Source organism: Virgibacillus tibetensis, from assembly GCF_036026595.1.
Lineage (GTDB): Bacteria > Bacillota > Bacilli > Bacillales > Amphibacillaceae > Virgibacillus_P > Virgibacillus_P tibetensis.
This window is the reverse complement of sequence record NZ_JARZFX010000001.1, coordinates 684,001-741,671: the sequence shown is the minus strand read 5'-3', so window position 1 is coordinate 741,671 and position 57,671 is coordinate 684,001. Positions and strand designations below refer to the sequence as shown.

Genomic DNA, 57,671 nt, shown 5'->3' with positions numbered 1-57,671 from the left:
GCAGAAGGAAGATAAACATGAATGAATTTATAGATATGTTTGCTGATTCAGACCCTTCATCGGTTGCTACGTCAGTAAAGTTACTACTATTACTTACTGTTTTATCATTAGCGCCAAGTATATTAATCTTAATGACTAGCTTTACCAGAATTATAATCGTTTTATCTTTTGTACGGACATCATTGGCTACTCAGCAAATGCCGCCCAACCAAGTGTTAATAGGTCTTGCTTTATTTCTAACATTTTTTATCATGGCACCCATATTCGGTGATGTATATGACGAAGCTCTGCAACCACTTTTTAATGAAGAGATAACATTGGATGAAGCATATGAAAGAGCTAGCGTTCCAATGAAAGAATTTATGGCTAAGCACACTAGACAGAAAGATTTAGCACTGTTTATGAATTACGCACAGTTGGATCAACCGGAAACGATACAGGATATACCAATAACAACGTTAGTACCCGCATTTGCTATCAGTGAATTAAAAACCGCCTTTCAAATGGGTTTTATGATATTTGTGCCATTTTTAATTATTGATATGGCAGTAGCAAGTGTTCTGATGTCAATGGGTATGATGATGCTGCCACCAGTTATGATTTCACTTCCATTTAAAATTCTCTTATTTGTACTAGTTGATGGGTGGTATTTAATAACACATTCGTTGTTAAGTGGTTTTTGATGATTAATATAATTTATAAAGAAGCAGGTGTGTCGCTTGAGCAGTGAATTCGTACTATCGTTAGCTGAAAGAGGAATATATACGGTGTTATTAGTTGCAGGGCCTTTGCTTATTTTAGCATTAGCAGTAGGTCTATTGGTAAGTATCTTCCAAGCAACAACACAAATTCAAGAACAGACTTTGGCTTTCATCCCAAAAATAGTTGCAGTTCTTCTTGGTCTCGTTTTTTTTGGTCCTTGGATGTTAACAAAAATGGTTGAGTTTACAGCCGAAATATTTCAAAATTTAAATCAGTTTGTAGGGTAAAGCATGTTAGACATTATTAGTATCAATAGTATTCCTGTTTTTCTGCTCATGTTTGTGCGGGTGGCAGCCTTTTTCGTTACGTTGCCACTATTTTCATACCGAACGATTCCAACACCATTTAAAATTGGTTTCAGCTTCTTTTTAACCTTTATTATGTTTTATACCGTTGATTCTTCAGCTGTTGCTATTGATGAGTTTTATTTATTTTTACTGGTAAAGGAAGCGCTTGTCGGTCTATTAATAGGTTTAATTGCTTACATTATTCTTTCTGCAGTTCAAATTGCAGGTGGATTTATTGATTTCCAGATGGGTTTTGCAATTGCAAATGTGATGGACCCGCAAACTGGTGCACAAAGTCCTTTAACAGGCCAATATTTTTATATTATTGCTTTGTTATTTCTATTATCGGTTAACGGACATCATTTATTAATAGATGGAATCTTTTATAGTTATAACTTAATTCCAATTGAGACCTTTATACCCTTTCATGATGGTTCCATAGTTGAATTTGTAATCGATGCATTTAATAAAATGTTTCTTATTGCATTTCAAATGGCAATACCAATAGTCGGCTGTTTATTCTTAGTGGATGTGGCATTAGGTATTATTGCAAGAGCAGTACCGCAATTAAACGTTTTCGTTGTGGGACTACCTTTAAAAATATTTGTAAGCTTTGTAGCAATACTGGTCTTTCTTGCTTTGTACATAGCTCTAGTAAAAAGTTTATTTGAGATTATGTTTGAAACAATGCAAGGTCTGATGCAATTATTCGGAGGTGTTTAATTTGCACTTAAGGATGCACTTACAATTCTTTGCAGGTGAAAAGACAGAAAGAGCAACTCCTAAGAAGAAACTGGATCAACGTAAGAAAGGAAAGGTTGCAAAAAGTCAGGACGTTAACACTGCTTTTCTATTGTTATTTGTTTTTACTATATTAGTCGTATTTGGTAATTCGATAAAAAATACAATGACATCACTGTTCGAACATACTTTTACTGAGTTTATACACTGGGAAGTTACAGAAAATACAGTACACCAAGTATTTTCGGGAGCAACTGTTGAAGCAGCCAAAATGCTTGCCCCTGTTATGGTTATCGCAATCATAGCTGGACTTGCATCTAATTTTCTGCAAATCGGCTTCCTATTTACAACTGAACCGTTAAAATTTGACTTGAAAAAGATCGACCCAATTCAAGGTGCAAAGCGTATTTTTTCAATCCGGGCATTAGTTGAGTTGTTAAAGTCTTTTTTCAAGATATTATTTATCGGTGTTGTTACCTTTACGGTAATTTGGATTTATAAAGATGAGATGATGATGCTTTCCTTTAAAGATACCGAAAGCGCTTTGGCATTCTTTAGCAGAATCACTACTATAATGGGGATTTCCGCGACATTTACACTATTATTTCTTTCTGTGTTCGATTATGTTTATCAACGCTACGACTATGAAAAAAATCTGAAGATGTCAAAACAGGACGTTAAAGATGAATACAAAAATATTGAGGGAGATCCCTTAATTAAATCTAAAATTAAAGAAAAACAGAGACAGATGGCTGCACGCCGTATGATGAGCGAAGTACCAAATGCTGATGTTGTTATTACAAATCCCACACATTTTGCCATCGCTATCAGATATGATGAAGAAAAAGCAACTGCACCATATGTTGTTGCTAAGGGATTAGATCAAACGGCTCTAAGAATAAAAAAAATAGCAAAGGCGCATCGTGTTATAACTGTTGAAAATAAACCGCTTGCACGAGCCTTATACGGATCCATCGAGATTGGTGATGTTATACCGGAAGAATTTTATAAAGCAGTTGCAGAAATCTTGGCATATGTATACCGGTTAGAGAAAAAAGTTTAAGCAATGAGGAGAGACATCAATGAAAGCACGTGATTTATCCGTACTTTTAGGCGTAATCTTAATAATAATCATGTTAGTTATCCCTTTACCGGGATGGCTCTTAAGTATACTTATTTTATGTAACATCACCCTAGCACTTATAGTAATTCTAGTATCTATGAACACACAGGAAGCATTGCAATTTTCTGTCTTTCCTACTCTCTTATTGCTTTTAACTTTATTTCGTCTGGGTCTTAACGTATCAACAACAAGGTCAATTTTGTCAGAAGCAGACGCAGGTGGAGTCGTCGAGACTTTTGGTACATTTGTAATTGGAGACAATCCACTGGTAGGTTTTGTTGTATTTATTATTTTAGTAATCATTCAATTTTTAGTAATTACTAAGGGAGCTGAGCGGGTATCGGAAGTAGCTGCTCGTTTTACTTTAGATGCAATGCCAGGTAAACAAATGAGCATTGATGCAGATTTAAATGCTGGCTTAATATCGGAGCAGCAAGCAAAAGAAAGACGTGGAAAAGTTGAAAATGAAGCAGATTTTCACGGTTCCATGGATGGTGCCAGTAAATTCGTTAAAGGCGATGCTATAGCAGGGATTATTATTGTCTTAATTAACATCATTTTTGGTCTTATTATCGGAATGGTACAAATGGATATGTCATTTCAGGAAGCGATTAATGTTTATATGCGCTTAACTGTAGGGGATGGCTTAGTTAGCCAAATACCTGCATTACTAATCGCAACTGCAACCGGGATTGTTGTAACAAGAACAGCAACAACTACTGGGAATTTAGGAACGGAAGTAACTGGACAACTTCTGCAATATCCGAAACTTTTATTTATTGCAGCGGGTACTCTGTTTTTACTTGGGCTAACGCCTATTAATTTTCTCCTTACAACATCACTTGCAGGAATACTTGCTCTCAGCGGTTTTCTCCTGCTTAGAGAAGATAAAGTGCCAGAAGCACCTGATATCGAAGAAGAAGATCAGGCAGAAAGCTCCTCCATGAAATCAACTGAGAATGTGGTTAGTCTGTTGAATATGGATCCCATTGAATTTGAATTCGGCTACGCGCTAATTCCATTGGCAGATGCAAATCAGGGTGGTGATTTACTTGATCGTATCATTATGATTCGCAGACAATTGGCTATTGAGCTTGGTATTGTTATACCAGTAGTTAGAATTCGTGACAACATTCAACTGAATCCGAATGAATACCGTTTAAAAGTAAAAGGAAATGAAGTTGCTTTTGGGGAATTATTATTAGATCATTATTTGGCTATGGCACCTGATCTGGAGGATGATTCCATTGAGGGCATAGAAACTAAAGAACCTGCTTTTGGATTACCGGCAAAGTGGATTAATGAAGACAGTAAAGACGAGGCAGAGTTATCGGGTTACACAGTGGTAGACCCTCCTTCAGTTGTTTCGACACACATTACTGAAGTAATTAAGAAACACGCTTACACGTTACTTGGCAGAGAGGAAACAAAGCAGTTAATTGATCACTTAAAAGAAAGCTACCCAATTTTGGTGGAAGAAGTCACTCCTGAACCATTGGCTATAGGGGATATCCAAAAAGTGCTCGGAAAATTACTAAAAGAAAATATTTCAATCCGTAATCTGCCGATAATCTTTGAAACGTTGGCTGACTTTGCAAAAATGACGAGTGATACAGAGTTACTGGCAGAATATGTGAGGCAAGCGTTATCTTCTCAGATAACGAAACAATTTGCACAGGAGGATATGTCTTTGAAAGTCATAACAGTATCCGGCAAAGTAGAGAAATTAATTGCTGAAAACATTCAACAGACTGAACACGGGAATTATTTGGCGCTGGATCCAGATGCACAGCAATCTATTATCAAAACAATCCATGAAGAAGTTGAAAAATTAACATTACAGGAAGAAACAGCAGTGGTTTTATGTTCACCTGCAATCCGGATGTATTTAAAACAACTATTGGATCGTTTTCTGCCACAGGTTGTTGTGTTGTCCTATAATGAATTAGAACCTAGTGTACAGGTTCAAAGTGTTGGGGTGGTGAATATAGCATGAAGGTAAAAAAATACGTGGCAGCCACAATGCCGGAAGTAATGCTGCAAATACGAAAAGATTTAGGCTCTGATGCTGTTCTTTTAAATTCTAAAGAAATAAAACATGGCGGATTTTTAGGTTTTTTCAAAAAGACAAAAGTTGAAGTAGTTGCGGCATTAGATCCTGCACCTGGGCCAGCTAAGACATACAAGCAGATTGATGGAATCCGTAATGGAGAGCGGCTAAGTGAAATCTCTGTTCATAAAAAGGAATCAGGAAATGAAGTATTAAAAGAAATTAAGCAATTAAAAAAAATGATAGAGCTTCAAACTTCAAAAGAAAAATACAATTACCCACCTAATTACCAAGTGGTGTTTCAGTATTTGCTGGATCAAGAGGTCGACTTGGATATTGCTGGGCAGATTATAACTGCAGTAATGAGAAAACACGAAGAAATGGAGCTGGAACTTCCTATAGATACCTTGGTAAATGAGGTGCGAATGGAATTAATAGAGAGATTAAGCCAATTAACTTATCATGGCATTACAGATGAAATGAAGGTGGTTCACTTCGTTGGTCCTACAGGAGTAGGGAAAACTACTACCCTGGCAAAAATTGCTGCTGATTGTAAGTTGAATAATAAAAAGAAAGTTGCCTTTATAACTGCAGATACATACCGGATAGCTGCAATAGATCAGTTAAAAACCTACGCTCAAATCTTGGAAATACCAATAGAAGTAGCGTACAACAGTGAAGATTATAAAAATGCTGTTACTAAATTTGCAGCGTATGACCTGATACTTGTTGATACAGCCGGACGTAATTTCCGTGATGAGAAGTATGTTAATGAATTAATGAGCAGTCTCAGTGCTTCTGTGGAAATTACTACATTCTTAGTTTTATCACTAACGGCCAAGCCCAATGATTTATCTGAAATAGTTGACCAGTTTCAGCATTTAAAACTAAAAGAGCTAATATTTACAAAAATAGATGAAACAAGACAGTATGGAAGTGTACTAAACATCGCTGCACAAAAACAGCTGGGCGTTGCATATATTACTAATGGACAAGATGTTCCAGATGATTTAGAACGTGTCAGTCCTGAAGCAATTGCTAACTATATAATGAGTGAGCACACCCATGATTGATCAAGCTGCTGGTTTGCGTCGTCAATTACTAGAGTCACTTGATCCGAAGCAAGCAAAGACCATATCTGTTATAAGTGGAAAAGGAGGCGTCGGAAAATCAAATATTGCCTTAAATTTTTCTTTGGAATTAATAAACAATCAAAAGAAAGTGCTATTATTTGATTTGGATATTGGCATGGGAAATATTGATATTTTACTAGGAATGCATGCCAAGAAAACAATTGTCGATATGTTTAACGACCACTTATCTATTCATGATATCATTGAGACAGGACCTAATAATCTTGCTTATATAGCAGGTGGATCAGGCTTAAATGATTTTTTTACAATGGATGAGGAGAAGAGAAATTTCTTTCTTGACCAATACAGGGAATTAGTGAAAATGTATGATTATATTTTATTTGATATGGGGGCTGGAGCTACAAAGGAGAGTATCTTTTTTATCCTTGCTTCAGATGAATGCTTGGTAGTTACAACACCTGAGCCGACATCAATTACGGATGCATACGGTATGGTTAAGTATATTTTAAGTTTTGAATACGCCATGCCAATTAATGTCATTATGAATCGTTCGTATTCTCAAAAAGAGGGTGGCCAATCGCTAGATAGATTTACTCAAGTAGTTGAGCGATTCTTGCATACTACTATTAAGAAAATGGGAATCCTTCCGGAAGATAAGATTGTATCCAAAGCTGTTATCAGACAAACTCCATATGTGTTGTTGGACGAAAAATCAGCGGTTGCAAAGGCGATGAAGCAACTGACAAAGAACTATCTATCAAACTCCACAGAATTAAACAATATAGGCTCTGTTTCTTTTGTAAAGAAATTAAAACAACTTATGACTGAGAGGTAAACGGATTATGCAGCCTATCCGAGTAATCGTAATTGATGATTCAGCATTTATGAGAAAAGTCATTTCCGATATTCTTGAAAGCGACAATCGAATAGAAGTAATTGCGACAGCCAGAAATGGTGAAGATGGGTTGAAAAAAATCAAGAACCTTCATCCGGATGTGGTAACTTTAGATGTGCATATGCCAATTAAGGATGGGCTCACTGCTCTTAGGGAAATAATGAGAGACAATCCAGTTCCAGTTATTATGCTATCCAGCGTTACGGAAGAAGGTGCTGCCAAAACTGTTGAGGCGATTTCTAATGGAGCCGTTGATTTTATTATGAAGCCTTCCGGATCCATTTCTTTAAATATTGCTACAATTAAAGATGAAATTATCGATAAGGTAATTATCGCTTCCAAGGTTATACTGACCGAAACTGCAGAAATTGTATCTATCCATAAGACTGCATTAAAGCAAACAGCAAGCAATTTATATAATAAAACGATTATAGTAGTTGGAACTTCAACAGGTGGCCCTAGAGCGTTACAAAGGCTTTTAACAGATCTACCCAGTAATCTACTTGCCCCAATACTTATTGTTCAACACATGCCGCCAGGTTTTACGAAATCACTTGCAGACAGATTGAATTCATTAAGCAACGTTTATGTGAAAGAAGCTGTTCAAGGAGAAATTATAAAAGATAATACAGCGTACATAGCACCAGGTAATTATCACATGAAAGCCAAAAGAGTTGGGACTGGTTTAGCTATTGAATTAACAAAAGAAGATTTGTTAAATGGGCATAGACCTGCGGTGGATATGTTGTTTGAATCAGCAGCGACTATCCAAAAGGTAAATAAAATAGCAGTTATCCTAACAGGAATGGGTAGTGATGGAGCAAAGGGAATAAAGCGCATGAAAGAACTCGATCCAGGCACAGTTGTAATCGCCGAAGCGGAAGAGTCAGCTATAGTCTATGGTATGCCAAAGGCAGCTGTAAATACAAATTGTGTAAATCACGTAGTTCCTATAAATAATGTTGGTAAAATGGTTATTAATTTAATGAATAGAACAGAGGGCAATTAAATGGAAAGTGAATCGACGACAGCCCAATCGTTAACTGAATGGAAGTATTCAATCAGAGCCAAATCATCAGAAGGCTATTAATTAGTTGAAACTATATAAAACTTTACTGGGAGGAAATAGAATGGAAAATGTAACAACAAATAACAGGAAAGTAATTGTATTCCAATTAAAAGATGAGGAATACGCTGTATCCGTTCAGGAAGTCGGATCCATTGAGCGAATACAATCTATTACGAGAGTCCCACAAACGGATGATTTTGTAAAAGGCGTTATCAATTTGCGTGGAGTGGTAACCCCAATTATTGATCTGCGGGTTCGTTTTAATATAGAAGAAACAGAGTTTACGGAGTCCACCAGGATCATTATTGTTTATCTTGAGGAAATGGAAGTAGGGTTAATTGTTGATTCAGCCAATGATGTTATTGATATACCTGAAAATGCAATTGAACCTGCACCAGAAGTAATCGGAACAGTACATGTGGATTATATTGAGGGTGTAGCTAAATTAGATAATCGTCTACTTATACTACTTAACTTACAAAAGGTTTTAACTCGCCAGGAAATAGCTGAGTTAAAACAAGTAGAGGGCTAAAAGATGGAATTCACTGATCTTACATCGATGCAAAGAGATGTGCTTAGAGAAATCGGGAACATAGGTGCAGGGAATGCCGCTACTTCTATGTCAAAATTATTAAATAAAAAAGTAGATATGCAGGTACCTTCTGTTAATGTTGTTAGTTATGATGAGATGATGGATATGATTGGCGGACCAGAGGAACTTATTGTAGCAGTTCTATTCCGTATTCAAGGAGAAACACCGGGTACTGTGTACTTTATTCTAACAATAGAAGAAGCAGAATACCTTGTCAGCCACATGACAGGTGAGTCCGGTTTCACTCTATCCCAACAAGGAGGACCAAGTGAATATTCTACATCCGTTCTACAGGAGGTAGCAAATATATTGACAGGTTCCTATTTATCGGCTTTATCTGATTTTACCAATATAAATATGCAGCCATCTGTCCCGTATCTGAGTATAGATATGGCAGGAGCTATCTTAACGGCAGGTATACTCGAGTTATCTCAAGTTACTGATCATGCTATCATAATTGATACAAAGATAAATGGCGAGGATTCCCAGAATGGTGTACATGGTAATTTTCTTTTATTACCAGACCCTGAATCTTTTACAAAAATATACAGCGCCTTGGGAATTAACGATCATGAATGATACTCATACTCAAACAGTTGTTAAAGTTGGGATCGCCGACTTGAATATAGTTACAACTCCTACTATAATTCGTACCTCCGGATTGGGATCGTGTGTAGGAATAGTTTTGTATGATTCAAGAAAAAAAGTTGCTGGTCTATCTCATATATTGCTCCCAAGTTCTAGCTTGGCCAAGCAAACAATTATAAATGAATATAAGTATGCAGATACAGCCATTCCAATTCTAATTAATAAATTAATTGAAATAGGAGCAAGAAGACATGCCCTTCAAGCCAAGCTTGCGGGAGGTGCTCAAATGTTTCAATTTACCTCCAATTCAGATATCATGCGAATTGGTCCTAGAAACATAGAGGCTGTAAAAGAGAAGTTATGTGAGTGCAACATACCTGTTGTTTCCTCAGATTTGGGTGGAAATGCAGGAAGAACAATAGAATTCAATCCAAGTACAAGTTTGTTAAAGATCCGTAAAGTAAATACAGAGGAAATATTTATTTGAGTATTATTCTAAAAATGGTGGTAAGGAGGAGTGCTAAATGACAACTAATAAATCTCCTCATGAGCAAAAGCTGTGGAATAATTGGTTAGAAAAGAAGGATAATGAAGCAGCGAATGAGTTGATTCAAAACTACATGTATTTAGTTAGTTTTCATGCAGAACGAATTTCCAGTCACTTACCTAATAATGTGAATAAGGATGACATAAGAAGCTTTGGCTTATTGGGTTTATATGATGCCTTACAAAAATTTGAGCCCAGTCGAGATCTGAAATTTGATACGTATGCTTCTTTTCGTATCCGTGGTGCAATTATTGATGGACTGAGACGAGAGGATTGGCTCTCTAGATCCATGCGGGAAAAAGTAAAGAAAATTGAACAGGTTTCCCAGGAATTGGAGCAAAGTTTTCACAGAAGTCCCAGTCCAGAAGAAATTGCTGATAAATGTGGGTTAACTGCAAAAGAAGTAGAAATTATTATAAGAGATTCTTTGTTTGCAAATGTACTCTCAATAGAGGAAAAATCAAAAGAAGGAAATGGCGAACTGAAAGAAGGAATCGGCTACACAATACCTGACGAGGCTTCTGTTTTACCTGAACAGCATGTTCTCTCAAGTGAAATTAAACTAGAGCTGACAGAAGGCATAAAAATGTTGAATGATAATGAACAAATGGTAATTAGTTTATTTTACCATGATGAACTGACTTTGACAGAAATAGGACAGGTGTTAGGATTAACAACCTCACGTATTTCACAAATTCATAAGAGGTCAATTTTCAAACTGAGAAGCTCACTAAAAAAAATACAGAATCAGTTATAAACAGTGTAAAAGGAGAATGGCTATGGGGTTTCTAAATGAGTTCTTCTATGTAACCGTGTCAGCCGATAGAATGACTGCTCAAATCCATTCAAAAGAAACTTACAACAAGATGGACGCGGAAATTACGGAAGAATCCCTTGATCAACTGTTGTCTGATAATAAAATAGTTTATGGAATTCATCAAGACAACTTTGTTGCTATCTTAACTGATTTACCAGTAGAATCCTACCCCTTAATTATAGCTAAGGGGAATGCGGCAATAAACGGAAAAGACGGTAAAGTCTTGTATGAAATGGATTTCACAGCAGAAATAGATCGAGCTAAAGACTGGAATTTCCGTGAAGTAATGCGTATCCCATCCGTAAATATAGGGCAGAAATTAGCAAAAAAAGAAGAACCGACAAAAGGGTTGGAGGGCACAGACGTATTTGGCATGAGTCTACCCGCACTGCCAGGAAAGCCAGCAATCGATAAAGCAGGTAAAAATGTAGTGTATCGTGAAGAAGATAGTACATTTTATGCTACTTCTGAAGGACAATTAAGCGTTTCAGGTGGTAAAATTCAAGTTCAGCCGATTTTCACAGTGAACGAAACACTTTCAATGAAAAATGGAAATCTGGATTTTGTTGGTACCATCATAATACATGGCGATGTACCAACCGGGTATACTGTGAAAGCTGATGGGGATGTAAAAATTTTTGGAATGGTAGAAGCAGCAACCGTTATTGCAGGGGGATCAATCTATATATCAGAGGGATTAGCAGGGCTTAAACAAGGTACCATTAAAGCAAGTGAAAATATAACTATAAGCTACATTAATCAAGGAAGTGCATTTGCAGGAAATGATTTGTATGTTGAGAATTCTATTTTACATAGTGAGTGTACAGCTAGGAATCATGTATACTGTCAAAATGGAAATATAATCGGGGGTTCACTTTCAGCAGGGAAATCAATTGAAGCAAAAGATATAGGTAACAGAATGAGCACTCATACCGAAATAGTGTTTGGGATCAATAAAATGATAGGTGAACAAGAAATAAGTTTAATGGAAAAGAAGAAGGAATTGCAGGATACAATAACGAAATTAACTATATTAGGCAAAAAAATGGAAGCCCAGAATCCTTCTCAGGATCCTAAGTTACGCGTTACCTTGCTTAAGCAAAAAAACTCTCTGAATAAAGCACTAGAACAATTAAAAGAAGTAAGTCAGAAATTGGAACAAACCGATTCACATATTGGCAGCGAACGAGAAGCACGTTTGGTTGTTAGAAACCATTTATACTCAAACGTTATGGTTACTTTTGGGAAATACAAGCGACTAGTAGATCAAAACCACCATTATGTTCAAATGGAGATAGTTAATAATGAAATCACGTTACAACCTTTATTCATTTAAATTTTAATAAGAAAGGGAAGTGATTCTATTGAGCTGGAAATCAATAGAAATGCAAGTGGCACTTCCGAGGACACAGGACGCAGGAAAACTTCAAGAACAAATGTTGAAACAAAGTCAACATTTTCAAGAGTCCCTTGCTGGTAGCCAATTAAAACAAGAAGAATTAAGGCGGAAACGAGTTAATGAGTTTGAGAATATTAATGAAGCTAAAAACAACAAGGAAGAACTAAATCAGCATGAAATGCATGGGCATGAGAGTGATCAAAAGAAAGATACAGCGAACCACCCATATTTAGGAAAGAAAATAGATTTCAACGGATAGAAGGGATTAAATGGTATCATTTATACTTATTATAAGCTTCTTATTACACATCATTGCTCTTACAGCAATCTTTCAGCTGAAGAAACAAGTGGAGCAATTTCAAAAGCCTGAAGACACTAACGATATTTTAGAGGTTTTTGAAACATATCTTCAAGAAATAAAAGAGGAGAATAAGCGCTTGCAAGAAGATTTATTAAAGAAGACCCCAAAAGAGTATTCTGATATGAATGATGTGTCACACTTATCAGTTGCAAATGACACAACAACAGCAAACCATCCATCAAGTACTGAAAAACCGTATGAAACTATTCTTCCGGAAGATGACAAGGATGATACTGTCGAATCCTCGCTACAAGCGCATATTTTACAGCTCCATAATAAGGGGCTACCAACTTCAGAAATAGCTCAAAGACTAAACTGTGGAAAAACAGAAGCAGAGTTAACAATAAAATTATATAAAAAAGCATAAAAGCTTGATTACATAGCTTCTATGTGATATATTAATTTTTGGTGTAAATGCTAAGTTCAAGTTTATTTGAACAAGTAAAGAAAACACACGTTCAGTAATTCTTATGGATGGTGCCATCATCAAAGGTGGTCGTTATAAGGAAATGATCTGAACGGAGGAAAAAACCATTAGGAGGAATTTTTTATGTCAGCAATATCAATGAAACAATTACTCGAAGCTGGTGTGCATTTTGGTCATCAGACTCGCCGTTGGAATCCGAAGATGAAAAAATACATCTTTACGGAGCGTAACGGAATTTATATCATCGACCTTCAAAAAACAGTTAAGAAAGTTGATGAAGCGTACAAATATGTTAAAGAAATCGCATCAAACGGTGGTACGATTCTTTTTGTAGGTACGAAAAAACAAGCACAGGATTCTGTGCGTGATGAGGCAACTCGTTCTGGAATGTACTATGTTAACCAACGTTGGTTGGGTGGAACACTTACGAACTTCCAAACGATTCGCAAACGTATCAAGCGTCTTAAAGACATTGAACGTATGGAAGAAGATGGCACATTTGAAGTACTTCCAAAAAAAGAAGTTGTAGACTTAATGAAAGAAAGAGATCGTTTAGTTAAGTTTCTAGGCGGTATTAAAGAAATGACAAAACTGCCAGATGCTTTATTTGTTATTGATCCTCGTAAAGAGCGTATTGCTATTGCAGAAGCACATAAATTAAACATTCCGATTATCGGAATTGTCGACACAAACTGTGATCCGGACGAAATTGATTTTGTTATTCCTGCAAATGATGATGCTATTCGCGCAGTAAAACTTTTGACTTCAAAAATGGCAGATGCTATTTTAGAAGTAAAACAAGAGGAAGAAATAGAAGAAGTAAAAGCTGAGGAAACTGAAGCCGAAGCTGCTGAAACAGAATCAAAAGAAGCTTAATTATTAAAAAAGGTGGAGGTGATAAGAGGATAAGAGCCTTTTATCACCTTTTTTAAGAGAAAACTAAGCGAGTGACAGAATTAAAACACATAGGTGAATTATCTAAAGGAGGATCTATAATGGCAATTGCAATTACTGCTAAGATGGTTAAAGAATTACGCGAAAAAACAGGTGCTGGCATGATGGATTGTAAAAGAGCATTACAGGAAACTGATGGTGATTTAGAAAAAGCGATCGATTATTTACGTGAAAAAGGTATTTCAAAAGCAGCAAAGAAAGCGGACCGTATCGCAGCAGAGGGATCTACGTATATGGAAGTAGATAATAATACTGCTGTTCTTTTGGAAGTAAATTGTGAAACTGATTTTGTTACAAAAAATGATCAGTTCAAACAATTATTATCAGAATTGGGCAGCCACATTATTAAAGAACAGCCGAAAACGGTAGAAGAGGTTATGCAACAGCCTCTTCATGGTACTGGCGATAAAGTAGAAACGTTTATTAATTCTGTTGTTGCCAAAATAGGTGAAAAAATCTCATTGCGCCGCTTTACCATTTTGAATAAAACAGACAATGATGCTTTTGGTGCGTACCTTCATATGGGTGGTCGTATTGGTGTTTTAGCATTACTTGAAGGTACTACGGAGGAACAGGTTGCTAAGGATGTTGCGATGCACGTAGCAGCGGTTAATCCACGCTATGTTTCACGTGATGCAGTCTCTGAAGATGAGGTAAATCGTGAGCGTGAAGTACTAAAAACACAAGCGTTAAATGAAGGAAAGCCTGAGAAAATTGTTGAAAAAATGGTTGAAGGCCGATTAGGCAAGTACTTTGAAGAAATATGTCTATTGGAGCAAAGCTTCATTAAAGATCCAGATCAAAAAGTTAAAAAATACGTTTCTGATAAAGGTGCTTCTGTTAAATCATTTGTACGTTATGAAGTAGGCGAAGGTATGGAAAAACGTGAAGAGAATTTCGCAGACGAAGTAATGAGCCAAATCAAAAAATAACCAAATCTTATGTGAAGGGGGACATTCGTGTTCCCTTTTTCAAAATTCTAAGACCTGTATGCACAAAAATTCAAACTAATATTAATGTTCTGGAGGTTATTATGACAACAGCTCGTTACCGTAGAATCGTACTTAAATTAAGTGGAGAAGCACTAAGTGGTGAACAAGGTTACGGAATTGAACCCAAAATAATTCGATCGATAGCAAACCAAGTAAAAGAAGTGGCAGAATTAAACGTTGAAATAGCTATTGTTGTTGGTGGCGGAAATATCTGGCGTGGAAAAGTAGGAAGCGAAATGGGAATGGATCGTGCAACTGCAGATTACATGGGTATGCTAGCCACTATTATGAATTCACTAGCTCTTCAGGATGGTTTAGAAACGGTTGGTATACCAACCCGTGTACAAACATCAATAGAAATGCGACAAGTTGCCGAGCCTTACATAAGGAGAAAAGCAATTCGCCATTTAGAAAAAAAACGGGTAGTGATTTTTGCTGCAGGTACTGGAAACCCTTATTTCTCTACCGATACTACAGCAGCCTTACGCGCTGCGGAAATTGAAGCAGATGTTATCTTAATGGCTAAAAATAATGTGGACGGCGTTTATTCCGCAGATCCGAAACTTGACGAAGATGCCGTGAAATTTGAAGAATTATCCTATATGGATATACTTAATAAAGGGCTTGCAGTAATGGACTCAACCGCTTCGACATTATGTATGGATAATGATATTCCATTGGTTGTATTTTCAATAACTGAAGAAGGTAATATTAAAAGGGTCGTTAATGGTGAAACGATCGGAACTACGATAAGGGGGAAATAAACATGTCAGATACTATTATGAATCAAATGCGTGAAAAAATGGCACAGGCTGTTCAGGCTTTTTCTAAAAGTCTTGCAACAGTAAGAGCAGGTAGAGCTAACCCAAACCTTTTAAATAATATTTATGTTGATTATTATGGTGCATCTACCCCATTAAATCAAATTGCAACTGTATCAGCACCTGAAGCAAGAATGCTTCTTATCACACTATATGATAAAACAGCTCTTACTAATGTAGAAAAAGCAATTCAAAAAGCAGATTTAGGATTATCTCCATCAAATGATGGCAATGTAATCCGTATAAATATTCCTGCTTTAACAGAGGAAAGACGTAGAGATTTAGTGAAAGTTGTTGGCAAATATGCTGAAGAAGCACGTGTACAAGTAAGAAATATTCGCCGTGAAGCAAATGACCAGTTGAAAAAGGACAGCGACCTTACTGAGGATGAGCTTCGCAGTATGCAAGATGTTGTGCAAAAAGAGACGGATAATCGTATAGCAGACATTGATCAACTTGCAAAAGATAAGGAAGCAGAAATTACTGAAGTATAGTACACTACAATGGTTGAAAAGTAACGTACTTATCATGTAGCTGTATGAATATTCAAAAGAGATTTCCTTATACTTTCTTCTTTAAAATCTTTATTTTTTATTTAATAAAGTGTAAAATAAGTCTGTAAAGCCCTCTTATTTAAGGGGGCTTTTGTATTCTTATTCTATAATCGATATATTCGTCATGAGTTTAATGATATAATAGGGATCATCCAAACTGGATCTTATAGTTATATAATTCTTTTTCCTTCATAGTGATTATAGTTGAGAGGATTGTAAATGGATAATCAACAGCATTCGGAGGACAGAACATGTCAATGAAACTTCCTTTTTTCAAAAGTAAACAAACGGATACCGAAATCAATGATACTACAATAGAAAATATTCCTAACCACGTCGCTATCATAATGGACGGAAATGGAAGATGGGCCAAGAAGCGGGGATTACCGCGAATTGCTGGTCATAAAGAAGGTATGGAAGTAGTTAGAAATATTGTAAAAGCATCTACAAAATTCAATGTCCAGATCCTAACGTTATATGCTTTTTCAACGGAAAACTGGAAAAGACCTAAATCAGAAATCGAATTCTTAATGAAGCTGCCAAAAGAATTTTTGCATATTTATCTGCCGGATTTGATAGAAAATAATGTAAGAATTGATACAATTGGAGATTTTGATGCTTTACCTGAACATACGAAACAAGCAATACAGTACGCAAAAGATAAAACAAAAGATAATAATGGATTATTATTAAACTTTGCTTTAAACTATGGAAGTAGATTTGAAATAATAAGAGCAATAAAAAAAATTATGATTGATATTGATGGGTCGAAAATATCTGTTGATACATTAGATGAAAAAACATTTTCACAATACTTATATACACAAGGGTTGTGTGATCCTGATTTGTTGATTCGTACGAGTGGAGAACAACGGTTAAGTAACTTTTTATTATGGCAGCTGGCTTATACTGAGTTTTGGTTTACGGATGTATTGTGGCCGGATTTCAATGAAGCTATTTATCAACAAGCTCTCCTAGATTATCAGCAGCGAAAAAGACGCTATGGAGGTATTTAAGGTGATGGGAAGTTTATGAAACAACGAATTATAACAGCCATTATAGCACTCATTTTCTTTTTGCCTTTTGTAATTATTGGTGATTGGCCCTTCACTGTGCTGGTGTATGTAATGGCCACAGTCGGATTAATTGAATTAATGAGAATGCGTAATATAGGAAAATACTCTGTATCATCTGTTTTAGCCATAGGATTACTATGGCTGGTTATGCTGCCGGTTGAAGCTGATATTATACCAACAGGCTGGATTTCAAAATCTGAAATAATTATGATTGTAGTTATGTTGCTATTATCCTATACAGTATTAGTTAAGAATAAATTCACGTTTGATCACGCTGGTTTTATTCTTTTAGCTACCCTATATGTGGGCATGGGATTTTTCTTCTTAATTGAAACAAGAGATGCACAACAGGGGCTTGGCAATATAATTTACGTGTTCTTTATTGTTTGGGCAACTGATACAGGTGCTTACTTTTTTGGACGTGCTATCGGTAAAAACAAGTTATGGCCTGAGATCAGTCCAAACAAGACAATAGAAGGTGCAGTAGGTGGTATCGTACTGGCATGTGTAACTGGTGTTGCCTACCATCTGATTAACCCATTTCCATATTCGATGTTTATTATAATTGCTGTGACTATTTTAGCATCGATTGCGGGACAAATTGGTGATTTAGTGGAGTCGGCGTTTAAACGTCATTATGGTGTGAAGGATTCAGGTGATATTTTGCCAGGGCATGGTGGGATACTAGATCGATTTGATAGCGTATTATTTGTTTTTCCCTTGTTGCATTTTATCCAGTTTATTTAATTATTCTGCTCCGGCTTGAATATACTTATAAAGCCTGTACTAAAATAGGATACAAGAAAAAACAGAGTACTCCTAAACTAATAGAAGGAAGGTGCTACTTTTGAACACAGTTATAGCATTTATATTTATGTTTGGATTACTCGTATTCATCCACGAATGGGGTCACTTAATATTTGCAAAGCGTGCTGGAATGCTTGTCCGGGAGTTTGCAATAGGATTTGGTCCAAAGGTTTTTGCATTTACAAAAAATGAAACTGTCTATACGATTCGTTTGCTTCCGATTGGTGGATATGTTCGAGTTGCCGGTGAAGATCCCGAAATTATTGAATTGAAGCCAGGGCACCATATAGGGCTTGAGTTTAACGATCAAGGAAAAGTTAATAAAATAATTGTAAACAATAAATCAAAATATCCAAATGCACGTGTTATTGAGGTTGAACATGCTGATTTAGATCATCAACTGGTAATTGAAGGTTATGAAATTGATGAGCATGATCATAAATTGATATTCGAAGTAGACTCGAAAGCTTTCTTTGTAATGGATGAGAGGCAAACGCAAATCGCTCCCTATGACCGTCAGTTTGCTTCTAAAAGTGTGGGAAAAAGAGGGATGCAGTTATTTGCTGGTCCGATGATGAATTTTATTTTGGCGATTTTTATATTCTTCATTTTAGGTATTATTCAAGGTGTACCAGCTGAAAATGCTTTAATAGATGAAGTACAGCCAGGAAGTCCAGCTGAGCAAGCAGGATTTCAGGGTGGAGATGAAATTGTTCAAATAGAAGGGTCTTCCATTTCTACATGGGAGGAATTTACTGTTATTGTCCGGGATAATCCGAATGTTGAATTAAACATGACGCTTCAACGTAATGGAACAACAGAAGCAGTTACTGTTATTCCAAATGAGATTGATGCACAAGGAATGTCAATTGGACAAATTGGTGTTCAGCGAGCTTTTCAAAAATCACTGACAGGAACATTCCAATATGGCTTTACTCAAACCTATGACACAACAAAATTAATATTAACAAATCTCTTTATGTTGGTTACGGGACAGTATTCTATTGACATGTTGTCTGGCCCTGTAGGTATCTATGATGCAACCGATCAAGTTGTTCAAACAGGATTTATGAATTTCTTAATGTGGACTGCTATTCTTAGTATCAATCTGGGAATTGTTAATTTAGTTCCTCTTCCTGCTCTAGATGGAGGCCGGTTACTTTTTGTAGGTCTTGAGGCTGTCCGTGGAAAACCGATTGACCCACAAAAAGAAGGTATCGTTCATTTTGTCGGGTTCGCTTTATTAATGTTATTGATGATCGTTGTAACCTGGAACGATATACAGCGTCTTTTCTTATAAGACGCAAACCAAGGGTAAATACAATGGATCTTTTATAATAAAGAATATGAAAACCCTTGTCTTCTAACAGTGGCAAGGGTTTTCCATAATTAACAAGAGGTAATATGGTACTGATCTATATATATTTAGCTGCTGAGTTTTCTGCTTTAGAGGAGGAGAGTCTATGGATATCTCAAAAAAGGAAAAGATGAATTTGTTATTAAAACAATTACAAATTCCAGAAGAAATGATAAATAATTATTTTATAGATAGTTACTTAGATAAGTTAGAGGTATATAAAGGAACGAAGACATGGCATTTTTATGTCCATGTTAAACGAGTCCTACCTCTAAAAGTACATCAACTACTTAATGAAAAGTTACGGGAAAGTTTTCAACAGATCGCAGTAATTGACTTGACAGTAGATACGGAAGACAAAGTATGTGATGATGCTACCGTCTGCGATTATTGGAAATCTTTTTTGAGAACTTTAACTGATTTATCGCCTGCTTATAGTGATTTGTTAAACAATCAGAATCCCGTTGTTAATAATAATAAACTTATGCTTTCTGCAAGAAATGAAGCCGAGGCACGCTCTTTGAAAAAACGATTAGAAGAAAATTTCAAGCAGTATTGTAAGAAGGTAGGTATCTCTAGTTACTCACTTGATCTGGAGATCAGAAACGAAGAAGCAGCCATACAAAAGTTTAGAGAACAAACTGCTAAGGAAGATCAACAACTAATTTTAAAAACGGTACAGGATAAGGAAAAGCGTGATCAAGGTAAATTACAAAGTGATAATCAACCAATTATGCTAGGCTATAAAATTAAAGATGAAGCACTGCAGATGGAAGAAATACAGGACGAGGAGCGCCGAGTAACTGTCCAAGGTTATATCTTTTCAGCCGAGGTACGTAAATTGCGGTCAGGAAGAAGTCTGTTAATTATTAAAGCAACGGACTATACAGACTCACTTCAAATTAAAATGTTTTCTAAAGGGGACGAAGATGAACAGAAATTTGATAGAGTGAGTAAAGGAATGTGGATCAAAGCCAGAGGAAGTATTCAAACAGATATGTATACAAATGAACTTGCCATGATGGCTAATGATATTCATGAAGTAAAAATACAATCTAGACAGGACACGGCTCCGGACGATGCCAAACGAGTCGAGTTGCATGCCCACTCTACGATGAGCCAAATGGATGCTGTTGTATCGCCTGAAAATTTAGTCACCCAGGCTGCAAAGTGGGGCCATAAAGCAGTTGCTATAACGGATCATGCCGGTGTTCAAGGATACCCTGATGCACATGCTGCAGGTCAGAAAAATGGTATTAAAGTATTGTACGGACTTGAAGCAAATCTGGTCGATGACGGTGTTCCTATTGCTTATAATGAAAAAGACATTGACTTGGAATCAGGGACATATGTAGTGTTTGATGTGGAAACAACAGGTTTATCTGCTGTTTATGACACAATTATTGAATTGGCAGGGGTTAAGATCCATGAAGGTGAAATTATTGACCGCTTTGAATCATTTGCCAATCCTCATCATCCATTAGCACAAATAACTACAGATCTGACTGGTATTACAGATGATATGGTTAAAGATGCCCCAGAAATTGCTGATGTGCTAAAAGATTTTCATCAGTGGATTGGAGATAGTATTCTTGTGGCGCACAATGCCAGCTTCGACATGGGGTTTATTAATCAGGGATTCAAAAAAATAGATTATGAAAAAGCAACTAATCCAGTAATTGATACGCTGGAACTTGCACGATTCCTCTATCCGGAATTAAAAAACCACCGTCTGAACACTTTGTGTAAACACTTGGACATTGAGCTTACACAGCATCACCGTGCAATTTATGATGCTGAGGCGACTGGATATTTATTTTGGAAGTTAGCTAAGGGGTTATTGAATAAAGAAATCACTAACCATAATCAGCTAAACAACCACATGGGTGAAGGTAATGCTTATCAGCGATCACGCCCGTTTCATTGTATATTGCTTGCCAAAACTCAGGAGGGGTTAAAGAATATTTACAAACTTGTATCCCATGCGCATATAGATTATTTTTACCGAGTTCCACGAATACCACGCTCTCTTTTACAAAAACTTCGCGGGGGTATTTTAGTTGGTTCTGCATGTGATCGGGGAGAGGTATTTGAAACGATGATGCAAAAATCAGTAGATGAGGCAGAAAAGGCTGCAGCTTTCTATGATTATATTGAAGTACAGCCTGCTGCCAATTACGCTCATCTAATCGAGAAGGAGCTCGTGCAGAATGAAGCACAACTCCTTGATATAATAACAAAGCTTGTGGATATGGGAAATCGCTTGAATAAGCGTGTAGTAGCAACAGGGAATGTACATTACCTTGATGCCCATGATAAGCTTTACCGTCAAATACTAATAGCTGCCCAGGCTGGTAATCCATTAAACCGCCAAACATTACCTGACACACCTTTCCGAACCACCAATGAAATGTTAGACTGTTTCCGCTTTTTAGGTGAAGAAAAAGCAAAAGAAATAGTTATAACGAATACAAATGCGCTAGCTGATGAAATAGAAGAGCTATCCCCGGTGAAGGATGGTTTATATACACCAACAATTGAAGGTGCAGATGAGGAAATGCGTGAGCTCTGTTATAGCCGTGTTAAAAAAATATATGGGAACGAAATTCCACAGTTGGTTACTGATCGTTTGGAGAAAGAACTGAAAAGTATAATAGGACATGGATTTGCTGTCATTTACTTAATTTCTCACAAACTAGTAAAAAAATCATTGGATGATGGGTATCTAGTTGGTTCGCGTGGGTCAGTAGGATCCTCTTTTGTTGCTACAATGACTGAGATTACTGAAGTAAATCCTCTACCACCTCATTATGTGTGTCTTGAATGCCATTACAATGAATTTATTACGGACGGATCTGTCGGAAGTGGTTTCGATTTACCAGATAAAGACTGCCCAAATTGTAATAAACCTCTGACAAAAGATGGACAGGATATTCCTTTCGAAACTTTTTTGGGCTTCAAAGGGGATAAGGTACCTGATATAGATTTAAATTTCTCGGGAGCATACCAGCCGAAAGCACATAATTATACAAAAGAACTGTTTGGAGTAGATAATGTTTATCGTGCTGGTACGATTGGTACAATAGCTGATAAAACAGCTTATGGATATGTAAAAGGGTATGCGTCTGATAAAGATTTGGTCTATAAAAATGCAGAAGTTGATCGGTTAGTCCAGGGGTGTACAGGTGTAAAGCGAACTACCGGCCAGCACCCAGGTGGGATAATAGTAGTCCCTGAAGATAAAGAAATATTCGATTTCACACCAATTCAGTTTCCGGCAGATGACCGAAAAAGTGAATGGCGGACAACGCATTTTGATTTCCACTCGATTCATGATAACTTATTAAAACTGGATATACTTGGTCATGATGACCCTACTGTTATACGTATGCTTCAAGATTTAAGTGGAATTGATCCAATGACAATTCCAACTGACGATGCAGAGGTAATGAAAATTTTCTCCGGAACAGAGTCGCTTGGTGTAACGACTGAGCAAATAAATTGTAAAACAGGCACATTAGGAGTTCCTGAATTTGGAACGAAATTCGTCAGGCAAATGCTTGAAGATACAAAACCCAGCACTTTTGCTGAGTTAGTAATCATTTCTGGTTTATCACATGGCACTGACGTTTGGTTAGGAAATGCCCAGGAGTTAATAAACGATGGAATTTGTGAACTTCCCGATGTTATAGGTTGCCGTGATGATATTATGGTTTATTTGATGCACAAAGGGTTGGAGGCATCACTTGCCTTTAAAATTATGGAATTTGTCCGTAAAGGAAAAGGACTCCAGGATGAATGGATTCATGAGATGAAAAAACACGGTGTCCCAGACTGGTACATCGAATCCTGTAAAAAAATAAAATATATGTTCCCTAAAGCGCACGCTGCAGCTTATGTTCTGATGGCAGTAAGAATTGCTTACTTCAAGGTGCATCATCCAATACTATTCTATGCTGCATACTTTACTGTACGGGCGGATGACTTCGAATTAGATATAATGGTTAAGGGATCAAACGCTATAAGACAACGTATAGAAAGCATTACAGCAAAAGGAAATGATGCAGCACCTAAGGAAAAGAATTTGTTAACTGTATTGGAAATCTCGCTTGAAATGTGCGAGCGTGGATTTTCGTTTAGCAGAGTAGACTTATATAAATCGACTGCTACTGAATTTATTGTTGAAGGAAATACGCTAATACCACCATTCAATGCTGTAGATGGACTAGGTACAAATGCTGCTTTAAATATTGTTAAAACCCGTGCAGAAGGAGAATTTCTTTCCAAAGAAGATTTACGTGAACGAAGCAAAATATCTAAGACAGTTATTGAATACCTGGACAATCATGGCTGCTTGGAAGGAATGGCTGAAAAAAACCAACTATCCTTATTTTAGGAACAAATAGTATAATTCGGCAAATTCCAGTTTATTTTTATCTGCATTTCCTTTGTATGGTAAAGTAGTATGCTATAATTAAAGAAAATTTTTAAATTTTATCCTATGTTATAAATTTATTGGAAAAAAATCATATGGGGTGCGAAGGGTGGGAAACGGATGGATCTGATTTTTAGTGAAACACAAGATATTAAGGAATTTTTGAGTGAAAACAGAAGTGAATTTGAAGATAAACTTTTAGCTGAAGCTTCTACCGTGCGAGATAAAATTGATGAGATAAAGTCAATTGGCAATATTCAATTACTGGACAACGCCTATAGGTTAACTCTGCTGGTAGTTGAAGAAGAAACTGAGAAAGTAATTGAATTTGCCGGGTATGAAGGAAAAGCTTGGGCGAAATCTTCTATACCCCTCTCATTTAAACTGGAATGGGTACAGGCAATACGCAAGACCTTATGGATTTTTTTGTATGAGTTTGACCGGAATAAAGAAAATAATAACTGGGAAGACATTTATATTGATGGAAGTAGAATAAATGAGCTGATTGATGAATTCTTCAAAGGATTTTTCATAAGTTATTCAAATTACAAGGATGAATTAATTGAACAGCAAACCAAATTGGTTGAAAATTTATCTGTACCAATTATTCCTATATCTGCGAATATCAGCATCTTACCACTTATAGGGAAAATTGATACATACAGAGCAAATATTATAGAAGAAAAAGTTTTAATGGAAATTGGAAAAATAAGGGTTCAGACATTAATAATGGACATGTCCGGTATCGCTGAAATGGAGACCGATGCTATACATTATTTGATGAAGTTATTAGACGGTGTTGCAATGATGGGATGCAGCACAATCATAACAGGCTTGCGTCCTGAAATTGTTAAAAACATTGTAGATTTAGACATATCATTTGGTCATAGGGTTGAAACACAAGGTACATTGCAGCAGGTCTTACAGAATTATATAAATCCACATTCAAAGCTAGAGGTTAATGATGTAATAACTGGTTTTAATGTATCAGATAACGGGTAAACTATTAACAAATCCCGATAATCTTGCAACATTTGCTTGCTTATGCTATACTTTTTTTGGTAAGTAATGATATGTACGGGTTAAAAGAGTGGGCTAATACCCACTCTTTCTTCATACTACTATTCCTTTGAGTAAATCTTCCCCTTGCCACATCTTCCGGCAGGGGGTTTATATTGACTCAAATGAAAAACGGTATGTTTGTTCATAATAAGAAGTAAATACAACTGAATAAAGGAGGATGAAAGTTGAGTTCCCAAGTGATTAAAACAACCGAGGAATTACTGCAGCCAATTTTAGATGAAAAAGACCTCGAATTAATTGATATTGAATATGTAAAAGAAGGACCGAATTGGTTTTTACGTATCTATATTGATAAATCAGGTGGGGTTGATATCACAGAATGTGGTGATGTATCAGAAGAGTTAAGTGAAAAACTGGATGAAACTGACCCAATAAAAGAAGCTTACTTTTTAGAGGTTTCCTCACCAGGTGTTGAACGTCCATTAAAAACGAAGGAAGACTTTAACCAAAACTTAAATAAGAATGTATTTGTTAAATTATATGAGCCCATAAATGGTGAAAAGGAATACGAGGGAATTTTAAAGGACTTTACGAATAACATGCTTACTATAGAGTTCAAAGAAAAGACACGAAAAAAACAAGTGGAAATTCCATATGACAAAATAGCAAAAGCAAGACTTGCTGTAATGTTTTAAAGGGGGAAAATAAAAGTGAGCAGTCAGTTGTTTGACGCGATTGATTATTTAGCAAAAGAAAAAGGAATTGATAAGGATGTTTTATTGGAAGCATTGGAAGCAGCCTTAATTTCCGCCTATAAAAAAAACTTTAAGTCTGCGACAAATGTACGGGTAGAACTTAATGAAGAAACTGGCAAAATGGGTGTTTTTTCAAGAAAACTGGTTGTAGAAGAAGCAGAGAATACACAAGAAGAACTTTCATTAGAAGAAGCAAAGAAGATAGATCCCAATTACGAAATAGAAGATGTTATTGAAGTTGAAGTAACACCCAAAGACTTTGGCCGAATTGCAGCTCAAGCTGCAAAGCAAGTGGTGACACAACGGGTTAGAGAAGCAGAACGTGGTGTCATATTTTCTGAATATGCTGATCGGGAAGAAGACGTCATGACAGGTATTATTCAGCGAAAAGATCCGAGATTTGTTTATGTTAATCTTGGTAAAATTGAAGCAAAACTGGCTGAAGCAGAGCAAATGGCTAATGAAGAATACCATGTGCATGACCGCTTGAAAGTATTTGTGACTAAAGTGGAAAACACAAGTAAAGGTCCACAGATTTTTATTTCGAGATCACACCCTGGTCTTTTAAAACGCTTATTTGAAATGGAAGTGCCAGAGATCTATGATGGCATTGTAGAAATTAAGTCTGTTGCCAGAGAAGCAGGGGACCGATCAAAAATATCTGTGTATGCACCAGATCCAGATATCGATCCGGTTGGTTCGTGTGTTGGGCAAAAAGGACAACGTGTTCAAGCAATCGTTAATGAATTAAAAGGGGAAAAAATTGACGTCGTAGAGTGGTCTGATGACCCAGTTGTTTATGTTTCCAATGCATTAAGTCCGTCAAAAGTTGTTGAAGTACTGGTGAATGATGAGGCAAAAGCAACTACTGTAGTAGTACCCGATTATCAATTGTCCCTGGCCATTGGAAAACGAGGCCAGAACGCAAGATTAGCTGCCAAGTTAACAGGCTGGAAAATTGATATTAAGAGTGAAACAGAAGCACGAGAAGAAGGGCTCTTATCGGACATTGAAGCAGAGGAATCTGATAATAACAATGATAACGACCTGTTTATGTAAGGGAGGATCAATAAGATGAGCCAGAACAGAAAAGTACCTCAAAGGAAATGTGTCGTAACGAATGAGATGAAACCCAAAAAAAGTCTCATACGTATTGTCCGGAACAAAGAAGGGGAAGTTTTTGTTGATCCTACAGGAAAGAAAAACGGCCGAGGTGCTTATTTATCACGGGATATTGAAATTATAGCTAAGGCTGAAAAAATGAATGTCCTGAGCCGCCAGCTTAATACGGAAGTAGATTCAGCGGTTTATGATGAATTAAGAGAATTGGTTACAGGCAAACAACATGAAAAATAACTATTTAAATATGATTGGGCTTGCTTATCGTGCAAGAAGATGTTCCTTGGGAGAAGAGACAATCGTAAAAGATATTCAACAGAGAAAAGCTAAGCTAGTGTTGATTGCTAATGATATCGGACCACAGACAAGAAAGAAGCTAACTGATAAATGTAACTCATTTGGTGTGCCATTTATAATTGTAGACGATAGGGAAACCTTATCGCATGCTATAGGAAAATCCCAAAGGGTAGCTATTGCTATTTTAGATGCAGGATTTGCTACTAAGATTAAATCGTTACTCGGGTAATTAAATTCGGGGGTGAACGTATGAGTAAAATACGTGTATATGAATATGCAAAAAAGAATAATACGTCAAGTAAGGATGTAATTAATTATTTAAAGGATTTAAATGTGGAAGTATCTAACCATATGTCAACAATCTCAACTGACATCATTTCCAAGTTGGATGCTAAATTTAAACCTGCAGAAAAAACTAACCAGACCAAAAGTGAAGGCTCAACAAAACAGACAACTCAATCAGTGAATAAAAATAGTAATAAACAAGAGAATAAAAGCAAGCCTAATAATACGGCGAACCAACAAAAGAAACCACATAATAAACAAGATAAAAATCAGAACAGGAATCAAAAGAATAAAAAGGGAAAAAGTACTAACCCTGCTCCTGTTAAACAGCCGGTAGTGAAGGAAACTCCTAAAGAAATCGTTTATAGCGGAACATTAACAGTAAGTGAACTAGCAGGTAAACTTAACAAAGATGTTTCTGAAATAATTAAAAAGCTATTGTTTCTAGGTGTGATGGCTACTAAAAATCAGGACTTGGATGATGATGCAATTGAGCTTATTTGTTCAGAATTTAGTGTAGAGGTCGAAAAGGAAATAATTCTGGAAGATACGGATCTCGAGAAGTACAAGATCGAAGAAGATGATGCTGACCTGATTGAAAGACCAGCTGTTGTAACAATAATGGGACATGTCGACCACGGGAAAACTACTTTGCTGGACTCTATTCGCCAAACCAAAGTGACTGCAGGTGAAGCTGGAGGAATTACACAGCACATCGGTGCATATCAAGTAGAAAACGATGGTAAAAAAATAACATTCCTTGATACTCCGGGGCATGCTGCGTTTACAAGTATGCGGTCACGAGGAGCACAGGTTACAGATATCGCAATCCTGGTTGTGGCAGCAGATGACGGTGTTATGCCTCAAACAGTGGAAGCAATTAATCATGCAAAAGCTGCTGAAGTACCGATTATTGTAGCTGTTAATAAAATGGATAAAGAAGGAGCAAATCCAGACCGCGTTATGCAGGAATTGACTGAATACGAATTAATTCCAGAAGATTGGGGCGGTAACACAATCTTTGTTAATATAGCAGCGATTAAAAATGAAGGTATCGATGATCTGCTGGAAATGATTGTACTTGTTTCTGAAGTTGAAGAGTTAAAAGCGAACCCGAGTGCAAATGCCTTTGGTACTGTAATCGATGCACAATTGGATAAAGGACGCGGATCTGTAGCAACACTATTAGTCCAAAATGGCACATTACATGTGGGAGATTCTATTGTAGTGGGTAATGCATATGGCCGAGTACGTGCCATGGTAGGAGACTTGGGACAACGAGTTAAAGAGGCAGGTCCATCAACTCCTGTTGAAATTACTGGTTTAAATGATGTGCCGCAAGCCGGTGACCAATTCCTTGTCTTTACAGACGAGAAAAAGGCCCGTCAAATTGGTGAGGCGCGAAACCAGAAGTATATTCAGGAGAACCGCAGTGAGCAAACAAAAGTTAGCTTAGATGACCTGTTTGAACAAATCAGAGAAGGCCAAATGAAGGAAATAAATATTATCATTAAAGCAGATGTACAAGGTTCTGCTGGAGCACTGGCTTCGTCTTTAGAGAAAATTGAAGTTGAGGGTGTTAAGATAAAAATTATTCACGCTGGAGTAGGTGCAATTACAGAGTCCGACATTATTTTGGCTTCTGCTTCGAATGCAATTGTAATTGGATTCAACGTACGTCCAGATGTTAACGCCAAAAAAGCAGCAGAATCGGAGAAGGTAGACGTACGACTACATCGTGTTATATATAAAGCGATTGAAGAAATTGAAGCGGCGATGAAGGGAATGCTTGACCCAGAATACGAAGAGAAGATTACTGGTCAGGCGGAAGTACGTGAAACATTTAAAGTATCAAAAATTGGAACGATTGCAGGCAGCTACGTAACAGAAGGTAAAATCACCCGAAACGCTGGTATTCGATTAATTCGTGATGGAGTCGTTTATTATGAAGGGGAAATCGATGCATTGAAACGTTTCAAGGACGATGTCAAAGAAGTGGCGCAGAATTACGAATGCGGTATTACAATTAAAAATTTCAACGATATCAAAGAAGGCGACATAATCGAAGCGTTTGTAATGGAGGAAATTGAACGAAAATGATACTCTATGCAGAGGTTGAGTGTATGATGTATGATGGGCATTCACTGAAGCAAAAGCGTTCAATAATTAAACGTATTATGGCTAAATTGCAAAATAATTTTAATGTAGCAGTTACTGAATTGGACTATCATGATCTCTGGCAACGTACAAAAATAGGTGTGGTTACCATTTCTACAGATTTGACTCATGCTGAACAAGTAATCCAGGAAGTACTGAGAGTAATTGATACGTACCCGGAGCTTGAGCGCACTATTACTGATGTAGAGCGTTTATAAGCTCAGGTGCTACAACTATTGAGGTGAGGAAAAATGGCTGAATTACGTGCGAACCGTGTAGCAGAACAAATGAAGAAAGAGTTAGGAGAAATTCTGACAAGAAAATTAAAAGATCCGAGAATAGGCTTTGTTACAATTACAGACGTAGAAGTAACAGGTGATTTACAGCAGGCAAAAGTATTCATATCGGTATTAGGTGAAGAACAACAAAAACAGGATACACTTTTAGGGCTAGCTAAAGCGAAAGGGTTTATTCGCTCTGAAATTGGTCAGCGAATTCGACTTCGGAAAACACCAGAACTCACTTTTGAATTTGATGAAGCTTATGAATATGGTAATCATATAGAAGCAATTCTTCGCGATCTTAATAAATAAATGTTATATAAATCTGACTCGTCGTCGTAACGAGTCAGTTTTTTTCCATGGGTATAATTATAATTATTTTTTAGGGGGGTTGATTGTATGAATGGCATTTTACCATTATGGAAGCCTAAAGGCATGACATCTCATGATTGTGTAATCAGAGTGCGGAAATTGTATAAAACGAAAAAAGTGGGCCATACAGGGACGCTGGATCCGGAAGTGGAAGGTGTCTTGCCAATCTGTATTGGAGAAGCTACAAAAATTGTTCCTTTCTTAACCGACACACAGAAAACATATAGTGCAGAAGTGAGACTGGGAACAGCAACAGATACCGAGGATTCACATGGGCAAGTCATTGAAGAAGCGCCTGTCCTTGCACCTCCAACTGATGAGGATATAAAAAATGTGTTACAATCGTTTAAGGGAATAATTACTCAGATTCCTCCCATGTATTCTGCAGTAAAGGTTAATGGGAAGAAGCTTTATGAATATGCCAGAGCAAACGAAACTGTAGAAAGACCCAAAAGAGAAGTTACTATTTATAATATAGAGAGACAAGCAAATTCTGGGGAGAATGATGATACTAATTCCTTCTGGTTTAAAGTTGTTTGCTCAAAGGGAACTTATGTACGAACGTTATGTCAGGATATCGGAAAAGAATTAGGATACCCTGCGCACATGGGTGATTTGGTGCGTTTAGAAACAGCCTCATTTGTAAAAGAAACAACAGTTACTTTTCCTGCTATAGAAGAAGCTGTTAAAGTAAATCGGCAAGACCAGCTCTTAATGCCAATAGTTAGTGGGTTAAGCCATTTTGAACGGTACTATGTGGATGAAGATACGAAAGAAAGGGTTCTAAACGGGCAAAAGCTTTTGAAACCTGAAAATATAGACTCAGACCCATTTGTTATCATGCACCATGATCAATTATTAGCAATCTATCAAACACATCCCGAAAAACCAGAACAGATTAAACCTGTTCGCGTCTTTAGAGGATAAGAAAAAGTGTAGGTGAATAAATATGAAAACGATTGAACTAACATACCCTCATTCTTATGATTTAGCAGAACTACCTGATACAGTATGCGCTATAGGATTTTTTGACGGGATACATAAAGGACATCAAAGCGTGATTAAAAAGGCAGTAGTAGAAGCGAAGAAAAAAAAGATGGAAAGCGCAGTTATTACCTTTTATCCGCATCCGTCTGTAATATTAAAAAAAGATACAGAGCGCGTACGTTATATTACACCGATTAAAGAGAAAAAGAAGGTTCTACAAGACTTACACATAGATCGACTTTATATAATAAAATTTAATAAAGATTTAGCATCTTTATCCCCTCAGGACTTTATAGACCATTTTATAGTGGGATTAAATATAAAACATCTCGTGGCAGGATTTGACTTCTCCTATGGACATAAAGGAAAAGGGAATATGGAAACAATGGATTCACTGGCAAATGGTTCATTTACACATACTACAATTAGTAAAGTAGAGCTGGATAAAGAGAAAATCAGTTCAACAAGGATACGTGAGCTTCTAAAAGATGGTAATGTAACAGGTGCCAATCGATTACTTGGACGTCCACTTACCATTGAAGGGATAGTTGTTAAAGGAGATCAACGAGGAAGAACAATCGGCTACCCTACCGCAAACCTTGAAGTAAATCCTGATGCCTTATTGCCTAAAGCAGGTGTATATGCCGTGAAAATTCGTTATAATGGGGATGTATTTGAAGGTATGGCTAACTTGGGAATAAAGCCCACTTTTAATACCGGGAATACCGAACCATCTGTAGAAGTTAATATTTTTGATTATAATAATAACTTGTATGGTGAAGCATTAGTAATTGAATGGCACTGCTACATTCGTGATGAAAAAAAGTTTAACGGGGTTGAATCATTGATTAGACAATTAGCATCAGATGAAAAGAGCGTACGCAATTATTTTACAGCTAGTGATAAGTAAAGAGTCACTATAAACGCACTTGTTTACTGACAGATTAAATGATTGGCGATATTTCACTTGCTTTTTAGGTCGAAAAGATGTACGATTGAGAGCGTAAAACCATCGCTTGGCAAATCGTAACTCCGACGTTTGCTAGGGGACTGGGGATAACTTATATCAAATGGAGGTGCGCCAAATATGGCTATCACACAGGAACGTAAGAATGAACTAATTAATGAATACAAAGTTCATGAAAATGACACTGGTTCTCCAGAAGTACAAATTGCTGTACTGACTGAAGAAATCACTACTTTAAATGAACATTTGCGTTTTCATAAGAAAGATCATCATTCACGTCGTGGACTTTTACAAATGGTTGGTAAACGTCGTAATTTACTGAATTACCTACGTAATAAAGATGTTACTCGCTACCGTGAATTAATTAAAAAACTTGGCCTACGCCGATAATTCAAAAAGCAGGAGTAATCCTGCTTTTTTTATACTTATAATTTTTTTACTACATAAAATTTACATTCGGGCTTATAAACTATAAGATAAAGGTAGAATGTTTTATTGAAAGGAGTACTGCTAATGTCAGAAGAAAAACAAGTATTCTCCACAGAAATTGCCGGTAGAAAGTTTACCGTTGAAGTAGGAGAATTAGCTAAGCAAGCCAATGGAGCGTGCATGATTCATTATGGAGATACATCTGTATTGTCTGTTGCCACAGCATCAAAAGAACCAAAGGACTTACCATTTTTTCCATTAACCGTAAATTACGAAGAGCGTTTATATGCGGTAGGTAAAATTCCTGGAGGGTTTATTAAACGGGAAGGCAGGCCAAGTGAAAAAGCAGTGTTAACATCACGCTTAATTGACCGCCCAATCCGCCCATTATTTCCAGATGGTTTTAGAAATGAAGTACAAGTAATCAGTACGGTAATGAGTGTTGATCAGGATTGTCCCTCTTCAATCGCTGCTATGATTGGATCATCAATTGCACTGAGCGTTTCGGATATCCCATTTGCCGAATCTATTGCAGGGGTTAACGTAGGACGAATAAATGGTGAATTCATTATTAACCCAACAATTGAACAAGAAGAGAAAAGTGACATCGAATTAACTGTCGCTGGAACAAAAGACGCTATTAATATGGTGGAAGCTGCTGCTGACGAAGTACCGGAAGAAGTTATGCTTGAAGCCATCATGTTTGGTCATAAGGAAATTGTTCGTTTAGTGGAATTTCAAGAAAAAATTGTACAGGCAGTTGGTCGTGAAAAATCAGAAGTTAAATTAATTGAAATGAACGATGAATTGTACACTAAGATTGAAGCAGAAGTAAAAGACACACTAATCCCAGCTATTCAAGTAACCGAAAAGCATGCAAGAGAAGAAGCGATTAATAATGCAAAAAATGAAGTTCTTGAAGCATATACTGATGAAGAAGCAGATGTTATTAAACAAGTGAAGTCTATTTTGGATAAATTGGTTAAAAAAGAAGTTCGCCGTTTAATTACGAAAGAAAAAATTCGTCCAGATGGTCGTAAAAACGATGAAATACGTGCATTATCTTCTCGTATTGGCGTATTGCCAAGAACCCATGGATCAGGTTTATTCACTCGTGGACAAACTCAAGCACTCAGTATCTGTACACTAGGAGCTTTAGGTGATGTGCAAATTTTAGATGGCTTAGATTTAGAAGAGTCCAAAAAATTCATGCATCATTATAACTTCCCTCAGTACAGTGTTGGAGAAACAGGACCGATCAGAGGACCTGGCCGTCGTGAAATTGGTCATGGAGCTTTAGGAGAAAGAGCACTTGAAAAAGTAATCCCAACCGATAAGGAGTTTCCATACACTATCCGTTTAGTCTCAGAGGTGCTGGAGTCAAATGGATCTACATCACAAGCAAGTATTTGTGCTAGTACGTTAGCGATGATGGATGCAGGGGTACCTATTAAAGCGCCGGTTGCTGGAATTGCAATGGGTCTTGTAAAGTCTGGAGAGGATTATTCTATTTTAACGGACATTCAAGGAATGGAAGATGCTCTGGGAGATATGGACTTTAAAGTTGCAGGAACGGCTAAAGGAGTTACTGCATTGCAAATGGATATTAAAATTGATGGACTATCACGCAATATACTAGAAGAGGCCTTAGACCAAGCTAAAATTGGGCGAATGCAAATTCTGGAATCCATGCTTGCTACCATTAATGAACCTAAATCCGAGCTTTCTGAATATGCACCAAAAATTCTAACAATGAAAATTAACCCAGATAAAATTCGCGCTGTGATAGGCCCAAGCGGGAAACAAATTAATCAAATTATCGAAGAAACTGGTGTTAAAATTGATATTGAGCAAGATGGTGGTGTGTTTATATCATCCACAGACTCATCCATGAACGAAAAAGCGAAAAAGATAATTGAAGACCTTGTTAGAGAAGTAGAGGTTGGTCAAATGTACCTTGGTACAGTAAAACGTATTGAGAAATTTGGGGCTTTTGTAGAACTGTTTAAAGGAAAAGACGGGCTGGTTCATATTTCCGAATTAGCTGAAGAACGTACGAATAAAGTGGAAGACGCTGTTTCCATAGGCGATGAAATAATGGTAAAAGTAAAAGAAGTTGATCACCAGGGCCGTGTGAACTTGTCTCGTAAAGCGGTTTTGATAGAAGAAAAAGAAAGAAAAGAAAAGGCAAAATCCTAATAGTAATTGCAAGCAAAACAAGAAGCTGGAATACCAGTTTCTTTTTTTATTGTTTTGAAACGATAAGTTAGTACATATTTTACCAACTGCAGTAAGATTAACTGCGGTAAGTGTGGTATTACGCAGCATAGTGCTATGTGTCTTGTAACGAATAATCAAGTAGTGACAATAAATATTCTCATACCCTGTCCAGTTTATTCATATGAATAAACAAGGAGGGATTTGCATGTCGCGCTATCAAAATTTTGTTCACATTTGTGTTTTTTTAATAATAATTGGATTAGCGTTTAATACGGATTACAATCCATTTGTTACACCCAGCATAAATACATTGTCTGAAGTAGTAAAGAATGAGAATGCGCTATATAAGGAAGTTTTAGAAAGAAGTAATGATTACACAGAAGCTCCTCAAGATGCATATATTGATAGTGTATGGAAAAAAACTCCAGGGAGAAACGGATTGAAGGTTAATATAGAAAAGTCATATAAGAAAATGGAAAGCACAGGGATTTTTGATGAATCATTACTTGTTTACGAACAAACATCTCCAGAAATAACGCTAAAGGATTTGCCTGCCTCTCCTATCTACCGAGGTCACCCGGAGAAAGAAATGGTAGCATTGTTAATTAATGTTTCATGGGGGAGCGAACATATTCCCGCTATATTAAACATATTGAAAGAAAAACAGGTAAAAGCAACGTTTTTTATCGAAGGTAAGTGGGCAAGAGATAACGCTGATTACGTTAAAATGATCGATGAACAAGGACATGTGATAGGAAATCATGCCTATAATCATCCTGATATGGCAAGATTGTCGAATCAAAAAAACATAGAGCAAATCAGTCAAACCAATGAAATTATCAAGGCAATAACAGGGAAGACGCCTCTATGGTTTGCTCCTCCCAGTGGAAGCTATAATGATCATGTCGTACTTTCGGCACATAATTTAAATATGGAAACAATTCTTTGGACCGTTGATACGATTGATTGGAAGAATCCAACTGTTAATGTTATGATAAACCGAGTAAATAGTAAAATTCATCCAGGAGCTACTATCTTAATGCATCCTACGCCGTCTATTGTGGAAGGACTTTCACCATTAATAGATACAATACAGGATAACGGCTATAAAATTGGAACAATCGAAAACCTTTTAAATGAGGAGAGATAAATGGTATTTTAGTTTGAGGGAATAACTATACACGTTAATTAAAATAATAACACATTCTGCATACACATATAGGAGGAAATACCTTGATTGAGAAGCATACAAGTAATAATGGGCTACGTATTGTGCTGGAAAGCATTCCAGCAGTACGTTCAGTTACAATTGGTATCTGGGTGTTAACAGGTTCAAGAAATGAAACCGAACTGAATAACGGGATTTCACATTTTTTGGAACACATGTTCTTTAAAGGGACAAATACAAGGTCAGCTCAGGATATTGCGGAAGCATTTGACTCTATTGGCGGGCAAGTAAATGCTTTTACTTCCAAAGAATATACGTGTTTTTACGCAAAGGTTCTCGATACGCATAAAGAGTATGCACTGGAAATTCTAGCTGACATGTTTTTTAATTCATCTTTTGATGAAGAGGAAATGGAGCGCGAGAAAAAGGTAGTTTATGAAGAAATAAAAATGTATGAAGATACACCGGACGATATAGTACATGATTTACTGGCAAGAGCATCCTACGGTAACCATCCTTTAGGATATCCTATTTTAGGAACGGAAAACCAGCTGAAACTATTTAAACCGGAGACACTAAGAAATTATATTAAGCAACGTTACACACCGGAAAATGTAGTAGTATCTATAGCAGGAAATGTGGATGATTCCTTTATAGGTACGGTTGAAAATTATTTTGGCACCTACGAGTCCAGTTTTGAATCGCCTACAACCATTTCAAAGCCAGTTTTTCTAGCTGATCATATTGAAAGAAATAAAGATACAGAGCAAGCGCATCTTTGCTTAGGTTATGACGGGCTATCTATTGGTCATGAAGACATTTACAGTCTTATCATTATGAATAATGTGCTTGGAGGAACTATGAGCTCCCGATTGTTTCAGGAGGTACGAGAAAAACAAGGATTGGCTTACTCTGTGTTCTCATACCACTCCTCTTTTCTAGACAACGGATTACTTACAATATACGCAGGGACCGGTAAAGAGCAATTACCAAAATTGAGGGATACAATTAGTAAAACTGTTGAAACCTTAGTCAGAGATGGTTTAACAGAGAAGGAACTTAGAAATAGTAAAGAGCAATTAAAAGGTAACCTAATGCTAAGCCTTGAGAGCACTAGTAGTCGCATGAGCCGTAATGGAAAAAATGAATTATTGCTGCATCGTCACAGAACAATGGATGAAATGATCAAGGAAATTGACGCTGTCGACGATCAATCAATTAAAAATGTTATTGGATTATTATTTGACCAATCCTCTGCTACTGCATTAATTGCACCACAAATATCCGTGTAACCTATGTTATCAAACATAGGTTATTTTTTTTTACATATATATAGCAGTAAGACAATGAGGACGGAGGGATGGCTGTGCGCTACAAGGATATAAGTGGGAAAGAGATTGTAAACGTAACTCATGGTTCCAGGTTAGGAATACTTGGTCAGACGGATATGGAAATAAATGAAGATACTGGACAAATAGAATCTTTTATTATCCCAAATTATAAATGGTTCGGCCTGAAAAAAGAAGGAGAAGAAACGAAAATCCGATGGAGTTCTATAAGAAAAATAGGCGAAGATATGATTATGATTGACACAGATAAATTGTAAAATATGCATTACTGAAGAAAATTATATTAACTGATAATGACTTTTTAAAACGCATGGCTAGCATTGCTTTTGGGATACTAGCCTTTTTCTCTGTTTTTAACAACTACTTATCACTAACAGCCTACAGCCACATAAGCTATAAAGAAATGAATTAAGAAAATGTCTGGAGGGTGTTCACTATAATGAGTCGATTAATAGCAGTAATAGGCGGCGATGCGCGCTATCTTGAGTTAATAAGACAGTTGCAATCGCTGTCCAATACAACCATCCTTCTTGTTGGATTCGATAAACTGGAACAGGGATTCACAGGATTAAAGCAGATGGATTTCAAAGAGTTGGATCCTTCTGAACTGGATGTGGTTGTATTACCAATCACTGGAACCGACATCGAAGGACGAGTTGAGACTGTTTTCTCAGACCAGCCTATTCAAATTACAAGACAGTGGTTTAAAGAATTGAAGAAAAATGCACTTATATTTACTGGTATTACGAATGATTATCTTACTTCTGCTATACATGAAGCTAATAGTTTATTGATACCATTATTAGATCGGGATGATGTGGCTATCTACAACTCCATACCTACCGCCGAAGGGACAATCATGATGGCCATCGAACAGACAGATTATACAATTCACTCTTCACGTGTTTTTGTAGTAGGATTTGGGAGAGTAGGCAATACGGTAGCAAACAAATTCTCTGCATTGGGGGCAAAAGTATCTGTTAGTGCCAGGAGTATAAAAGACTTGGCTAGAATAACAGAAATGGGATTAAATGCTATTCCCTTAGAAGAATTGGACAGCTATACAGAAGCGTGTGACTTACTAATAAATACAATTCCTGCACCAGTAATAGATAGAAAGACTATTCAGCAGTTACCGCCCCATGCTTTGATTATAGATCTTGCATCAAAGCCTGGTGGAACCGATTTTGACTTTGCAGATCAGCGTGGGATAAAAGCAATACTGGCAAGAAGCCTACCTGGTATTGTAGCACCGAAAACTGCTGGAAAAATATTAGCAGATGTAATTAAGCAGTTGTTGAATGCTAAGTAGCTAAAAAGCGCAGGACGGGTGGGTCGGCGTTGCCGCGCAGGAGCGGCGTAGTTAGTCGATCTTCCACTGCTGCAGGAGATTCACTTAGTGTCCTTAATTTTTAAGAAGGCATGATAATAAAATTGTAGTTAGAAAGGGGATTTAAATGAGTTTACAGGGAAAGCGAATTGGTTTTGGATTGACGGGTTCCCATTGTACGTATGACCAAGTTTACCCACAATTAGAAAGGTTAATGAAAGAAGAGGCAGAAGTAGTTCCTATTGTTTCTTATACAGTTAGAAATACTAATACGAAGTTTGGGAAGGCAGAAGAACATATAGAGAAGATCGAGTCAATTACTGGTAAACGTGTCATATCAACCATGCCAGAAGCAGAGCCTCTAGGACCTGCTTCTCCACTAGACTGTATGGTAATAGCACCGTTAACGGGTAATTCGTTAAGTAAGCTGGCTAATGCGCTAACAGATTCACCAGTCTTAATGGCCGCAAAAGCAACGATGCGTAATCAAAATCCTATAGTATTAGGTATTTCCACTAACGATGCACTCGGTTTAAATGGGGTAAATTTAATGCGCTTGATGGCTAGTAAATTTATCTATTTTATTCCTTATGGTCAGGATAATCCACACGAGAAGCCAAATTCGTTGGTAGCTAATATGGATTTATTGAGTGAAACTGTACAGTCTGCACTTCAATTTAAACAACTTCAACCAATTATTATTCCGCATATCGATGAGAATATGGTAAAATGATAAATTAAGAGTATAATTACAATTATTACTGATTTTTCGAAGGGAGTCACAACAATGGCAGAAGTAAAAACATACAATGTAGCTATAGTGGGAGCAACAGGTGCTGTAGGTCAAAAGATTTTACAAATACTAGAAGATAAGGACTTTCCGATAAGAGAGTTGAAACTTTTATCATCTAAAAGATCTGCAGGAATAACGATCCCATTCAAAGACAAAACAATTACTGTGGAAGAAGCCGTTCCAGATAGTTTCGCTGGAGTGGATATTGCCTTATTTTCAGCAGGTGGCTCTGTTTCGGAGAAACTGGCACCTGAAGCTGTAAAACATGGTGCTGTGGTTATAGACAATACGAGTGCTTACCGTATGGATGAAAATGTACCGCTTGTAGTGCCAGAGGTAAACAAATCGGATATATCAAGACATCAGGGGATTATTGCGAATCCAAATTGTTCTACGATTCAAATGGTTGCAGCACTAAAGCCAATCAAAGATAAGTATGGGTTAAATCGAGTGATCGTATCGACTTATCAGGCAGTGTCAGGGGCAGGTAATGAGGCAAACAATGAACTGGCTGAGCAATCCCAACAACATTTAAATAAGGAAGTAATGACCGCTTCGTTATTACCGGTTAAGGGAGATAAAAAGCATTATCCAATCGCTTTTAATGCACTGCCTCAAATCGATATGTTTCAAGATAATGGGTATACATTTGAAGAAATGAAAATGATAAATGAAACGAAAAAAATTATGCATACACCAGATTTATCTGTTGCAGCAACTTGTGTACGACTCCCATTCTTTACCTCTCATGCAGAAAGTATTTACCTCGAGGTAGAAGATGAAGGTTTAACTGTTGCTGACTTATGGAATGTATTAGGTGATGCTGAGGGTATCATTTTAGAAGATGACCCACAAACGCAAACCTACCCAACTCCTTTAAGTGCAGCAAATAAGGAAGCAGTTTTTGTTGGACGTGTGAGGAAAGACTTGGATAATGATAAAGGATTCCATATGTGGGTAGTTTCTGATAATCTGATGAAAGGCGCAGCATTGAATACAGTGCAAATAGCGCAAGCATTAATTGAAAATGAAAAGCTATAAATTAGAGGTGATATAATGCAGATATTAGTTCAAAAATTTGGCGGAACTTCAGTCCAATCAGAGGAAAACAGAGAACATGTTATTAAGCATGTAAAAAACGCATTAATGAAAAAGTATAAACTTGTTGTCGTTGTATCTGCATTGGGAAGAAAACCAGACCCTTATGCTACTGATACCTTGCTGGGGCTGGTTGACTTTCCAGCTAATCAAAACTCTAATCGCGAACTGGATATGCTTTTGTCTTGCGGAGAAATTATTTCGGCAGTCGTTTTATCCAATGAGCTACAGAAGAAACATATAAATGCAACGACTTTAACAGGTGCACAAGCAGGTTTTGTTACAACCGAAGAATTTAACAAAGCTAAAATCAAAGAAGTAAACCCGGAACGAATTTTAAAGGAATTCGAAAAAAACGATGTAGTTGTTGTTGCAGGGTTTCAAGGGCAAACTACTACTGGTGAAATAACTACTATTGGGCGTGGAGGCAGTGATACAACCGCTGCGGCTCTAGGGGCTGCACTTCAAGCGGAACGAATTGAAATATTTACTGACGTCAATGGTATTATGACCGCTGACCCACGTGTGGTTGATTCAGCTAGACCTTTGGAGATTGTCACGTACACCGAAATTTGCAACTTAGCATACCAGGGGGCAAAAGTAATTCATCCCCGTGCTGTGGAGATTGCAATGCAGGCCAAAATACCTATGCGGATAAGATCAACTTACACAAAGGATTTGGGGACATTAATAACTACCTCAAGAGCTCAGGAATTGGGGATGGACATTAAGGAGCGCATGATTACTGGAATAGCCCATATATCATCCGTTACCCAAATCAGAGTGCAGACGAAGGAAGAAGCGCATCGATTACAGTCAGAAGTATTTAAAGCGATGGCAGAAGCCGGAATATCTGTGGATTTTATTAACATTTCGCCTACAGGAGTTGTGTACACAGTACCGGATGCTTTTTCCAAAAAAGCAGTCCGCATTTTGGAGACCCTTGGTTTTCACCCGGAAATAACAGAAAACTGTGCAAAGGTTTCGGCAGTAGGTGCAGGTATGACAGGTGTACCTGGAGTTGCTTCAAGAATAGTGCAGGCACTCACTGATGCAGATGTTCAAATATTACAATCTGCAGACAGTCATACAACCATTTGGGTACTTGTACACGATAAAGATTTAAGGTCTGCGGTAAATGCATTACATGATGTTTTCGAATTAAGTGTTATAGATACCAAAAGGTTAATAAAAACATAACCAGATTGAAAGGTGATACGCAATGAATTTTGGGCAACTACTTACAGCAATGGTAACACCATTTGATAAGAATGGTGAAATTGATTATGATCAAACTACACGATTAGTTGACCATCTGATAAATAACGGTACGGAAGGTTTAGTGGTTGCTGGTACAACCGGTGAATCACCAACATTGTCAAAAGATGAGAAAGTAAAACTATTTGAACATGTAGTTAAAGTAGTAAATAAACGTGTACCGGTTATAGCAGGTACCGGCAGTAATAATACAGCTGCCTCAATTGCTTTGACAAAAGAAGCGGAAGCGTGCGGTGTCGATGCTTTAATGTTAGTAACACCCTATTATAATAAACCGGATCAGCGTGGAATGTATGAGCATTTTTCTGCAATTGCCAAGGTAACAAGATTACCTATCATGCTATATAATATTCCTGGTCGGTCTATCGTACGGTTAAATATAGAAACTATTTTAAGATTAAGTGAGATTGAAAATATTGTTTCTGTGAAAGAAGCAACAGGTGATCTGGAGCTAGCTGCTGAAATCATCGAGAATACGAGTGATGACTTTAGTGTCTACAGTGGGGATGATAGTTTGACATTACCTCTGTTATCAATAGGAGCGGCTGGAGTTGTCTCGGTTGCTTCCCATGTAGTTGGAAATGAAATGAAAAACATGATTGAGGCATTTTACGCCGGTAATAATAGAGAGGCGGCTGCTGCGCATCGTAAACTACAACCAATTATGCATGCGTTATTTACTTCACCTTCACCTACACCAGTAAAAGCAGCTCTTCAGATGAATGGAATGGATACTGGTGGTGTACGTTTACCACTTGTTGAACTTACTGAAGAAGAAGAAAATAAGCTTGGAAAATTATTGGGAAAATAAAGAATCGGCTTTTTTGGCCGATTCTTTATTTTTATCCCAGTATTTCTCGCATGTTACCTTCGATTTACGTTCATACTACTTATAGAATGAAGCAACAGGAAAAGGAGTGCTCGTAAATGAATAAAGATACGGAGAAAAAAGAAGATCAGAACCAAGAAGGCAAACAAAACCCATCTGCTTTAGTGCAAAAAATTCAACAGCTTGGTCAGTCCAATATACCACAAGCCCCAGATTCAAATATTCACGTACTAACAATTATTGGACAAGTAGAAGGACATGTGCAATTACCTCCACAAAATAAAACAACAAAATATGAACATTTGCTTCCTCAGCTAATAGCTATAGAACAAAATCCAAAAATCGAAGGTCTTATTATTTTACTTAATACAGTAGGGGGAGACGTAGAGGCAGGTCTCGCTTTGGCGGAAATGATAGCATCTATTTCTAAGCCGACAGTTTCTATTGTCTTAGGTGGTGGTCACTCAATCGGAGTACCAATCGCGGTTGCGACAGATTATTCTTTTATCGTTCCAAGTGCTACAATGACCATCCACCCTGTACGTTTAACAGGCTTAGTAATTGGAGTGCCACAAACGTTTGAGTATCTGGATAAAATGCAGGATAGGGTAATTGACTTTGTCGTAAACCATTCTAATATTAAAGAAGAAAAATTTAAAGATCTAATGTTTGCCAAAGGGAATTTAACAAGGGATATTGGAACAAATGTAGTAGGACCCGATGCCGTTGAATATGGATTGATTGATGGGGTTGGAGGAGTTAAAGAGGCAATGAAGAAGGTAAATGATTTAATAGGAAATGATAATAATGAAGAAAGCCAGGTGATCCAATGATATTATATACACCCTTATCTGAAGCAGACATTTTCCCGCAATCAACTGACTCACTGACAAATAGACAGTGTGTAACTTATAATGGGCGAACAATGTACGTAGAACAGACATCGGATGGATCCTATCAGCTGTTACAGCTGATATCAACTGATCCTAAAGATTTTTTAGACGATACGTATTTACCTGGAACAATTTTGAACTAAAGAGAAATACCCTAACGTATTATCCTTTTTATGATATAATAAGTTCAACTGTATTGAATTGGAAACCCTTGCCTTTTTAACGGCAGGGGTTTACTATTCATGTATACTTGGCAATACAATCGAGGTGGAAAAAATGGCAAAAAAAAGAAGGAAAAAAAGCAAAAATAAACTAAAAAAACAGCTTAAGTTTGAATTATTAGGCTTATTATTTATATTTCTGGCTATATTTGGTAGTGGAGCCAGTGCTATTAGTGATGGTGCAATACCGGGTGGATTAGAACATATATTTCGCTTTTTCTTAGGAATATGGTATTTTACTGCTTCTTTGTTTCTACTTATTACTGGTCTCATTCTATTAGTTAAAAGACGTTATCCAGATTTTTTAAATAGAAAGATAGTCGGTTTCTATATTGCATTTGTTGGTGTGCTACTATTGACACATATTCAAACATTTGAGCGCTTCCTGGTTTCCTCTGATATATCCATCATTGGAGCTACATGGGATAACTTCTTTTTTTACCTAGATGGACAAGCAACGGCTGTTCAACTGGGCGGTGGAATGATCGGAGCACTTATTTTTACTTTTTGTTATTATTTATTTTCCTTAGTAGGTGCAAAGATTGTTGCAGTCTTTTCTATTATGATAGGATTTGTATTTATGACAGAACTCTCTTTAGGGGATGTGTTTTCCAAGATTGGCAAAAGAACAGCCAATTCTATTAATAAGCTTATTACGCGATGGAAGAGAGCTAGAATTGAAAAAGCCAACAATAGGGTAGAAGTAGATCATCAGCTGAGTGAATCTAGTGACAAAGAGCCTGCGCATGAAGAGCCTGTTATCCAAGACTTTACCGATATTGCCTATTCATCAACCGGTAAGCCTGAGGAAGAAGCACTTGTTACTACTCCCTCCTCTGATTCGGAAGAAGAAAGTGACTCGATAAATACAATGCCTATGATAGAAACTGAGAACTATGAATATGTGTTGCCTTCTCCTGATCTATTAGAAGAACCGGCCCATAATTCACAGCAACATGAAAAGTCACAGATTCAAGCAACCGTGAAAAAACTGGAAAAAACTTTTAATAGTTTTGGTGTGAAAGCCAGGGTTACCAAAGTACATGTCGGACCAGCGGTTACGAAGTATGAAGTGTACCCGGAAGCTGGTGTTAAAGTTAGTAAAATAGTCAGTTTGCATGATGATTTGGCTCTAGCATTAGCTGCAAAAGACATTCGTATAGAAGCACCAATTCCAGGTAAATCTGCTGTGGGTATTGAAGTTCCAAATCAGGAAACTGCCATGGTATCATTACGTGAAGTATTGGATAACACGATGAATAGACCATCTTCTAAACTATTATTTGCCCTGGGCAGAGACATTTCAGGGGATGCAATTGTTGCCGAGCTTAATAAGATGCCACATTTACTTATTGCAGGCGCAACGGGTAGCGGTAAGAGTGTGTGTGTAAATGGAATAATAACAACTATCTTAATGCGTACAAAACCTCATGAAGTAAAGATGATGATGATTGATCCAAAGAAGGTCGAATTAAATGTATATAATGGCATACCACATTTGCTCGCACCTGTTGTAACTGACCCTAAGAAAGCATCAAGGGCATTAAAAAAAGTTGTTTCTGAAATGGAAAGAAGATATGAACTATTTTCAGATACAGGTACACGTAATATTGAAGGGTATAATGAATATATTCGAAAATATAATCAGACCACAGAAGAAGCACAGCCTAATCTGCCATATATTGTTGTTATCGTAGATGAGTTAGCTGATTTAATGATGGTCGCATCCAATGATGTTGAAGATGCTATTACTAGATTGGCACAAATGGCGCGTGCAGCCGGAATTCATCTAATTATAGCTACACAGCGCCCTTCAGTTGATGTAATAACAGGGGTTATAAAAGCAAATATACCTTCCAGAATAGCTTTCAGCGTTTCATCCCAAATAGATTCAAGAACAATTTTAGATTCTGGTGGTGCTGAGAAGTTACTGGGACGTGGTGACATGCTTTTCCTTCCTGTAGGTTCTTCTAAGCCAACACGTGTACAAGGGGCTTTTTTAACGGATGAAGAAGTAGAACGGGTTGTTGACCACTGTATTGAACAGCAAAAAGCTTCCTATCAAGAAGAAATGATACCTGAAGATACGAATGAAATAAATGAAGAAGTGGATGATGAACTATATAATGACGCTGTACAACTAATCACCGAAATGCAGAGTGCAAGTGTTTCGATGCTGCAACGAAGGTTTCGGATAGGATATACGCGTGCAGCCCGATTAATCGATGCGATGGAAGATCGCGGTATTGTGGGGCCATACGAGGGAAGTAAACCAAGAACAGTACTAGTTACTCTGCCTACCGAAGAAAGAACTTCTTAATTTATAAGAAAGACAGTATATACTTATTAGGATATACTGTCTTTTGCTTTTATTTGTATTTAAATTTTGTCTAATTATGTACTAATCTGGAAGTGTTTTTGAGGAAATTGTCCTATATCTATTTATTTATTTTAAAAAAGATGGTATATTTGTGATGACCTAAAGTGTCATACGTCAGAGGTCAGATCTCTTGCGTGGAAATATATTTATATAGGTAAAAGGGGGACTCTTCATGTCTATTAAAATAGATGCAAGGCATTTATATTTACAGGTTATAGATGAAATTAAGCGAGATATTGAAAACGGTAAATATAAAGAGAAGCAAAAGCTGCCTTCTGAATTTGAATTGTCCAAGCTACTTGGAGTTTCACGTGCTACTTTAAGAGAGGCACTGCGGATTTTAGAGGAAGATAATGTTGTAACCAGAAGGCATGGAGTAGGCACATTTGTGACCCCTAAACCCATCTTTTCTTCCGGGATTGAGCAGCTGAGCAGCGTGACCTCAATGATTGAACAATCAGGAAAAAAGGCAGGTTCAAACTATTTAACTACAGAATTTATTGAGCCGACAGACGAAGAAGTAAAAAGATTCGCCCCTGCAAAGGTACATAAATTAGTAAAAATTGAACGCGTTCGGACAGCTGACAATGTTCCCGTAGTATTTTGTATTGATAAAGCACCTATGGATTTAATTCCTTTGGATCGAGTTCACAAAGAAGATTCATTATTTAAATTAATGGAAGCGCATGCGAATAAGCGCATTGCTTATGCTGTAACCTATATTGAACCTATTGGATACCATGATCGAATTTATGATATTCTAAATTGCGATCCAGAACAGTCGTTATTGTTGCTGAAACAAATGCATTACACCATTGAGGATGAAGCTGTTCTCTATTCAGCCAATTACTTTCGTTCCGAGGTCTTCAGTTTTCATGTTTTAAGGAAACGAATGTAAGGGTTCCCATGAAACTTTATTGTTATTTTCCACTTTTGGGAGGTGATCGCAGGTAGTTGGCAGACAAGTCGTAAGCCATAAATGAAGTCGTTTTATTATATTTCAAAATAGGGGGTATTTAGATTGAAAAATCGTAAATTTATTTTATTATTTGCTTTATTACTAACACTTGGAATTGTCTTAGCAGCCTGTGGCGGTGGTTCAGATGATACTGATGACAATGGAGAAACAGATGATAATGCAGCAAGTGAAGGGGAAGAATCAGGGTACACTGTAGCTATGGTTACAGATGAAGGTGGAGTGGATGATAAGTCATTCAACCAATCAGCATGGGAAGGGTTACAAGCTTGGGGAGAAGAACATGATCTTTCTAAAGCAGATGGATTTGACTATGCTCAATCTGATGATGAATCAGACTATTTACCAAACATGACTAGACTTGTACGTAATGATTATGACCTGGTTTTTGGAATCGGTTTCTTATTGGAAGATGCAATTACTCAAATAGCAGAACAAAATCCTGATAAAGATTTTGCTATCGTAGATACTGTTGTAGATGTACCAAACGTAGCTAGCATTACATTCGCTGAACATGAAGGGTCTTTCTTAGCTGGTGTAGCTGCAGCTATGAAGTCAAAAACTGAGAGATTAGGATTTGTCGGTGGCGTTGATTCAGATCTAATCAACAAATTCGAATCCGGATTTATTGCAGGTGCTAAATCAGTAAACCCTGCTATTGTAGTAGATACTCAATACGTAGGTAACTTTAGTTCAGCCGCAGATGGAAAACTAATTGCAACTCGTATGTATAATGATGGCGCAGATATTATTTATCATGCTGCTGGAGCCGCCGGTAATGGAGTATTTGCTCAAGCAAAAGACATCAAGCAAAACGATCCTGACCGTGAAGTATGGGTAGTGGGCGTTGACCGTGACCAACATGATGAAGGTCAAATTGGCGATAATAATGTAACACTAACTTCCATGGTTAAGCGTGTTGACACATCTGTGCAGGAAGTAAGTAATATGGGACTGAATGGAGAGTTTCCTGGTGGAGAGATAGTTGAATTTGGATTAACGGATGATGGTGTTTCAATTGCAACTACAAATGAAGATGCACTAACTGAAGAGATCCTGTCCACTGTTAATGATTGGAAAGAAAGAATTATTAATGGAGATATAGATGTACCTAAAACACATGAAGAATTAGATGCATTTGTAGATTCACTATAAATAAAGAATGATGAAAAGGCTGGTGTGGCCAGCCTTTTTCATTCTTATAAACTAGAAGCAGAAAAATCTCCAACTGAAGAGTCTCTTTATTTCCGGCCCTCTTCATTTGGCGATTTTTCATAACATCAGGAAACATACAGTCATCTTTTTATTAAAGGAGTGTCTATAGATATGGATTATGTAATTGAAATGTTAAACATACGCAAGGAATTTCCTGGAATTGTTGCAAATGATAATATAACAATTCAAGTGAAAAAAGGGGAAATACATGCGTTATTAGGTGAAAACGGTGCTGGAAAATCTACATTGATGAATGTTCTTTTCGGCTTATATCAGCCAGAAAAAGGAGAAATACGTGTTAAAGGTGATAAAGTAAACATAACGGATCCAAATGCTGCAAATGACTTGGGTATCGGGATGGTTCACCAGCACTTTATGCTAGTGGAACCATTTACAGTAACACAAAATATCATTCTCGGTAGTGAACCTACCAAAAAAGGAAGAATTGATATTAAAAAGGCAGAAAAAGAAGTTCAGGAATTATCTGATAAATATGGACTTCGAGTAGATGCTAGTGCTAAAATCAGTGATATTTCTGTAGGCATGCAACAACGCGTTGAGATTTTGAAAACGTTGTATAGGGGTGCGGAAGTATTAATATTAGATGAACCAACTGCAGTATTAACTCCACAGGAAATCAACGAGCTTATGGAAATTATGAACTCGTTAATTGCAGAAGGAAAATCTATTATTCTTATAACGCATAAATTGAAAGAAATTATGAAGGCATGTGACCGCTGCACAGTCATCCGCAAAGGAAAGGGCATTGGTACGGTAGAAATATCAGAAACTACAGTAACGGAATTAGCCTCCTTAATGGTAGGAAGAGACGTAAACTTTAATACAGAGAAAACACCGGCGGAACCGAAGCACACAGTTCTTAAAATAGAAAATCTCGTTGTAAAAGATACAAGAAAGGTAGATATGGTAAAAGGTTTAAATCTCGATTTGCGTGCTGGTGAGATTCTTGGTATTGCAGGGATAGATGGGAATGGACAATCTGAATTAATTGAAGCTATCACGGGCTTAACGAAAACGGATTCCGGCACCATCAAATTAAATGATAAAAATATTACAAATCTTGCACCTCGTAAAGTTACAGAAAGCGGTGTAGGTCATATTCCGCAGGACAGACATAAATTTGGTTTGGTTTTAGATTTCCCGATAGGTGAAAATATGGTCCTACAAACGTATTATCAAAAACCACAATCGAAAAATAAGGTGCTTAATTATAAAGAGATCTATCAAAAAGCGTCTAAATTGATTGATGAATATGACGTCAGGACACCAGGTGTTCTGACAAAAGCACGATCGCTTTCTGGTGGAAATCAACAAAAAGCCATTATAGCAAGGGAAGTTGACCGCTCTCCGGATCTATTAATTGCTGCACAACCAACAAGGGGATTAGATGTTGGTGCTATCGAATTTATTCACAACAAATTAATAGAAGAGCGTGATAGTGGCAAGGCAGTATTGCTGATTTCTTTTGAATTAGATGAAATTTTGGATATCAGTGATCGAATTGCTGTTATTTTTGACGGTAAGATTGTTGCTGATATCAAACCTGAAGATACGGATGAAAAGGAATTAGGTTTATTAATGGCTGGTAGCAAGAAAGAAAAGGCAGGTGGAGAGTAATGACTTCAAATAAGATGTTTAATATACTGGTTCCACTGATCTCTGTCTTTATTGGACTATTTGCTGGGGCAATTATTATGCTTGTTTTTGGTTATAATCCCATAGATGGGTATGCAGCTCTCTGGGAAGGGGCTTTTGGTGATTTATATTTCTTTGGTGAGACGATGCGCCAGGTAACTCCATATATACTAACAGGTCTTGCGGTAGCGTTTGCTTTTCGTGCTGGTTTGTTCAATATTGGAGCAGAAGGTCAAGTAATTGTGGGTTGGCTGGCAGCTGTATGGATTGGAATTACGGTAGATACACCAATGTATATTCATTTGCCATTAGCAATAATAGTTGCAGGATTAGCTGGTGCAATCTGGGGATTCATTCCGGGTATTTTAAAAGCAAGATTGGGTGTACATGAAGTTATTGTAACTATTATGCTAAACTACGTAGCTTTGTATAGTGCAAACGCAATTATTAGAGGAGTTTTGTCTGACAGCAAGGATAAAACTGAAAAGATTGCAGCTACCGCTTCTTTATCGTCAGATTGGATGCAAGGTTTAACTTATTTCTCACGTCTTCATTATGGTATTTTTATAGCTTTATTCGCAGCAGTAATTATGTGGTTCATTATAGAGCGTACTACAGTTGGGTACGAACTAAAATCAGTAGGATTCAATAGGCATGCTTCTAAATACGCGGGTATGAATGTTAAAAGGAATATCATTTTAGCCATGGTTATTTCCGGCGTATTTGCAGGACTTGCAGGCTCCATGGAAGGATTAGGAACATATGGTGGCATGTCTGTGAGCTCTGGCTTCACTAATTTAGGTTTTGATGGTATTGCTGTTGCGCTTCTAGGTGCAAATACAGCTATTGGTGTTGTTCTTGCAGCATTTCTCTTTGGGACTTTAAAAGTAGGGGCATTAAATATGCCTACCGAAGCTGGTGTACCAAATGAGTTAGTAGATATTATAATTGCACTAATTATATTCTCCGTTGCATCGAGTTATATCATTCGTTGGACAATACTTCGCTTTAAAAAGGAGGAGAAATAAATGGGATTTATTGATCTGTTACAATCGATTATTCCACCAGCCCTTTTCTTTTCGGCACCTTTAATCTTTACAGCGTTAGGCGGAGTATTCAGTGAGCGATCTGGAGTTGTAAACATTGGTTTAGAAGGGCTTATGGTCATGGGGGCATTTGTCGGTATTGTATTTAACCTTACATTTTCTGACGTATTTGGCATATGGACTCCATGGGTGTCCATTCTGGTTGCTATGCTTGTCTCAGCTATATTCGCTATAATTCATGCAATAGCTGCCGTATCATTTCGAGCTGATCAGGTAGTAAGTGGGGTAGCAATTAACTTTTTGGCACTTGGATTAGGTGTTTTCCTGACAAAACAATGGTATGGAAAAGGACAAACAGATATGGTTACACAACCATTCTACACAACAGATATTCGCTTTCTGTCAGACATACCTGTTATTGGGAGGATATTTTTCCAAAATATCTATTTAACTTCCTACCTTGCAATCATCTTGGCATTTGTAGCATGGTACGTGCTTTATAAAACCCCATTTGGGCTTCGTCTGCGAGCAGTTGGAGAGCACCCTATGGCAGCAGATACAAATGGAATTAATGTATATAGAATGCGTTATATAGCAGTTATTATCTCGGGAGCAATGGGTGGCTTGGGTGGTTCCGTATTTGCACTTACCATTGCTATGAACTTCTCGCATGCGACGATTGTTGGCCAGGGCTTTATGGCTTTAGCAGCAGTCATATTTGGAAAATGGCATCCTTTAGGTGCTATGGGAGCTGCGTTATTCTTTGGTTTTGCACAGAGCTTAAGTGTTATAGGTGGTGGCATTCCGCTTCTTGCTGATGTACCACAGGTATTTTTATTAATTGCTCCATATGTATTAACCATACTTGCTTTAGCTGGCTTCATCGGCCGCGCAGAAGCTCCTAAAGCAAATGGTGTACCATATATTAAAGGTAGCAGATAAATGCAAATATATACTGACTTGTTACGAAAACGTAGCAAGTCAGTTTTTTTTGATCTATAATGGATTACAAATGGTAAATATGTACAGAATATGAATGGAATAACTATTAATACTTAGTACTGGAGGATATTTAATGAAGAAGGTTGAGGAAAAAGTGATACATGAAAAGGGATTGAATCTCCATCTTATTAAAAGCAAGAAATATAAGACGATCAATATTGTTGCAAAGATAAAGGCACCCCTGACACGGGAAACAATTACACACAGGGCTTTACTCCCATATATATTAAAGCAGGGAACAAAAAGTTACCCAAGCAGAAAGGAATTTCAACTTAAATTAGACGAATTATATGGTGCAGTTCTATCTGTTGATGGTTCGAAAAAAGGGGAAAACCATTTAATTACCATTCGGTTAGAAGTAGCCAATGAAAAATTTATCCCGAAAGAAACATCCATAATCGATGAAGCAATTGAGCTGTTTAGTGAAATTTTATTTCAGCCCAACTCTACCGGAGAGGCATTTGAGAAATCTATCGTTGAACGGGAAAAAGACACATTAAGGCAAAAAATAAGTTCTATAAAAGATGATAAAATGAGCTTTGCAAACATGCGGCTTATTGATGAAATGTGTGAAGGTGAAGCATATCAACTGCATGTTCATGGCTACGAAGAGGACTTAGACGAATTGTCTGCTGCTGATTTATATGCCTATTATAAAACCATGCTTACAGAAGATCAGTTAGACATTTATGTGCTTGGTGATTTTGACGAACATGAATTAAAAGATAAGCTAACTAGATCTATGAAGCGGGACAGTGCAATTGTAAATAACGAGCGAAACAATATGGAACACAAACATATAGAAAAAGAAAACGAGGTAATTGAAAAGCAGGAAATTCAACAAGCGAAGCTTCATATAGGATATCGAACACATACAACGTTTAGTGATGAGGATTATTTTGCATTGCAAGTATTCAATGGAATATTCGGTGGATTTCCAAGTTCTAAGCTATTTGTAAATGTTAGAGAAAAAAACAGCCTTGCTTATTACGCATCCTCCCGAATAGAGAGTCAGAAAGGATTACTATTAGTTTTTAGTGGTATTGCGCCTGATGACTTTGAGAAGGCTCGTGATATTATCAGATTGCAATTGACGGCCATGAAGGATGGAGACTTTTCCGATACAGACGTAAATGAAACAAAAGAATTAATTGTAAACCAATTATTAGAAACAATGGATCATCCTCAAGGATTAATTGAGCTTCTATATCAGCAGGTATTAGGTAACAAAGAAATTACACCTGAGCAGTTAATTGAAAACATAAAAAAAGTGAGAAAAGACGATGTAGTTAAGGTTGCTGGAAAAATAGAGGAAGATACACTTTATTTACTTACGAGTGAGGGAGGATCATCCAATGAATAAACAGACATACCAGAACATAGCGGAGACGATATATACAGAAAAGCTAAATAATGGCTTAACAGTCTTTCTATTACCAAAACCAGAAATGGCAAAAACCTATGGCGTATTCTCAACAGACTATGGTTCGATGGATTTGACTTTTGTGCCTATTGATGGAAATGAGGAAATTACTGTTCCAGAAGGAATAGCTCATTTTTTAGAGCATAAGTTATTCGAGAAAGAAGACCGCGATGTTTTTGCTGATTTCGGAAAGCAGGGTGCCTCTCCCAACGCTTACACATCTTTCACAAAGACTGCTTACTTATTTGCAGCAACAACAAATATAGAGGAAAATGTGGAGACATTAATAAATTTTGTTCAGGACCCTTACTTTTCTGAGGAATCAGTTGAAAAGGAAAAAGGAATTATTGCACAGGAGATTAAGATGTATGATGATCAGCCTGATTGGCAGTCATTTATGGGCACCATCAAAGGTATGTTCAAAAATCACACTGTAAACATAGATATAGCGGGGACGGTCGATTCGATTAATGCGATTACGAAAGACGATTTATATACATGCTATAACACGTTTTATCACCCGGAAAATATGACATTGTTTATTGCGGGCAATTTCGATCCGGAAAGTATGATTAAGCTGATAAAAACTAATCAGGACTCCAAAGAGTTTAAGAAGATGAATGCTATTGAACGAAAAATACATGAAGAACCAGCGGAAGTAGCTGAGAAAAACAGTAAGATTGTCATGCCGGTTTCGGTACCTAAATGTACCATAGGAATAAAAGAATCAACCAGCGAACTAACAAAAGAAGAGTTTTTAAAGAAAGACCTGCTGCAGGATATGGTCATGGGTCATTACTTCTCAAAAGGTGGGGACTTCTATCTGGAGTTATATAATGAAAAATTGATTGATGGGAGTTTCTACTATGAAACCAACCTGGAAAAAAACTTTGGTTACACGCTGATTGGCAGCAATACGGATCATCCTGAACGCTATGCATCCAAGGTGAAAGAATTACTGCTTTCCACTGCCAGCTCTGGACTAACTAAGGATGACTTTGAACGCATAAAAAAGAAAAAGATTGGACAATTGCTGCGGGCTATGAATTCACTGGAGTTTATTGCAAATAAGTACACACACTATCATATGCTGGATATTGACTTATTTGAAATCATTCCAGCAATTCAAGCACTAACACGTGAAGATGCCAATGATTTCATAAAAAACTGGATTCAAGAAGAACGTATAGCTGTTTGCACAATAACTGCTGAGTAGGGAGTAATTATGGGGAAAAATGTATTGATCATAGGTGCAAGTGGGGATATAGGTATCGCTATAGCTAAGCGCCTGGCCGAGGCGGGATATCATCTAATACTTCATTATAATAAAAATAAAGAAGCAATAACTGCATTCAGGGAGACAGTGGATAAAGAATGTATCTTAACAGTACACCAAGCTGATTTAAGTAGTGAAGCTGAAACGAAGAAGTTATTATTACAACTGACTTTACCAGTTGACCATATTGTATTTGCAAGTGGTTCGGCACATTTTGGATTATTCCAAGATACCACGGAACAAATGATGAATGATATGCTGGGATTACATGTGAAGGCACCCTGGATGATCACTAAATATTTATTATCACGAATGATAAGACAGCAGTCAGGTAATATTGTGTTTATAACCTCAATATGGGGAGAACAGGGTGCAAGCAATGAAGTAATCTATTCTTCCGTTAAGGGAGCCCAAAATAGCTTTGTAAAAGCATTGGCGAAAGAGGTAGCACCCTCTGGGATTTCTGTAAATGCGGTAAGTCCGGGATATATGGATACGAAAATGAACAATCATTTAGAGGAACAAGATAAACAAGCTATTCTTAATGAGATTCCTATGAAGCGATCTGGTAAACCGAGTGAAGTTGCCCATGCAGTTTATTTTTTGCTGGAAAGTAAATCAAATTACATTCAAGGTGAAATAATTAATATGACTGGTGGCTGGTAGTACGGCAACTTTCTTATTTATTGCAAGAAAGGGACTGTATTTTTAGATTGTCTACTCGATCATGTATAAATGCGACGGGAAAACAAATACTATACATGAAAAAAATGAAGGAGGCAAAACTATGTCAGTTCTGGACAACTTTGAAACATGGAAAGGTTTTTTAGCTAATAGACTGCAACAAGCGCAGCAGCAAGGTATGGATCAAGAAACAATTCAAAATGTTGCCCATGAAGTAGGGGACTACCTAGCACAAAGTGTTGATGCTAAGAATAACGAAGAAGCTGTACTAAGAGAGTTATGGGGTGCTGCTTCTGAAGATGAACAGCAGGCAATTGCTAACACGATGGTAAAACTCGTTCAAAATGAAGGAAATGCTAATCAGTAATAAAAAAGCAAAGAAGCTGTATTCCTAAAATACAGCTTCTTTTTTATATATTGAAGATAATCTCTTTTCACTAGCGTCAAAATCATTTATTATAGAGATAGATTGCATTTATCAAGCATATTGGTTAACATTAAGTAAAGATAAAGGAGCTTATTATGGAAAAAACAGAATGGTACCTTGAATATGAAATTCAATATAACCGTCCTGGACTATTAGGGGATATTTCTTCTTTATTAGGAATGTTATCAATTAATATTATTACAATTAATGGTGTAGAGAACCAAAGAAGAGGTATGTTACTTCTTTCTAAATACGACGAAAACGTCACACGATTAAAATCTATTTTACAAACAATGGACACTATAAAGATAACTAAGTTACGTAAACCTAAACTTCGAGATAAGTTGGCTGTACGACACGGTAAATACATTCACAGAGATGCAGATGATCGTAAAACAATTCGGTTTGTTCGAGATGAGTTAGGATTACTGGTAGATTTCATGGCAGAGCTGTACAAACAAGAGGGACATAAGCTGATTGGAGTCCGTGGGATGCCACGCGTAGGAAAGACTGAATCAGTGGTCGCGGCAAGTGTTTGTGCAAATAAGCGGTGGTTATTTGTATCCAGTACGTTGCTTAAACAAACTGTACGAAGCCAGCTAATTGAAGGAGAATACAATAATGATAATATTTATATTATTGATGGCGTAGTTTCTAAAAGACGTGCAAATGAAAAACATTGGCAATTAATACGTGAAATTATGCAGTTGCCATCAATTAAAGTTGTTGAACATCCGGATATATTTGTGCAAGCGACAGAGTATAATATGGATGATTTTGATTATATTATCGAACTGCGCAGTCACGAAGATGAAGAGATTACATATGAACCGGTTGAGAAACAGCAATTTAGTCAGGAAAATGGCTTTTCTATGTTTGATTTTTAAATTGGATGGTGTTATTTATGGAGATTGGAGCAAGGTTAAAAGAAGCTAGAGAAGCAAAGGGCATATCTTTAGATACGCTGCAGGAAACAACAAAAATTCAGAAAAGATATTTAACCGCCATTGAGGAAGGTAATTTCCATATCCTACCCGGTAAGTTTTATGCCAGAGCGTTTATTAAAGAGTATGCGAATGCTGTAGGATTGGATTCAAACGAATTACTGGAAGAATATAAAGAAGATGTACCAAACACTGAAAATGAATCTGAAGTAGAATACACCCGTATACAACGTACGAGGAGAGAAGGGAATCCAGAAAAAAGTTCAGCAATCTTTTCACTGATACCTACTATAATCGTTGTATTACTGATTATAGGTATCATTTTTGCAGCATGGTTTTTTATTCAGCAAACGATGTCCGATAATGGTACTAATACACAAGATGATAACAATGATAATGAGGTCATTATTAACAACCCGGAAGATAACGGGGATGCGGAAAATGAAGAAAATGATGAAGGTACAGATAATACGGATGAAACAGAGACTGAAGAGTCAGCTGAAGAAGAGGGTGGTCAATCAGAACCAGAGCTCACTCTTAATGAAGATGAAACAGATGGTGCTACGACAACTTTTGACTTAAACAATGCTGGGGATGATGTGACTGTTACGTTGGAGGCTACTGGGGACAGCTGGGTGGAAATCCAGGGTGAAGACCAACGCTATTATTACAACATGCTTACAGAAGCTGCATCGCCGGAAGAATTTGATGTCTCTGACGAGGGTAGAATCTATCTTAATATTGGAAATGCGTCGGTTACTGTTGTTACAATTAATGGTGTGGAATTAGATTACCCAATTGATCCAAATGAAAATGTTACACAGAAGTTCTGGATAAATATAAACAAGGAAACTGAATAATAATTTTGCTATTAACCCTTCCTGTAACCTTTTATGGAGGGGTTTTATACCTTATACTGAATGCAGGAGGAAATGTCAATGAACATACCAAATAAAATTACATTATCTCGGATCTTTTTAATACCTATATTTATTATTTTATTAAGCGTGCCTTTTAATTGGGGAGAATGGAATATTGGAGAA

At 37.0% G+C, this 57,671-nt stretch carries 59 protein-coding genes (2 of these 59 only partly in view); all 59 read left to right on the top strand.

All coding sequences use genetic code 11. The annotated features are described in order from the left end of the window. Positions 1–25 carry the final stretch of a flagellar biosynthetic protein FliO gene (locus QGM71_RS04110; protein WP_327606235.1) on the top strand. Its footprint begins 641 nt before the window's first position, so only the last 25 of its 666 coding nucleotides appear in the window; its start codon lies beyond the left edge, outside the window; it ends in the stop codon at positions 23–25. Continuing rightward, the gene (gene fliP / locus QGM71_RS04105; protein ID WP_327606234.1) at positions 18–683 is read left to right on the top strand and encodes a flagellar type III secretion system pore protein FliP; all 666 of its coding nucleotides are present in this window, start codon (positions 18–20) and stop codon (positions 681–683) included. The genes QGM71_RS04110 and fliP overlap by 8 nt, the downstream gene beginning before the upstream one ends. Before the next feature lie 36 nt (positions 684–719). Then, a complete protein-coding gene (fliQ, locus tag QGM71_RS04100; RefSeq protein WP_327606233.1) occupies positions 720–989 on the top strand; it encodes a flagellar biosynthesis protein FliQ in 270 nt (89 codons plus the stop codon). Between the two features lie 3 nt (positions 990–992). After that, the gene (gene fliR, locus QGM71_RS04095; RefSeq protein ID WP_327606232.1) at positions 993–1,772 is read left to right on the top strand and encodes a flagellar biosynthetic protein FliR; all 780 of its coding nucleotides are present in this window, start codon (positions 993–995) and stop codon (positions 1,770–1,772) included. A 1-nt stretch (position 1,773) separates the two neighbouring features. After that, positions 1,774–2,853, top strand: a complete 1,080-nt coding sequence (gene flhB, locus QGM71_RS04090; RefSeq protein WP_327606231.1) for a flagellar biosynthesis protein FlhB — start codon at positions 1,774–1,776, stop codon at positions 2,851–2,853. Between the two features lie 19 nt (positions 2,854–2,872). Then, positions 2,873–4,909: a flagellar biosynthesis protein FlhA gene (flhA, locus tag QGM71_RS04085; protein WP_327606230.1), complete on the top strand. Its 2,037-nt coding sequence runs from the start codon at positions 2,873–2,875 to the stop codon at positions 4,907–4,909. Further along, a complete protein-coding gene (flhF, locus tag QGM71_RS04080; RefSeq protein ID WP_327606229.1) occupies positions 4,906–6,036 on the top strand; it encodes a flagellar biosynthesis protein FlhF in 1,131 nt (376 codons plus the stop codon). Before flhA ends, flhF begins: the two co-directional genes overlap by 4 nt. Further along, a complete protein-coding gene (locus tag QGM71_RS04075; RefSeq protein ID WP_327606228.1) occupies positions 6,029–6,892 on the top strand; it encodes a MinD/ParA family protein in 864 nt (287 codons plus the stop codon). The genes flhF and QGM71_RS04075 overlap by 8 nt, the downstream gene beginning before the upstream one ends. 7 nt (positions 6,893–6,899) lie before the next feature. Beyond that, positions 6,900–7,961 carry a protein-glutamate methylesterase/protein-glutamine glutaminase gene (locus tag QGM71_RS04070; RefSeq protein WP_327606227.1) on the top strand — a complete coding sequence of 354 codons (1,062 nt, stop codon included), beginning with the start codon at positions 6,900–6,902 and terminating at the stop codon, positions 7,959–7,961. Positions 7,962–8,082: 121 nt separating this feature from the next. Further along, a complete protein-coding gene (locus QGM71_RS04065; protein WP_327606226.1) occupies positions 8,083–8,553 on the top strand; it encodes a chemotaxis protein CheW in 471 nt (156 codons plus the stop codon). A 3-nt stretch (positions 8,554–8,556) separates the two neighbouring features. Further along, positions 8,557–9,192 carry a chemotaxis protein CheC gene (locus tag QGM71_RS04060; protein ID WP_327606225.1) on the top strand — a complete coding sequence of 212 codons (636 nt, stop codon included), beginning with the start codon at positions 8,557–8,559 and terminating at the stop codon, positions 9,190–9,192. Further along, positions 9,185–9,688 (top strand): chemotaxis protein CheD, encoded by a 504-nt coding sequence (locus tag QGM71_RS04055; RefSeq protein ID WP_327606224.1) that lies wholly within the window; start codon positions 9,185–9,187, stop codon positions 9,686–9,688. The genes QGM71_RS04060 and QGM71_RS04055 overlap by 8 nt, the downstream gene beginning before the upstream one ends. A gap of 37 nt (positions 9,689–9,725) precedes the next feature. Further along, positions 9,726–10,505, top strand: a complete 780-nt coding sequence (locus QGM71_RS04050; protein WP_327606223.1) for a FliA/WhiG family RNA polymerase sigma factor — start codon at positions 9,726–9,728, stop codon at positions 10,503–10,505. 22 nt (positions 10,506–10,527) lie between these two features. Beyond that, positions 10,528–11,901, top strand: a complete 1,374-nt coding sequence (locus QGM71_RS04045; protein WP_327606222.1) for a DUF342 domain-containing protein — start codon at positions 10,528–10,530, stop codon at positions 11,899–11,901. 19 nt (positions 11,902–11,920) lie between these two features. Next, entirely contained in the window at positions 11,921–12,223 is a 303-nt protein-coding gene (locus tag QGM71_RS04040) for a hypothetical protein (protein WP_327606221.1), read from the top strand. A 10-nt stretch (positions 12,224–12,233) separates the two neighbouring features. Further along, positions 12,234–12,692: a DUF6115 domain-containing protein gene (locus tag QGM71_RS04035; protein ID WP_327606220.1), complete on the top strand. Its 459-nt coding sequence runs from the start codon at positions 12,234–12,236 to the stop codon at positions 12,690–12,692. 183 nt (positions 12,693–12,875) lie between these two features. After that, positions 12,876–13,628, top strand: a complete 753-nt coding sequence (gene rpsB, locus QGM71_RS04030) for a 30S ribosomal protein S2 (protein ID WP_327606219.1) — start codon at positions 12,876–12,878, stop codon at positions 13,626–13,628. Between the two features lie 125 nt (positions 13,629–13,753). Next, entirely contained in the window at positions 13,754–14,638 is an 885-nt protein-coding gene (gene tsf / locus QGM71_RS04025; RefSeq protein ID WP_327606406.1) for a translation elongation factor Ts, read from the top strand. Positions 14,639–14,739: 101 nt separating this feature from the next. Next, positions 14,740–15,462, top strand: coding sequence for a UMP kinase (gene pyrH / locus QGM71_RS04020; protein WP_327606218.1), 723 nt, complete (start codon positions 14,740–14,742; stop codon positions 15,460–15,462). 2 nt (positions 15,463–15,464) lie between these two features. After that, the gene (gene frr / locus QGM71_RS04015) at positions 15,465–16,013 is read left to right on the top strand and encodes a ribosome recycling factor (protein WP_327606217.1); all 549 of its coding nucleotides are present in this window, start codon (positions 15,465–15,467) and stop codon (positions 16,011–16,013) included. A 311-nt stretch (positions 16,014–16,324) separates the two neighbouring features. After that, positions 16,325–17,089, top strand: a complete 765-nt coding sequence (locus QGM71_RS04010) for an isoprenyl transferase (RefSeq protein WP_327606216.1) — start codon at positions 16,325–16,327, stop codon at positions 17,087–17,089. A gap of 15 nt (positions 17,090–17,104) precedes the next feature. Continuing rightward, positions 17,105–17,896: a phosphatidate cytidylyltransferase gene (locus QGM71_RS04005; protein ID WP_327606215.1), complete on the top strand. Its 792-nt coding sequence runs from the start codon at positions 17,105–17,107 to the stop codon at positions 17,894–17,896. Positions 17,897–17,996: 100 nt separating this feature from the next. Beyond that, the gene (gene rseP / locus QGM71_RS04000) at positions 17,997–19,256 is read left to right on the top strand and encodes an RIP metalloprotease RseP (RefSeq protein WP_327606214.1); all 1,260 of its coding nucleotides are present in this window, start codon (positions 17,997–17,999) and stop codon (positions 19,254–19,256) included. Between the two features lie 163 nt (positions 19,257–19,419). Continuing rightward, positions 19,420–23,709, top strand: a complete 4,290-nt coding sequence (locus tag QGM71_RS03995; protein ID WP_327606213.1) for a PolC-type DNA polymerase III — start codon at positions 19,420–19,422, stop codon at positions 23,707–23,709. A gap of 159 nt (positions 23,710–23,868) precedes the next feature. Beyond that, positions 23,869–24,750: an STAS domain-containing protein gene (locus QGM71_RS03990; RefSeq protein WP_327606212.1), complete on the top strand. Its 882-nt coding sequence runs from the start codon at positions 23,869–23,871 to the stop codon at positions 24,748–24,750. Positions 24,751–24,995: 245 nt separating this feature from the next. Next, positions 24,996–25,466 carry a ribosome maturation factor RimP gene (rimP, locus tag QGM71_RS03985; RefSeq protein WP_327606211.1) on the top strand — a complete coding sequence of 157 codons (471 nt, stop codon included), beginning with the start codon at positions 24,996–24,998 and terminating at the stop codon, positions 25,464–25,466. 15 nt (positions 25,467–25,481) lie between these two features. Further along, positions 25,482–26,585 (top strand): transcription termination factor NusA, encoded by a 1,104-nt coding sequence (gene nusA, locus QGM71_RS03980; RefSeq protein WP_327606210.1) that lies wholly within the window; start codon positions 25,482–25,484, stop codon positions 26,583–26,585. 15 nt (positions 26,586–26,600) lie between these two features. Next, a complete protein-coding gene (rnpM, locus tag QGM71_RS03975; RefSeq protein ID WP_327606209.1) occupies positions 26,601–26,882 on the top strand; it encodes an RNase P modulator RnpM in 282 nt (93 codons plus the stop codon). Continuing rightward, positions 26,872–27,171, top strand: a complete 300-nt coding sequence (locus QGM71_RS03970; protein ID WP_327606208.1) for a L7Ae/L30e/S12e/Gadd45 family ribosomal protein — start codon at positions 26,872–26,874, stop codon at positions 27,169–27,171. Before rnpM ends, QGM71_RS03970 begins: the two co-directional genes overlap by 11 nt. Positions 27,172–27,191: 20 nt before the next feature. Further along, complete coding sequence (gene infB / locus QGM71_RS03965) at positions 27,192–29,327, top strand: translation initiation factor IF-2 (protein WP_327606207.1); 2,136 nt, start codon at positions 27,192–27,194, stop codon at positions 29,325–29,327. Next, positions 29,324–29,602 (top strand): DUF503 domain-containing protein, encoded by a 279-nt coding sequence (locus tag QGM71_RS03960; protein ID WP_327606206.1) that lies wholly within the window; start codon positions 29,324–29,326, stop codon positions 29,600–29,602. Before infB ends, QGM71_RS03960 begins: the two co-directional genes overlap by 4 nt. Before the next feature lie 33 nt (positions 29,603–29,635). Next, the gene (gene rbfA, locus QGM71_RS03955; RefSeq protein WP_327606205.1) at positions 29,636–29,977 is read left to right on the top strand and encodes a 30S ribosome-binding factor RbfA; all 342 of its coding nucleotides are present in this window, start codon (positions 29,636–29,638) and stop codon (positions 29,975–29,977) included. Between the two features lie 87 nt (positions 29,978–30,064). After that, positions 30,065–30,964, top strand: a complete 900-nt coding sequence (truB, locus tag QGM71_RS03950) for a tRNA pseudouridine(55) synthase TruB (RefSeq protein WP_327606204.1) — start codon at positions 30,065–30,067, stop codon at positions 30,962–30,964. A 22-nt stretch (positions 30,965–30,986) separates the two neighbouring features. Then, positions 30,987–31,934, top strand: coding sequence for a riboflavin biosynthesis protein RibF (ribF, locus tag QGM71_RS03945; protein ID WP_327606203.1), 948 nt, complete (start codon positions 30,987–30,989; stop codon positions 31,932–31,934). Positions 31,935–32,111: 177 nt separating this feature from the next. Beyond that, positions 32,112–32,381: a 30S ribosomal protein S15 gene (rpsO, locus tag QGM71_RS03940; RefSeq protein ID WP_327606202.1), complete on the top strand. Its 270-nt coding sequence runs from the start codon at positions 32,112–32,114 to the stop codon at positions 32,379–32,381. Between the two features lie 123 nt (positions 32,382–32,504). Further along, positions 32,505–34,619 (top strand): polyribonucleotide nucleotidyltransferase, encoded by a 2,115-nt coding sequence (gene pnp, locus QGM71_RS03935; protein WP_327606201.1) that lies wholly within the window; start codon positions 32,505–32,507, stop codon positions 34,617–34,619. A gap of 226 nt (positions 34,620–34,845) precedes the next feature. Next, a complete protein-coding gene (locus tag QGM71_RS03930; RefSeq protein WP_327606200.1) occupies positions 34,846–35,790 on the top strand; it encodes a polysaccharide deacetylase family protein in 945 nt (314 codons plus the stop codon). 83 nt (positions 35,791–35,873) lie between these two features. Further along, positions 35,874–37,100 carry a M16 family metallopeptidase gene (locus QGM71_RS03925; RefSeq protein ID WP_327606199.1) on the top strand — a complete coding sequence of 409 codons (1,227 nt, stop codon included), beginning with the start codon at positions 35,874–35,876 and terminating at the stop codon, positions 37,098–37,100. 68 nt (positions 37,101–37,168) lie between these two features. Then, a complete protein-coding gene (locus QGM71_RS03920) occupies positions 37,169–37,414 on the top strand; it encodes a YlmC/YmxH family sporulation protein (RefSeq protein ID WP_407702985.1) in 246 nt (81 codons plus the stop codon). A gap of 182 nt (positions 37,415–37,596) precedes the next feature. Then, complete coding sequence (dpaA, locus tag QGM71_RS03915) at positions 37,597–38,469, top strand: dipicolinic acid synthetase subunit A (RefSeq protein WP_327606198.1); 873 nt, start codon at positions 37,597–37,599, stop codon at positions 38,467–38,469. Positions 38,470–38,614: 145 nt separating this feature from the next. Next, positions 38,615–39,220 carry a dipicolinate synthase subunit B gene (gene dpaB / locus QGM71_RS03910; RefSeq protein ID WP_327606197.1) on the top strand — a complete coding sequence of 202 codons (606 nt, stop codon included), beginning with the start codon at positions 38,615–38,617 and terminating at the stop codon, positions 39,218–39,220. A 54-nt stretch (positions 39,221–39,274) separates the two neighbouring features. Then, positions 39,275–40,321, top strand: coding sequence for an aspartate-semialdehyde dehydrogenase (asd, locus tag QGM71_RS03905; protein ID WP_327606196.1), 1,047 nt, complete (start codon positions 39,275–39,277; stop codon positions 40,319–40,321). 15 nt (positions 40,322–40,336) lie between these two features. Then, complete coding sequence (gene dapG / locus QGM71_RS03900) at positions 40,337–41,578, top strand: aspartate kinase (RefSeq protein ID WP_327606195.1); 1,242 nt, start codon at positions 40,337–40,339, stop codon at positions 41,576–41,578. 22 nt (positions 41,579–41,600) lie between these two features. Further along, positions 41,601–42,467 (top strand): 4-hydroxy-tetrahydrodipicolinate synthase, encoded by an 867-nt coding sequence (gene dapA, locus QGM71_RS03895; RefSeq protein ID WP_327606194.1) that lies wholly within the window; start codon positions 41,601–41,603, stop codon positions 42,465–42,467. Positions 42,468–42,583: 116 nt separating this feature from the next. Beyond that, on the top strand, positions 42,584–43,318 hold the full coding sequence (locus QGM71_RS03890; protein WP_327606193.1) for a ClpP family protease: 735 nt from the start codon (positions 42,584–42,586) through the stop codon (positions 43,316–43,318). Continuing rightward, the gene (locus QGM71_RS03885; protein WP_327606192.1) at positions 43,315–43,521 is read left to right on the top strand and encodes a YlzJ-like family protein; all 207 of its coding nucleotides are present in this window, start codon (positions 43,315–43,317) and stop codon (positions 43,519–43,521) included. Before QGM71_RS03890 ends, QGM71_RS03885 begins: the two co-directional genes overlap by 4 nt. Positions 43,522–43,654: 133 nt before the next feature. Then, positions 43,655–45,919 (top strand): FtsK/SpoIIIE family DNA translocase, encoded by a 2,265-nt coding sequence (locus tag QGM71_RS03880; protein ID WP_327606191.1) that lies wholly within the window; start codon positions 43,655–43,657, stop codon positions 45,917–45,919. 232 nt (positions 45,920–46,151) lie between these two features. Beyond that, on the top strand, positions 46,152–46,877 hold the full coding sequence (locus QGM71_RS03875; RefSeq protein WP_327606190.1) for a GntR family transcriptional regulator: 726 nt from the start codon (positions 46,152–46,154) through the stop codon (positions 46,875–46,877). A gap of 123 nt (positions 46,878–47,000) precedes the next feature. Beyond that, a complete protein-coding gene (locus QGM71_RS03870) occupies positions 47,001–48,110 on the top strand; it encodes a BMP family lipoprotein (RefSeq protein WP_327606189.1) in 1,110 nt (369 codons plus the stop codon). A gap of 171 nt (positions 48,111–48,281) precedes the next feature. Further along, complete coding sequence (locus tag QGM71_RS03865; RefSeq protein WP_327606188.1) at positions 48,282–49,808, top strand: ABC transporter ATP-binding protein; 1,527 nt, start codon at positions 48,282–48,284, stop codon at positions 49,806–49,808. After that, on the top strand, positions 49,808–50,854 hold the full coding sequence (locus QGM71_RS03860) for an ABC transporter permease (RefSeq protein WP_327606187.1): 1,047 nt from the start codon (positions 49,808–49,810) through the stop codon (positions 50,852–50,854). Before QGM71_RS03865 ends, QGM71_RS03860 begins: the two co-directional genes overlap by 1 nt. Beyond that, on the top strand, positions 50,855–51,814 hold the full coding sequence (locus QGM71_RS03855; protein ID WP_327606186.1) for an ABC transporter permease: 960 nt from the start codon (positions 50,855–50,857) through the stop codon (positions 51,812–51,814). Positions 51,815–51,947: 133 nt separating this feature from the next. Further along, positions 51,948–53,237: an EF-P 5-aminopentanol modification-associated protein YfmF gene (yfmF, locus tag QGM71_RS03850; protein WP_327606185.1), complete on the top strand. Its 1,290-nt coding sequence runs from the start codon at positions 51,948–51,950 to the stop codon at positions 53,235–53,237. Further along, positions 53,230–54,513, top strand: a complete 1,284-nt coding sequence (yfmH, locus tag QGM71_RS03845; protein WP_327606184.1) for an EF-P 5-aminopentanol modification-associated protein YfmH — start codon at positions 53,230–53,232, stop codon at positions 54,511–54,513. The genes yfmF and yfmH overlap by 8 nt, the downstream gene beginning before the upstream one ends. Positions 54,514–54,522: 9 nt before the next feature. Next, complete coding sequence (gene ymfI, locus QGM71_RS03840) at positions 54,523–55,239, top strand: elongation factor P 5-aminopentanone reductase (RefSeq protein WP_327606183.1); 717 nt, start codon at positions 54,523–54,525, stop codon at positions 55,237–55,239. 121 nt (positions 55,240–55,360) lie between these two features. Continuing rightward, a complete protein-coding gene (locus tag QGM71_RS03835; protein WP_327606182.1) occupies positions 55,361–55,624 on the top strand; it encodes a DUF3243 domain-containing protein in 264 nt (87 codons plus the stop codon). A gap of 155 nt (positions 55,625–55,779) precedes the next feature. Further along, positions 55,780–56,571 carry a DUF3388 domain-containing protein gene (locus QGM71_RS03830; protein ID WP_327606181.1) on the top strand — a complete coding sequence of 264 codons (792 nt, stop codon included), beginning with the start codon at positions 55,780–55,782 and terminating at the stop codon, positions 56,569–56,571. 17 nt (positions 56,572–56,588) lie between these two features. Continuing rightward, entirely contained in the window at positions 56,589–57,488 is a 900-nt protein-coding gene (locus QGM71_RS03825; RefSeq protein WP_327606180.1) for a helix-turn-helix domain-containing protein, read from the top strand. Between the two features lie 78 nt (positions 57,489–57,566). Next, positions 57,567–57,671: the beginning of a CDP-diacylglycerol--glycerol-3-phosphate 3-phosphatidyltransferase gene (pgsA, locus tag QGM71_RS03820; RefSeq protein ID WP_327606179.1), read on the top strand. Its footprint extends 474 nt past the window's final position; only the first 105 of its 579 coding nucleotides appear in the window; its start codon is at positions 57,567–57,569; its stop codon lies off the right edge, out of view.

Excerpts from the sequence above, each read along its gene's own strand:
- fliP (WP_327606234.1), top strand. The coding sequence starts at position 18 with ATGAATGAATTTATAGATATGTTTGCTGATTCAGACCCTTCATCGGTT.
- fliR (WP_327606232.1), top strand. The coding sequence starts at position 993 with ATGTTAGACATTATTAGTATCAATAGTATTCCTGTTTTTCTGCTCATG.
- flhA (WP_327606230.1), top strand. The coding sequence starts at position 2,873 with ATGAAAGCACGTGATTTATCCGTACTTTTAGGCGTAATCTTAATAATA.
- flhF (WP_327606229.1), top strand. The coding sequence starts at position 4,906 with ATGAAGGTAAAAAAATACGTGGCAGCCACAATGCCGGAAGTAATGCTG.
- QGM71_RS04075 (WP_327606228.1), top strand. The coding sequence starts at position 6,029 with ATGATTGATCAAGCTGCTGGTTTGCGTCGTCAATTACTAGAGTCACTT.
- QGM71_RS04070 (WP_327606227.1), top strand. The coding sequence starts at position 6,900 with ATGCAGCCTATCCGAGTAATCGTAATTGATGATTCAGCATTTATGAGA.
- QGM71_RS04065 (WP_327606226.1), top strand. The coding sequence starts at position 8,083 with ATGGAAAATGTAACAACAAATAACAGGAAAGTAATTGTATTCCAATTA.
- QGM71_RS04060 (WP_327606225.1), top strand. The coding sequence starts at position 8,557 with ATGGAATTCACTGATCTTACATCGATGCAAAGAGATGTGCTTAGAGAA.
- QGM71_RS04055 (WP_327606224.1), top strand. The coding sequence starts at position 9,185 with ATGAATGATACTCATACTCAAACAGTTGTTAAAGTTGGGATCGCCGAC.
- QGM71_RS04050 (WP_327606223.1), top strand. The coding sequence starts at position 9,726 with ATGACAACTAATAAATCTCCTCATGAGCAAAAGCTGTGGAATAATTGG.
- QGM71_RS04045 (WP_327606222.1), top strand. The coding sequence starts at position 10,528 with ATGGGGTTTCTAAATGAGTTCTTCTATGTAACCGTGTCAGCCGATAGA.
- QGM71_RS04035 (WP_327606220.1), top strand. The coding sequence starts at position 12,234 with ATGGTATCATTTATACTTATTATAAGCTTCTTATTACACATCATTGCT.
- rpsB (WP_327606219.1), top strand. The coding sequence starts at position 12,876 with ATGTCAGCAATATCAATGAAACAATTACTCGAAGCTGGTGTGCATTTT.
- pyrH (WP_327606218.1), top strand. The coding sequence starts at position 14,740 with ATGACAACAGCTCGTTACCGTAGAATCGTACTTAAATTAAGTGGAGAA.
- frr (WP_327606217.1), top strand. The coding sequence starts at position 15,465 with ATGTCAGATACTATTATGAATCAAATGCGTGAAAAAATGGCACAGGCT.
- QGM71_RS04010 (WP_327606216.1), top strand. The coding sequence starts at position 16,325 with ATGTCAATGAAACTTCCTTTTTTCAAAAGTAAACAAACGGATACCGAA.
- QGM71_RS04005 (WP_327606215.1), top strand. The coding sequence starts at position 17,105 with ATGAAACAACGAATTATAACAGCCATTATAGCACTCATTTTCTTTTTG.
- QGM71_RS03995 (WP_327606213.1), top strand. The coding sequence starts at position 19,420 with ATGGATATCTCAAAAAAGGAAAAGATGAATTTGTTATTAAAACAATTA.
- QGM71_RS03990 (WP_327606212.1), top strand. The coding sequence starts at position 23,869 with ATGGATCTGATTTTTAGTGAAACACAAGATATTAAGGAATTTTTGAGT.
- rnpM (WP_327606209.1), top strand. The coding sequence starts at position 26,601 with ATGAGCCAGAACAGAAAAGTACCTCAAAGGAAATGTGTCGTAACGAAT.
- QGM71_RS03970 (WP_327606208.1), top strand. The coding sequence starts at position 26,872 with ATGAAAAATAACTATTTAAATATGATTGGGCTTGCTTATCGTGCAAGA.
- infB (WP_327606207.1), top strand. The coding sequence starts at position 27,192 with ATGAGTAAAATACGTGTATATGAATATGCAAAAAAGAATAATACGTCA.
- QGM71_RS03960 (WP_327606206.1), top strand. The coding sequence starts at position 29,324 with ATGATACTCTATGCAGAGGTTGAGTGTATGATGTATGATGGGCATTCA.
- rbfA (WP_327606205.1), top strand. The coding sequence starts at position 29,636 with ATGGCTGAATTACGTGCGAACCGTGTAGCAGAACAAATGAAGAAAGAG.
- truB (WP_327606204.1), top strand. The coding sequence starts at position 30,065 with ATGAATGGCATTTTACCATTATGGAAGCCTAAAGGCATGACATCTCAT.
- ribF (WP_327606203.1), top strand. The coding sequence starts at position 30,987 with ATGAAAACGATTGAACTAACATACCCTCATTCTTATGATTTAGCAGAA.
- rpsO (WP_327606202.1), top strand. The coding sequence starts at position 32,112 with ATGGCTATCACACAGGAACGTAAGAATGAACTAATTAATGAATACAAA.
- pnp (WP_327606201.1), top strand. The coding sequence starts at position 32,505 with ATGTCAGAAGAAAAACAAGTATTCTCCACAGAAATTGCCGGTAGAAAG.
- QGM71_RS03930 (WP_327606200.1), top strand. The coding sequence starts at position 34,846 with ATGTCGCGCTATCAAAATTTTGTTCACATTTGTGTTTTTTTAATAATA.
- QGM71_RS03920 (WP_407702985.1), top strand. The coding sequence starts at position 37,169 with ATGGCTGTGCGCTACAAGGATATAAGTGGGAAAGAGATTGTAAACGTA.
- dpaA (WP_327606198.1), top strand. The coding sequence starts at position 37,597 with ATGAGTCGATTAATAGCAGTAATAGGCGGCGATGCGCGCTATCTTGAG.
- dpaB (WP_327606197.1), top strand. The coding sequence starts at position 38,615 with ATGAGTTTACAGGGAAAGCGAATTGGTTTTGGATTGACGGGTTCCCAT.
- asd (WP_327606196.1), top strand. The coding sequence starts at position 39,275 with ATGGCAGAAGTAAAAACATACAATGTAGCTATAGTGGGAGCAACAGGT.
- dapG (WP_327606195.1), top strand. The coding sequence starts at position 40,337 with ATGCAGATATTAGTTCAAAAATTTGGCGGAACTTCAGTCCAATCAGAG.
- dapA (WP_327606194.1), top strand. The coding sequence starts at position 41,601 with ATGAATTTTGGGCAACTACTTACAGCAATGGTAACACCATTTGATAAG.
- QGM71_RS03890 (WP_327606193.1), top strand. The coding sequence starts at position 42,584 with ATGAATAAAGATACGGAGAAAAAAGAAGATCAGAACCAAGAAGGCAAA.
- QGM71_RS03885 (WP_327606192.1), top strand. The coding sequence starts at position 43,315 with ATGATATTATATACACCCTTATCTGAAGCAGACATTTTCCCGCAATCA.
- QGM71_RS03880 (WP_327606191.1), top strand. The coding sequence starts at position 43,655 with ATGGCAAAAAAAAGAAGGAAAAAAAGCAAAAATAAACTAAAAAAACAG.
- QGM71_RS03875 (WP_327606190.1), top strand. The coding sequence starts at position 46,152 with ATGTCTATTAAAATAGATGCAAGGCATTTATATTTACAGGTTATAGAT.
- QGM71_RS03865 (WP_327606188.1), top strand. The coding sequence starts at position 48,282 with ATGGATTATGTAATTGAAATGTTAAACATACGCAAGGAATTTCCTGGA.
- QGM71_RS03860 (WP_327606187.1), top strand. The coding sequence starts at position 49,808 with ATGACTTCAAATAAGATGTTTAATATACTGGTTCCACTGATCTCTGTC.
- QGM71_RS03855 (WP_327606186.1), top strand. The coding sequence starts at position 50,855 with ATGGGATTTATTGATCTGTTACAATCGATTATTCCACCAGCCCTTTTC.
- yfmF (WP_327606185.1), top strand. The coding sequence starts at position 51,948 with ATGAAGAAGGTTGAGGAAAAAGTGATACATGAAAAGGGATTGAATCTC.
- yfmH (WP_327606184.1), top strand. The coding sequence starts at position 53,230 with ATGAATAAACAGACATACCAGAACATAGCGGAGACGATATATACAGAA.
- ymfI (WP_327606183.1), top strand. The coding sequence starts at position 54,523 with ATGGGGAAAAATGTATTGATCATAGGTGCAAGTGGGGATATAGGTATC.
- QGM71_RS03835 (WP_327606182.1), top strand. The coding sequence starts at position 55,361 with ATGTCAGTTCTGGACAACTTTGAAACATGGAAAGGTTTTTTAGCTAAT.
- QGM71_RS03830 (WP_327606181.1), top strand. The coding sequence starts at position 55,780 with ATGGAAAAAACAGAATGGTACCTTGAATATGAAATTCAATATAACCGT.
- QGM71_RS03825 (WP_327606180.1), top strand. The coding sequence starts at position 56,589 with ATGGAGATTGGAGCAAGGTTAAAAGAAGCTAGAGAAGCAAAGGGCATA.